64 protein-coding genes, 1 tRNA gene and 4 pseudogenes (1 of these 69 running past the window's edge) are annotated in these 56,406 nt (G+C 38.6%); 20 read left to right on the top strand and 49 right to left on the bottom strand.

From position 1 onward, the window contains the following. Window positions 1-109: 109 nt before the first annotated feature. The gene (locus CBE70_RS16625; protein ID WP_100160198.1) at window positions 110-1,525 is read right to left on the bottom strand and encodes an NAD(P)/FAD-dependent oxidoreductase; all 1,416 of its coding nucleotides are present in this window, start codon (window positions 1,523-1,525) and stop codon (window positions 110-112) included. A gap of 1,019 nt (window positions 1,526-2,544) precedes the next feature. Here CBE70_RS16625 and CBE70_RS16620 point away from each other — a divergent pair. After that, window positions 2,545-3,063: an Hcp family type VI secretion system effector gene (locus CBE70_RS16620; protein WP_036939804.1), complete on the top strand. Its 519-nt coding sequence runs from the start codon at window positions 2,545-2,547 to the stop codon at window positions 3,061-3,063. 139 nt (window positions 3,064-3,202) lie between these two features. Here the strand turns inward: CBE70_RS16620 and CBE70_RS16615 are convergent. Next, window positions 3,203-4,413 (bottom strand): IS3 family transposase gene (locus tag CBE70_RS16615; protein ID WP_100160197.1). Its coding sequence is split into 2 segments (ribosomal slippage): window positions 3,203-4,071 and window positions 4,071-4,413, totalling 1,212 coding nucleotides; the frame shifts between segments, so codons are not numbered across the junction. Here CBE70_RS16615 and CBE70_RS16610 point away from each other — a divergent pair. After that, a complete protein-coding gene (locus tag CBE70_RS16610) occupies window positions 4,404-4,898 on the top strand; it encodes a type VI secretion system baseplate subunit TssF (protein WP_100160196.1) in 495 nt (164 codons plus the stop codon). The genes CBE70_RS16615 and CBE70_RS16610 overlap by 10 nt on opposite strands. 27 nt (window positions 4,899-4,925) lie before the next feature. On the opposite strand, the gene CBE70_RS16605 is transcribed toward CBE70_RS16610, so the two are convergent. Both CBE70_RS16605 and CBE70_RS16600 read right to left on the bottom strand, forming a co-directional pair. Further along, window positions 4,926-6,251 (bottom strand): Fic family protein, encoded by a 1,326-nt coding sequence (locus CBE70_RS16605; protein WP_100160195.1) that lies wholly within the window; start codon window positions 6,249-6,251, stop codon window positions 4,926-4,928. 158 nt (window positions 6,252-6,409) lie between these two features. Then, window positions 6,410-6,829 carry a hypothetical protein gene (locus tag CBE70_RS16600; protein ID WP_100160194.1) on the bottom strand — a complete coding sequence of 140 codons (420 nt, stop codon included), beginning with the start codon at window positions 6,827-6,829 and terminating at the stop codon, window positions 6,410-6,412. Window positions 6,830-7,028: 199 nt separating this feature from the next. Here CBE70_RS16600 and CBE70_RS16595 point away from each other — a divergent pair. Together CBE70_RS16595 and CBE70_RS16590 are read left to right on the top strand one after the other, a co-directional pair. Continuing rightward, window positions 7,029-7,537, top strand: a pseudogene (locus tag CBE70_RS16595) (DUF523 domain-containing protein). A 344-nt stretch (window positions 7,538-7,881) separates the two neighbouring features. Continuing rightward, window positions 7,882-8,190, top strand: coding sequence for a helix-turn-helix domain-containing protein (locus CBE70_RS16590; RefSeq protein WP_100160193.1), 309 nt, complete (start codon window positions 7,882-7,884; stop codon window positions 8,188-8,190). A gap of 161 nt (window positions 8,191-8,351) precedes the next feature. Here CBE70_RS16590 and CBE70_RS16585 read toward each other — a convergent pair whose 3' ends face one another. Continuing rightward, window positions 8,352-8,891, bottom strand: a complete 540-nt coding sequence (locus CBE70_RS16585; RefSeq protein ID WP_100160192.1) for a hypothetical protein — start codon at window positions 8,889-8,891, stop codon at window positions 8,352-8,354. Window positions 8,892-9,660: 769 nt separating this feature from the next. Between CBE70_RS16585 and CBE70_RS16575 the strand changes: the two genes are divergently transcribed. Beyond that, window positions 9,661-10,887: a tyrosine-type recombinase/integrase gene (locus CBE70_RS16575; protein ID WP_100160191.1), complete on the top strand. Its 1,227-nt coding sequence runs from the start codon at window positions 9,661-9,663 to the stop codon at window positions 10,885-10,887. Window positions 10,888-11,094: 207 nt separating this feature from the next. Next, complete coding sequence (locus CBE70_RS18720) at window positions 11,095-11,256, top strand: YnfU family zinc-binding protein (protein WP_215534280.1); 162 nt, start codon at window positions 11,095-11,097, stop codon at window positions 11,254-11,256. Window positions 11,257-11,422: 166 nt separating this feature from the next. Here CBE70_RS18720 and CBE70_RS16570 read toward each other — a convergent pair whose 3' ends face one another. From CBE70_RS16570 to CBE70_RS16370, 42 genes and pseudogenes are all read right to left on the bottom strand, one after another. Continuing rightward, window positions 11,423-11,776, bottom strand: coding sequence for a hypothetical protein (locus tag CBE70_RS16570; protein ID WP_100160190.1), 354 nt, complete (start codon window positions 11,774-11,776; stop codon window positions 11,423-11,425). Between the two features lie 82 nt (window positions 11,777-11,858). Next, a complete protein-coding gene (locus CBE70_RS16565; RefSeq protein ID WP_100160189.1) occupies window positions 11,859-13,226 on the bottom strand; it encodes a phage tail fiber protein in 1,368 nt (455 codons plus the stop codon). Between the two features lie 36 nt (window positions 13,227-13,262). Next, on the bottom strand, window positions 13,263-14,309 hold the full coding sequence (locus CBE70_RS16560; protein WP_100160188.1) for a hypothetical protein: 1,047 nt from the start codon (window positions 14,307-14,309) through the stop codon (window positions 13,263-13,265). 2 nt (window positions 14,310-14,311) lie between these two features. Beyond that, window positions 14,312-17,704 (bottom strand): TipJ family phage tail tip protein, encoded by a 3,393-nt coding sequence (gene gpJ, locus CBE70_RS16555; protein WP_100160187.1) that lies wholly within the window; start codon window positions 17,702-17,704, stop codon window positions 14,312-14,314. Between the two features lie 14 nt (window positions 17,705-17,718). Next, window positions 17,719-18,369, bottom strand: coding sequence for a tail assembly protein (locus tag CBE70_RS16550; RefSeq protein WP_198585736.1), 651 nt, complete (start codon window positions 18,367-18,369; stop codon window positions 17,719-17,721). Further along, window positions 18,273-19,001, bottom strand: coding sequence for a C40 family peptidase (locus tag CBE70_RS16545; protein WP_100160185.1), 729 nt, complete (start codon window positions 18,999-19,001; stop codon window positions 18,273-18,275). The genes CBE70_RS16550 and CBE70_RS16545 overlap by 97 nt, the downstream gene beginning before the upstream one ends. A gap of 21 nt (window positions 19,002-19,022) precedes the next feature. Then, complete coding sequence (locus CBE70_RS16540) at window positions 19,023-19,727, bottom strand: phage minor tail protein L (protein WP_100160184.1); 705 nt, start codon at window positions 19,725-19,727, stop codon at window positions 19,023-19,025. A 53-nt stretch (window positions 19,728-19,780) separates the two neighbouring features. After that, window positions 19,781-20,413 carry a hypothetical protein gene (locus CBE70_RS16535; protein WP_157926020.1) on the bottom strand — a complete coding sequence of 211 codons (633 nt, stop codon included), beginning with the start codon at window positions 20,411-20,413 and terminating at the stop codon, window positions 19,781-19,783. A 13-nt stretch (window positions 20,414-20,426) separates the two neighbouring features. Then, window positions 20,427-20,756, bottom strand: coding sequence for a phage tail protein (locus tag CBE70_RS16530; protein ID WP_100160182.1), 330 nt, complete (start codon window positions 20,754-20,756; stop codon window positions 20,427-20,429). Beyond that, complete coding sequence (locus CBE70_RS16525) at window positions 20,757-23,750, bottom strand: phage tail tape measure protein (protein WP_100160181.1); 2,994 nt, start codon at window positions 23,748-23,750, stop codon at window positions 20,757-20,759. Then, a complete protein-coding gene (locus tag CBE70_RS16520) occupies window positions 23,719-23,994 on the bottom strand; it encodes a phage tail assembly protein T (RefSeq protein ID WP_232797420.1) in 276 nt (91 codons plus the stop codon). Before CBE70_RS16520 ends, CBE70_RS16525 begins: the two co-directional genes overlap by 32 nt. A gap of 65 nt (window positions 23,995-24,059) precedes the next feature. Next, window positions 24,060-24,449, bottom strand: coding sequence for a phage tail assembly chaperone G (gene gpG, locus CBE70_RS16515; RefSeq protein WP_049206428.1), 390 nt, complete (start codon window positions 24,447-24,449; stop codon window positions 24,060-24,062). Window positions 24,450-24,520: 71 nt separating this feature from the next. Then, window positions 24,521-24,982: pseudogene (locus CBE70_RS16510) on the bottom strand (phage tail tube protein); the annotation flags it as partial. Between the two features lie 11 nt (window positions 24,983-24,993). After that, the gene (gpU, locus tag CBE70_RS16505; RefSeq protein ID WP_198585739.1) at window positions 24,994-25,389 is read right to left on the bottom strand and encodes a phage tail terminator protein; all 396 of its coding nucleotides are present in this window, start codon (window positions 25,387-25,389) and stop codon (window positions 24,994-24,996) included. Continuing rightward, entirely contained in the window at window positions 25,389-25,952 is a 564-nt protein-coding gene (locus tag CBE70_RS16500; protein WP_100160201.1) for a phage tail protein, read from the bottom strand. The genes gpU and CBE70_RS16500 overlap by 1 nt, the downstream gene beginning before the upstream one ends. A 9-nt stretch (window positions 25,953-25,961) precedes the next feature. Beyond that, the gene (locus tag CBE70_RS16495) at window positions 25,962-26,234 is read right to left on the bottom strand and encodes an ATP-binding protein (protein WP_100160177.1); all 273 of its coding nucleotides are present in this window, start codon (window positions 26,232-26,234) and stop codon (window positions 25,962-25,964) included. A gap of 11 nt (window positions 26,235-26,245) precedes the next feature. Beyond that, entirely contained in the window at window positions 26,246-26,596 is a 351-nt protein-coding gene (locus tag CBE70_RS16490) for a DUF2190 family protein (protein WP_100160176.1), read from the bottom strand. Window positions 26,597-26,684: 88 nt separating this feature from the next. After that, on the bottom strand, window positions 26,685-28,673 hold the full coding sequence (locus CBE70_RS16485) for a ClpP-like prohead protease/major capsid protein fusion protein (RefSeq protein ID WP_100160175.1): 1,989 nt from the start codon (window positions 28,671-28,673) through the stop codon (window positions 26,685-26,687). Next, the gene (locus tag CBE70_RS16480; RefSeq protein WP_100160174.1) at window positions 28,639-30,129 is read right to left on the bottom strand and encodes a phage portal protein; all 1,491 of its coding nucleotides are present in this window, start codon (window positions 30,127-30,129) and stop codon (window positions 28,639-28,641) included. The genes CBE70_RS16485 and CBE70_RS16480 overlap by 35 nt, the downstream gene beginning before the upstream one ends. Continuing rightward, window positions 30,126-30,341, bottom strand: coding sequence for a hypothetical protein (locus CBE70_RS16475; protein WP_100160173.1), 216 nt, complete (start codon window positions 30,339-30,341; stop codon window positions 30,126-30,128). Before CBE70_RS16475 ends, CBE70_RS16480 begins: the two co-directional genes overlap by 4 nt. Beyond that, window positions 30,338-32,443 (bottom strand): phage terminase large subunit family protein, encoded by a 2,106-nt coding sequence (locus CBE70_RS16470; protein WP_100160172.1) that lies wholly within the window; start codon window positions 32,441-32,443, stop codon window positions 30,338-30,340. Before CBE70_RS16470 ends, CBE70_RS16475 begins: the two co-directional genes overlap by 4 nt. Next, window positions 32,443-32,943 (bottom strand): DUF1441 family protein, encoded by a 501-nt coding sequence (locus tag CBE70_RS16465; protein WP_100160171.1) that lies wholly within the window; start codon window positions 32,941-32,943, stop codon window positions 32,443-32,445. Before CBE70_RS16465 ends, CBE70_RS16470 begins: the two co-directional genes overlap by 1 nt. A 260-nt stretch (window positions 32,944-33,203) precedes the next feature. After that, window positions 33,204-33,344, bottom strand: coding sequence for a hypothetical protein (locus tag CBE70_RS18310; protein WP_157926018.1), 141 nt, complete (start codon window positions 33,342-33,344; stop codon window positions 33,204-33,206). A gap of 19 nt (window positions 33,345-33,363) precedes the next feature. Beyond that, window positions 33,364-33,630 (bottom strand): hypothetical protein, encoded by a 267-nt coding sequence (locus CBE70_RS16460; RefSeq protein ID WP_154066698.1) that lies wholly within the window; start codon window positions 33,628-33,630, stop codon window positions 33,364-33,366. Further along, the gene (locus CBE70_RS16455) at window positions 33,596-34,102 is read right to left on the bottom strand and encodes a hypothetical protein (RefSeq protein WP_100160169.1); all 507 of its coding nucleotides are present in this window, start codon (window positions 34,100-34,102) and stop codon (window positions 33,596-33,598) included. The genes CBE70_RS16460 and CBE70_RS16455 overlap by 35 nt, the downstream gene beginning before the upstream one ends. 564 nt (window positions 34,103-34,666) lie before the next feature. After that, window positions 34,667-35,128 carry a lysis system i-spanin subunit Rz gene (locus tag CBE70_RS16450; protein WP_100160168.1) on the bottom strand — a complete coding sequence of 154 codons (462 nt, stop codon included), beginning with the start codon at window positions 35,126-35,128 and terminating at the stop codon, window positions 34,667-34,669. A gap of 2 nt (window positions 35,129-35,130) precedes the next feature. After that, on the bottom strand, window positions 35,131-35,289 hold the full coding sequence (locus CBE70_RS18420; RefSeq protein ID WP_198585735.1) for a hypothetical protein: 159 nt from the start codon (window positions 35,287-35,289) through the stop codon (window positions 35,131-35,133). After that, a complete protein-coding gene (locus CBE70_RS16445) occupies window positions 35,271-35,741 on the bottom strand; it encodes a lysozyme (protein WP_100160167.1) in 471 nt (156 codons plus the stop codon). The genes CBE70_RS18420 and CBE70_RS16445 overlap by 19 nt, the downstream gene beginning before the upstream one ends. Further along, the gene (locus tag CBE70_RS16440; RefSeq protein WP_036904926.1) at window positions 35,741-36,010 is read right to left on the bottom strand and encodes a bacteriophage protein; all 270 of its coding nucleotides are present in this window, start codon (window positions 36,008-36,010) and stop codon (window positions 35,741-35,743) included. The genes CBE70_RS16445 and CBE70_RS16440 overlap by 1 nt, the downstream gene beginning before the upstream one ends. Before the next feature lie 777 nt (window positions 36,011-36,787). Beyond that, window positions 36,788-37,024 carry a hypothetical protein gene (locus tag CBE70_RS16430; RefSeq protein WP_100160165.1) on the bottom strand — a complete coding sequence of 79 codons (237 nt, stop codon included), beginning with the start codon at window positions 37,022-37,024 and terminating at the stop codon, window positions 36,788-36,790. Between the two features lie 505 nt (window positions 37,025-37,529). After that, window positions 37,530-37,874: a hypothetical protein gene (locus CBE70_RS16425; RefSeq protein WP_036904915.1), complete on the bottom strand. Its 345-nt coding sequence runs from the start codon at window positions 37,872-37,874 to the stop codon at window positions 37,530-37,532. A gap of 48 nt (window positions 37,875-37,922) precedes the next feature. After that, the gene (locus CBE70_RS16420; RefSeq protein WP_036904913.1) at window positions 37,923-38,708 is read right to left on the bottom strand and encodes an antitermination protein; all 786 of its coding nucleotides are present in this window, start codon (window positions 38,706-38,708) and stop codon (window positions 37,923-37,925) included. Between the two features lie 27 nt (window positions 38,709-38,735). Further along, window positions 38,736-39,761, bottom strand: a complete 1,026-nt coding sequence (locus tag CBE70_RS16415; RefSeq protein WP_100160164.1) for a DUF968 domain-containing protein — start codon at window positions 39,759-39,761, stop codon at window positions 38,736-38,738. Then, window positions 39,758-40,561, bottom strand: a complete 804-nt coding sequence (locus CBE70_RS16410; protein ID WP_049219106.1) for a KilA-N domain-containing protein — start codon at window positions 40,559-40,561, stop codon at window positions 39,758-39,760. The genes CBE70_RS16415 and CBE70_RS16410 overlap by 4 nt, the downstream gene beginning before the upstream one ends. An 18-nt stretch (window positions 40,562-40,579) precedes the next feature. Next, window positions 40,580-40,967: pseudogene (locus tag CBE70_RS16405) on the bottom strand (RusA family crossover junction endodeoxyribonuclease). A 72-nt stretch (window positions 40,968-41,039) separates the two neighbouring features. Next, a complete protein-coding gene (locus CBE70_RS16400; protein WP_100160163.1) occupies window positions 41,040-41,432 on the bottom strand; it encodes a hypothetical protein in 393 nt (130 codons plus the stop codon). Next, window positions 41,429-43,438 (bottom strand): phage N-6-adenine-methyltransferase, encoded by a 2,010-nt coding sequence (locus CBE70_RS18585; RefSeq protein WP_232797418.1) that lies wholly within the window; start codon window positions 43,436-43,438, stop codon window positions 41,429-41,431. The genes CBE70_RS16400 and CBE70_RS18585 overlap by 4 nt, the downstream gene beginning before the upstream one ends. Further along, window positions 43,384-44,232: a helix-turn-helix domain-containing protein gene (locus CBE70_RS16390; RefSeq protein ID WP_100160161.1), complete on the bottom strand. Its 849-nt coding sequence runs from the start codon at window positions 44,230-44,232 to the stop codon at window positions 43,384-43,386. The genes CBE70_RS18585 and CBE70_RS16390 overlap by 55 nt, the downstream gene beginning before the upstream one ends. 9 nt (window positions 44,233-44,241) lie before the next feature. Next, window positions 44,242-44,421, bottom strand: a complete 180-nt coding sequence (locus tag CBE70_RS16385; protein ID WP_017827295.1) for a DUF4222 domain-containing protein — start codon at window positions 44,419-44,421, stop codon at window positions 44,242-44,244. Next, a complete protein-coding gene (locus tag CBE70_RS16380) occupies window positions 44,411-44,590 on the bottom strand; it encodes a hypothetical protein (protein WP_100160160.1) in 180 nt (59 codons plus the stop codon). Before CBE70_RS16380 ends, CBE70_RS16385 begins: the two co-directional genes overlap by 11 nt. Window positions 44,591-44,678: 88 nt before the next feature. Next, window positions 44,679-45,137: a YmfL family putative regulatory protein gene (locus tag CBE70_RS16375; RefSeq protein ID WP_099659595.1), complete on the bottom strand. Its 459-nt coding sequence runs from the start codon at window positions 45,135-45,137 to the stop codon at window positions 44,679-44,681. 51 nt (window positions 45,138-45,188) lie between these two features. Further along, complete coding sequence (locus tag CBE70_RS16370; RefSeq protein WP_006533952.1) at window positions 45,189-45,422, bottom strand: transcriptional regulator; 234 nt, start codon at window positions 45,420-45,422, stop codon at window positions 45,189-45,191. Window positions 45,423-45,496: 74 nt separating this feature from the next. Between CBE70_RS16370 and CBE70_RS16365 the strand changes: the two genes are divergently transcribed. From CBE70_RS16365 to CBE70_RS16330, 8 genes and pseudogenes are all read left to right on the top strand, one after another. Further along, window positions 45,497-46,216 carry a LexA family transcriptional regulator gene (locus CBE70_RS16365; protein WP_100160159.1) on the top strand — a complete coding sequence of 240 codons (720 nt, stop codon included), beginning with the start codon at window positions 45,497-45,499 and terminating at the stop codon, window positions 46,214-46,216. 124 nt (window positions 46,217-46,340) lie between these two features. Further along, window positions 46,341-46,544 carry a hypothetical protein gene (locus CBE70_RS16360; RefSeq protein ID WP_100160158.1) on the top strand — a complete coding sequence of 68 codons (204 nt, stop codon included), beginning with the start codon at window positions 46,341-46,343 and terminating at the stop codon, window positions 46,542-46,544. A 401-nt stretch (window positions 46,545-46,945) separates the two neighbouring features. Next, on the top strand, window positions 46,946-47,320 hold the full coding sequence (locus tag CBE70_RS16355; protein WP_006533955.1) for a hypothetical protein: 375 nt from the start codon (window positions 46,946-46,948) through the stop codon (window positions 47,318-47,320). A 65-nt stretch (window positions 47,321-47,385) separates the two neighbouring features. Next, window positions 47,386-48,213 carry a YfdQ family protein gene (locus CBE70_RS16350; protein WP_100160157.1) on the top strand — a complete coding sequence of 276 codons (828 nt, stop codon included), beginning with the start codon at window positions 47,386-47,388 and terminating at the stop codon, window positions 48,211-48,213. A 58-nt stretch (window positions 48,214-48,271) separates the two neighbouring features. Further along, on the top strand, window positions 48,272-48,769 hold the full coding sequence (ssb, locus tag CBE70_RS16345) for a single-stranded DNA-binding protein (RefSeq protein WP_100160156.1): 498 nt from the start codon (window positions 48,272-48,274) through the stop codon (window positions 48,767-48,769). 73 nt (window positions 48,770-48,842) lie between these two features. Continuing rightward, window positions 48,843-49,553 carry a hypothetical protein gene (locus tag CBE70_RS16340; protein ID WP_100160155.1) on the top strand — a complete coding sequence of 237 codons (711 nt, stop codon included), beginning with the start codon at window positions 48,843-48,845 and terminating at the stop codon, window positions 49,551-49,553. A 46-nt stretch (window positions 49,554-49,599) separates the two neighbouring features. Further along, a pseudogene (locus CBE70_RS16335) lies at window positions 49,600-50,072 on the top strand (SAM-dependent methyltransferase). A 53-nt stretch (window positions 50,073-50,125) separates the two neighbouring features. Further along, the gene (locus CBE70_RS16330; protein WP_099660096.1) at window positions 50,126-50,314 is read left to right on the top strand and encodes a helix-turn-helix transcriptional regulator; all 189 of its coding nucleotides are present in this window, start codon (window positions 50,126-50,128) and stop codon (window positions 50,312-50,314) included. A gap of 76 nt (window positions 50,315-50,390) precedes the next feature. On the opposite strand, the gene CBE70_RS16325 is transcribed toward CBE70_RS16330, so the two are convergent. Beyond that, window positions 50,391-50,467 (bottom strand) — tRNA-Arg (locus tag CBE70_RS16325). Window positions 50,468-50,656: 189 nt separating this feature from the next. Here CBE70_RS16325 and folD point away from each other — a divergent pair. From folD to CBE70_RS16305, 4 genes are all read left to right on the top strand, one after another. Then, window positions 50,657-51,529, top strand: a complete 873-nt coding sequence (gene folD, locus CBE70_RS16320; protein WP_100160154.1) for a bifunctional methylenetetrahydrofolate dehydrogenase/methenyltetrahydrofolate cyclohydrolase FolD — start codon at window positions 50,657-50,659, stop codon at window positions 51,527-51,529. Between the two features lie 3 nt (window positions 51,530-51,532). Next, window positions 51,533-51,745, top strand: coding sequence for a ribosome-associated protein YbcJ (gene ybcJ / locus CBE70_RS16315; RefSeq protein ID WP_023582608.1), 213 nt, complete (start codon window positions 51,533-51,535; stop codon window positions 51,743-51,745). A gap of 651 nt (window positions 51,746-52,396) precedes the next feature. Next, on the top strand, window positions 52,397-53,338 hold the full coding sequence (fruK, locus tag CBE70_RS16310; RefSeq protein WP_099074707.1) for a 1-phosphofructokinase: 942 nt from the start codon (window positions 52,397-52,399) through the stop codon (window positions 53,336-53,338). Window positions 53,339-53,575: 237 nt separating this feature from the next. Beyond that, complete coding sequence (locus tag CBE70_RS16305; RefSeq protein WP_100160153.1) at window positions 53,576-54,019, top strand: hypothetical protein; 444 nt, start codon at window positions 53,576-53,578, stop codon at window positions 54,017-54,019. An 89-nt stretch (window positions 54,020-54,108) separates the two neighbouring features. On the opposite strand, the gene cysS is transcribed toward CBE70_RS16305, so the two are convergent. Continuing rightward, window positions 54,109-55,500 (bottom strand): cysteine--tRNA ligase, encoded by a 1,392-nt coding sequence (cysS, locus tag CBE70_RS16300; protein ID WP_100160152.1) that lies wholly within the window; start codon window positions 55,498-55,500, stop codon window positions 54,109-54,111. 375 nt (window positions 55,501-55,875) lie between these two features. Between cysS and ppiB the strand changes: the two genes are divergently transcribed. Beyond that, window positions 55,876-56,370: a peptidylprolyl isomerase B gene (ppiB, locus tag CBE70_RS16295; RefSeq protein WP_006533972.1), complete on the top strand. Its 495-nt coding sequence runs from the start codon at window positions 55,876-55,878 to the stop codon at window positions 56,368-56,370. 12 nt (window positions 56,371-56,382) lie between these two features. After that, window positions 56,383-56,406 carry the start of a UDP-2,3-diacylglucosamine diphosphatase gene (locus tag CBE70_RS16290; RefSeq protein ID WP_100160151.1) on the top strand. Its footprint extends 699 nt past the window's final position, so 24 of the gene's 723 nt are visible here — the first part of the coding sequence; its start codon is at window positions 56,383-56,385; its stop codon lies off the right edge, out of view.

Below are 56,406 nucleotides of genomic sequence, written 5' to 3'. Positions count from 1 at the left end.
CATTGAGTTTAAAATCAAGAGAATATTTAGCCATAGAAAAACACCCCAAAGTTGGTGTCCAACTTTTGGGGTGCAGTTCAATTAAGAGGGTTTTTGCATTTTAGCCTAATTAGAATCGGTAAAGACTAAATGGTTTTGGATCTAAAACAGGCTTTTTACCCAGTAATAAATCAGCGGTTAATTCTGCTGATACAGGGCTCTCTGTCATACCCCAACCTGTTGCAGTATTAATGACTAAACCTGGATACTCTTTAACTTCTGAGATGATTGGGTTTTCATCTGGTGCGATAGCCATTGCACCACTCCATTGATCAATTAATTTCGATTCTTTAAAGGCAGGGAATTCTGCTTTTAATTTTTCTAATGAAGCATTTAACTCAGGTAAATCTGGCAATGCAGTCATATTTCTAAATTGCTCAAACGGAGAAACTTCATCTAAGTTCCAATGCGTTGATTGCATAAATGAATTGATTAATTGTTCATTTAAAGAAATATGCACTGGGAAATCAGGTAATGCTAATAATGGCAGATATTTATAGCCATAAGTGAAGGATTCTTTCACGACAGGCGCCACAATAACACGAGGAGAAGTTGCATAAGTACCATCAGCTTGTTCGCGGAAGAAAATACCACCCGGTAAAGCGACGTTGCCACCCGGTGCCGTTGGTGAACCACTGATTAACTGTTGAGACTGATATGCAGGTAATGTTGGAACATCAACATTAAGATTTTGCATAAATAAGCGCGACCAAACACCACCAGCAACAACAACTTGAGAAGTTTTGATTGCACCTTTCTCAGTTACAACATCAGAAATTACGCCAGCTTGTGTTTCTAAGCCACGAGCCGCACATTGAGTGTAAATTCTAACACCCATTTTTTTAGCGTATTCAGCCATAACAAAGGTTGCAACTTCTGGATCGAAGCTACCAGAATCTTCTTCAAAGCCAGCAATTTTCCAATCTGTTGTCGCACCACGAAGACGTTGATTTAATTCAGCACCTTCAATAATTCTGGTTTTAAATGGAATATCGGAGCCAACATTCTTACTTCTTTCATCAATCCATTTTCTTACGTTAACTAAATCTTCTTCATCAAGAGGAACTTCAACACGCCCTTGTGTACGATAAGTAGTATCAATGCCTACTTTCGCATTCATTTCACGCCAGCGATGTTTGCCCAAATGGTGTAACAAGAACGTTTCATCTGGCATTTTATAGCTAATTGCCTGACCATAAAATCTTGAAGATTGCTCACCCGCAATATTACCTTTCTCAACAATTACAACAGATAAACCACGTTCTACAAGGTTAATTGCTGTCATAATACCAAGAATACCAGCACCAATAACAACAACATCAGCTTGTTTTGGTAAAGCACCTTCAGTGCCTTCAACAAAGCCATGTCTTGGCGTACCCGGAACAAAGCGCCCTTCGCGAGTTAACATTGGTGTCAAAATACCCGCACCAGCAGCGACAGCCACCACTGTTCCACCAATGATAAATTTTCTTCTAGATATCGCCATTTTACACGTTCCTTTTACTCAATGAATTATTAGCATTAAAATAATAACGATATCTTATTTCATTTGTAAAGTATTAGTAAAGTATTTGTAAATTTTTTCGTCTGTTTTTTTCTTAAAAATCCGTACTATTTAATTTACTTATGCAAAGAAGGGGATTAATCATCATTTTGTTTTTTATCGATTATTTAAGCACATTAAGTAAAATGAAAGCATATTCAGCTAGTTGTTTTCTTGGTTTTTCTGTCAAAAGATAAAATTTTTCACTATTAAAGATCTACTGCCTATTTGTTAAATATGGGTTTATGACTCATTCAAACTGCAAATAAATAAGTTGAACCAAATAAATTGGTTAACAAATAATCCACAAAATCACTAATGTTACTCAGACAATAAACTGAGCACATAGCAAGCAGATAATGATAAGAAATATAACAATGGGCTGGCTATTTGATGGTTATTTGATGGTTATTTGATGGTTATTTGATGGTTATTTGATGGTTATTCAGAGGAAAATAAGGAGGTAGTTAAAATGACCATACTTAAGATTATATTTATCTCTACACATAACTAAATATTAAGTGTTCATTTTTAAACCAATAACAGAATAAATCTTTTTTTGATTGTTTTTATAAAAGCGGACTGATTTTCTCCTTATAAATCAACGCCATTACAATTTGAAACAAAATACACATTTTGTTACATATTAAAAATCCATGTACATTAGAACAGACTGGCTTTAGCGATATTTCGGACATTTACGAAAGTGAATAATGTAAGTAAATACACTTATTACAAGATGCGAAAGCAGTAAATATCGTGTGAACAATTATTTTACGCGAAGTCACTTATCCTACGAGGATACAACGCCTTTTCTCCCTGCCCCTTCCTTTACTTCTTTTTAAAATTACTTAAGCTACTCTTATCAAATCGCAGTGCGCACTGGCTGATTTTTATCGAAAGGACTTCAACAAAATGATTTTGTTGAGAAACGATTATTCATTGTAAATTAAGGACTTGCCATGCCAACTCCATGCTATATCTCTATCGAAGGGAAAACTCAAGGTAATATCACTGCGGGTGCATTTACCGCCGAATCCGTCGGTAATATTTATGTTCAAGGCCACGAAGATGAAATGCTGGTGCAAGCATTTTCTCACGTTGTCACTGTACCGACTGATCCACAATCCGGTCAGCCTTCAGGCCAACGCGCCCATAAACCTTTCCGTTTTACTGTGGCGTTAAATAAAGCCGTTCCTCTGCTGTATAACGCATTAGCCTCAGGCGAAATGCTGCCGAAAACCACGTTAAAATGGTACCGCACTTCGGTGGAAGGGAAACAAGAGCATTTCTTCACCACCACATTAACCGATGCGACTATCGTCAACATCGATTGCCAAATGCCTCACTGCCAAGATCCAGCAAAATCAGACTTCACACAGTTAATCGAAGTCTCCCTGTCTTATCGCAAAATTGATTGGGAACACACGGTTGCAGGCACTTCTGGCTCTGACGACTGGCGTGCACCACTCGAAGGTTAATCCTTCTTTTCACCTGCACACTAAGGTGTGTGGGTGTTTCTTTGCCTTTTCTTAATGGACAAAACAAGCGGTAGCTTGCTCAGTGGATATTGGAGCGAATGATGTTTGCTGACTAGTCCTGATATAGGTTGACAACTTTTCAGGCATAAAACGCTCGATGTACTTCATCGGGCGTTTTATAGTTTAATGATAAGTGTGGTCGTTTTTCATTATAGAGTTGAATTGATTCTTCTACTAATTTTCTTGCTTGTCCCAAATTACTCGGTTTTATTAGTAGATACTCCATTTTTAATATTCCATTAATTCGTTCTGCTAAGGCATTTTGATAACAATCATACCCATCAGTCATAGAGCATTGAATATTATGCTCTTTGTGTATCTCCTGATATTCCGAAGAACAATACTGTATTCCTCGATCTGAATGATGGGTTAACGAAGTTGTCGAAGTCCGTTTTTTTAACGCCTGAACCAATGATTTCTTCACTGAACTTGTTTTCATATTGTTATCTAAATGATATCCCACGATTTTTCGTGAATACGCATCCGTAATTAAACTTAAATAAGTATCACCTTCATGCGTCGATAAATAGGTAATATCTGCCACCCAAAGCTGTTCTGGTTGTGTGGGGATAACCCCTGACTTAATTAAATTTGGATGCCGATGAAAACGATGATGGCTTAAGGTTGTTCGATGATAAGCCCGTTTATTAGGCACCAGTAACTGATGTTCTTTCAATAAAGAAAATAGCCGATCACGACCAATAACCATCTGTTTTTGCTTTAAAATAAAATGTAATTTACGCCCACCCAGTCGAGGTTGTAAGACTCGTTCAGATTTAACAACATCAATAATAGTTGAATCGGCTTTCTTCCGTTCCTCAGTTCTATCCAGTCTCTTGTAATAAGCCTGTCGACTGATCTGCATAAAACGGCAAGCAATTGTTACGGTGAGGTTTTTAACCGTTTTTTCTTTAATAACTCGGCTTTGCGCTTTTTTGACAAACGAACTCCAAAGTCTCTATCCATGACTTTAACCACCGCTTCGAAGAAATCGGATTTAAGCCGAGCTTCTTCAAGTTCCTTTTCAAGGAGCTTAATGCGTTGTTCCGGCGTTTGTTGTTCAGAAGATTGGGTCATAGCTGAACCTCTATAAAAAGTATCAGGGGTACCGTTTGACCAATCTAACCTACCATGCTTACGAAGCCAAACTAAAACAGTAGAGCATCCTTGTATACCATAGTGATCTTGGGCTTGTTTATAGGTTATTTCGCCTTTTTCAACTTGGTCAACAAGCTGTAATTTAAAAGCGAGAGAATAATCGCGTTGAGTTCGTTTAGTGATTGGTTTCATTACACTCTCCAATTTCAGATTGGAAAAGTGTCAACCTTATTCAGGACGGGTCACCACCTATTGTTGATGATAAGTGTTATTGGCATTTGTTGTCACATTATAGTGCTAATGCTTTTATGTTAATGTCTATTACAACAATAAAAAATATGTTAAGTGATTATTTAATTTATGCAGAATTAGATAAACAAGTCACAAGAAAAATAAAAAAATCCTTGGATGGCTGCATTGATTTAAATAGTCAGACTTATGATTATATTTTAAAAGGTAAGCCCCATCGTTGTTTATCTTTAACATTAATACTAGATACTGATTATTTTGATAATGAAGGTGATGCGTTTATCTTTGTTTCTCATCTTTATCATTTCTTTCCATTTTGCTTATCTGAGAATATGTTATTGGAAATGAAAATTAAATTTAAAGATGATGAAAAAATAAAATGGTTTTTATCACCTTCTCCACTAAAAGGTTATAATTCATTATTATAATTACAAAAAAGCCCTTAAAGGGCTTTTTTATAGTTTATTTTTCAAGTCAGCAGGAGCTATATAATGAGTAGTACGTCCTTCTTTTATTGAGAGAAATAATTTCATTTTCTCTAGATCTCTAAGTAATTTTCTTGCCGTATTCTCACTAACACCATATATATTCATAATAGATTTAACTGTAAATATATGCCCGGGTTCCTTAATGCCTTTTTTAATAAGATCTTTTTGAATAAAATTAAATTTGTATTTTGACTCATCTAAGATATTAGAAACATCATAGAATTCTTGTGTTTTTACTCTTAAATATTCTTGTAATTCATCAACTGCATTTAGAATAACACTAATATTGAAATCAATAAAATAAGTCAAGTCGCCATAATCTTTTTGAACACTAAGATATGACATTCCATAATCTTTATGATTTTCTTTGATTATCTTACTTATTGATATGTATTCAAATATATCATACCCATTTTTCAACATGAACCAGTAAAATATCGCTCTCGCCGTCCTACCATTACCATCTCTAAAGGCATGTTCATAACCCAGCATGAAATGGAGAATAATCGCTTTAATAACAGGAGGTATAAATTTATTACTATTCTCACCATTATGTTCTTTATTAGCAAAATCACATAATAACTCTAGTCTCGTTTCTAATTCTTTATAGTTTAGTGGATAATATAAAGGATTATCATCATTTCCTATATAAATATCATTACTACATCTAAACTCACCCGGAATATTGTCATTTTCTGATACGCCATGAGTTGCAATACTATGAAATTCTAATAACAAATCCCTTGTTAAGGGTTCTTTTTTTCGCTTATCAGCGAGTCTTAATAACATATAGTTATTAAGGATCATTCTTTCATCAGGGGTACTAGGGGTTAATTCTTCCTCTAGCATTTTTTTTGCATCAGCTCTCGTCGTAGCAGCACCTTCTAATTGGGCACTTGTAATGGCTTCTTCCATAAGTAACGAAGATACCAAATAATTTTCTTGAATGTTGATTGATGCTTCAGGATCTGCAATCGCAGTCATTTTGCTAGTACCAAATTGCACAATTTTATGAAGCTTTGGTTCTAGTAAATCAGGAATACAAAAGGAAAACTCATTGCCATTCTTATCAAATAAGCCTATTCCTTTTTTTATTTGATCTCTGAGAAATTTTACTGCATACCAAATATTTTGAGCTTCTTTACTTGGCACTCTCCATCTCAATTTATACCAAGGCAAGTACCTTCCTTTTTCATCAACAATTCCATATTTATTGAGGTATGGACTGATTTTAGAAAAATCTAAAGTCTCATAGTCAACCCTAGGTGATTGTTCTACAGGATGTTTTGCCATAATACCTCAATTTTTAAAATTTGATGTGAAATAAGTATGGCAGTAAATATCCTTCAAGGTCAATACGCAAAAACAGTATTTTCCACTCTAGACCTATAAAACTTAATAATGTGACAAACAAGTACTTAGTTATGACATTAATATCTTAATGCTAACAATTAATATCCAGCATAATTTTCAGAATAATTAACATGTAAGCAATTATCATATTTATAAATCTGAAGATATTGTTCATCGTCCCTTAATTTAGGATCTCCATAATAAACTGGAAAGTCTAATTTATCGGTATATTCTCTTAATTGTTGATACGCCTTATTCCAATCGTTAATAAAACAAAATGTCACACTACCATCTCTAAAGTCTTTATCTATAATTCCATCACCAGTAAAGAAATAATCATTTGATATTCTAGGTACTGATTTAATCACAGATGAAGTATTCAAATAATAAGAAAAAATATTATATTTAGTATAGGTATAACCTCTTTCTTTTGTATTTTTGATATCTTTTAATATCCAAAAAATAAGAATAAAAAATAAGGTCAGTAGAAATAATGCAATCCAATATCCTTTTTTCATATCTTCTTCCTACTTCTTTAGCATTATTAATATTCTATTTGAAACCTTATCACAATAATCCTATAAGTACTGAAATACCGTGACTTTTTGTGCTTAAACAGAATAGTATCCTCTAAATGCATTGAACGATGACGTTCGAGAATATAAATTCTATCAAAACACATATCTCATTAAGTGGATGTAAAATCACTAAATTTATATGAAAAATAAAATACTCGTTAGTGCTTGCCTGATGGGATTTAAAGTTCGTTTAACGGCACAGAAAAAGCACGATTAAATACAGTACTTGAACAGTGGCAACAAGAGCAACGATTAGTGATCCATTGCCCAGAACTTGCAGCAGGATTACCAACACCTAGAGCCTCGGCTGAAATATCAGGATCTAATGGTGATCAAGTTATGCAAAATAGTGCAAAAGTGATTGAAAGTTCAGGTAACGATGTAACTGCACATTACCAACTTGCAGCATGGCTTGCTCTACGTGCAGCCTTAGATTCCAACTGTATTGTTGCCCTATTAACCGATAAAAGCCCAACCTGTGGTAGCCAATATATCTATGATGGCAACTTTTCAGGTGTGATAAAACAAGGTGAAGGTGTTGCAACAGCCTTATTACGTCAACATGATATAAAGGTGTTTTCTGAAAATCAGTTGGAGGAATTAATTGATTGGGTGGAAAACTGGGATAAAGAAAATACTATTTTATGATAAAAATCCGAATACCTAATAGATTAACCAAATAACTATTTGAATAACACTAACTTATTTTCATCTAATACTTCAAACAGGCTCTTCAAAATGGAGCCTTCCATTCTTACCAATCTTCAATTAACTCATATTATTCTTAATTAACACTCCTATTTCGTCATTAACAAACAAAAATACTGCTAAAAACTAATGTAATCTACCTAATTATTTGATTTAGGTAAAACGGTTTAAATCTTTTAATAAATAAAAACCGATAGATAATAACTATCAATAATCTATTTTTGATCGCTAATATCGATCTTTAAGTATTTTTACGGTAATCTCTTTTAAAAAGAGGGGTTGATATGAGTTCAATTAATATTGTTGTAGGTCAGCGAATTAAACAGAAAAGAAAGCAATTGAAAATAACAGGTATCGAGATGGGGAGAAGGCTTGGTATCAGTCAACAACACTATTCACGTTTAGAAAATGGACATATAAAAATAACCGTCGATCAGCTTATTGCTATTGCTTTAATATTAGGAATATCGCCACAAAGCTTGTTAGTTACACCTGAAATAATGTCACCAATGCTAAATGCTTGGACTGAAACAGCTTTATCATCAAATGAGATTTTTGTATTAAGAAATAAGAAGCGCCGCAATCTTAGATAAAAATACAGTGATGTTGTTTAGTGATATTGTTTAGCGCTATCTGATTTAGTATTTTAACTATATCTAGTTAAAATATACCGCAATTTTTCATCTTGCTTTATTTAAATAAAACATCATCTATTTATAAAATCAATCGCTTGATTTATTGTTAAAATAAAGAATCAATTGTTAATCCCCTTAACGATTGAATATTTTAATTTAATTTCTGGAGCATTAGATAATTTTCGATTAGATCCCTCCATCAAATAAGCCACTATTTCTTCTGATGATAAATCATCAACTTCTTCAAGATTAAAATACTCATCAGGCCAATAAATAAGATCAGAAGAAAAGGCTTTAAAGTTTATCTTGAGTAAATTCATTGCATAAGATTGTTCAGATTCACTGCCTTCAGCCAAACAGATGAAATCAACAATATTAATTAACTCTTCATAAGTCAGGTCATCTAAATACTTCACCTTGTTAAAAGCTATTTTTGTAAACTCTTTTGCACTTGTCCATGAGTTGTAGTCACGAAAATCTGAAAACTCACAAGGTGTTACTACTTGTGCGTTCCAATTTATCATCATGATTTGAAGTTCAGGATCATTTTCAGCTGCACCATTGTCGATTTTAATAGTTATCTTAAGTAGTAAATCGATCAATTCATTGAGTTTAGCTTTACTGACTTTTCTTGGTTTTAATCGGTTAGGTAAAGGCATATTTTATTCCATTTATATTATTTGCATTAAATCTGTATATTTAATATATATTATAAAAACTATTCACCTATAAATCTAGAAAACATTTAACTATTATTTTTTAAATCACCTTTAGCAAAATTAAAATCGGCAAAATAAAAAAATAAACTATTGCTAGATATTTGGCTTTTTTAAGCTATTTTTTAGATTAGTTACTTAATTATATTATCCCGAACATTAATGATATTATTTTCAAGTTCATCCTTTAGCTTTCTTTACTCGTATACCGATATTCCATACACCAATATAGAAGCATTAGAAGTAATTTTTAAATGCATGGAGGAGTTCAATTTGAAGTAATAACACAAAAACAAGTAGAGAGAGTTAAAGAAGTAAAGCTGGCGAAAAAGTTTCGTGGAAAGATTACTGAGAAAATCTGCAAGTATTTATAAGATGATTTATTCATTCCTAACTGAATATGCACGCAAAATTGACTCTGTTTTTGGCACTTGCGTCCCAAATTAGTCTCACGATAGAAAAATAGTAAATTTGAAATGAATGTAACTACTTAATTTGAAATGGTACGCCCTACAGGATTCGAACCTGTGACCTACGGCTTAGAAGGGCGTTACATACTGATTTCATTGAGTTTTATATAATTTCACAAGATTTCATCTTTTTGATTTATAAGGATTTATATACCTTGCATGATTTCAGCTAGTTTCATATCATTTCTACGTTACTTGACCCGTTACTTGACCCGCAAACAACCCGTAAATGGAAATTAGTTATGGCTAGCGTATTACTGACTGATAGTAAAATACGAGGACTGAAACCAAAGAAATCTGCGTATTATACTTGGCAAGCATCAGCGACTAGAGGCACTGGACGCCTTGGTGTAAAAACATATCCATCTGGAAGAAAAGTTTTCATCTATCGCTATTTCAAAGATGGAAAGGAGAAATTTATATCGCTTGGTGATTACCCTAATTTATCACTGGCAGATGCTGCAGTAAAATCCGTAGCAGCTGCTACCGAATCATCATCCCCTGAAAAAATTAAATATGAACACGCCACAGTAAAACAGCTTTTTGATGATTACATTGAAGATCAGAAGCGACAAGGCAAGCGTTCATATGATAAAACCCAAAATAGACTAAATCAGGTTCTAGGTAGTAAGCATATTGATGCCTCTATGCCTGCAAAAGATGTTACTCCAGATCATATAAAAAGAATACTTTCTGAGTTTATCTCCCGAGGTGCTTTAGCTGGTTCGAACAAAGTAAGAGCAAACCTACATGCGGTATTCAACTTCGGTCTGTTTGCCGATAATGATCCAGCAAAAATAAATGAGCGTGTTATTTATGGATTGGAACGAAATCCTGTCACTGTGGTTCCTAGACAAAAAGGTGCAGATAAAGCGTTAGATAGATTTTTATCATGGGATGAGTTGAAGCTATTATTAGAGCTATTCAATAAACCCACCATCGAATGCCCTATTAACTCAGATTATGCGCGTCTATTTCTATTTTGCGTTTATTCTGCAGGACAAAGACCATGGGAAATTCTGGCTAATACTCGCGACAATTGGGATAAAAAGAACAATACATTAACGGTTCCACCTCACATTTCAAAAACAGGCGATTATCATGTGATCCCTTTGGTTCAGCCTGCTATTGATATTCTTAATATCCAAGAGCTATTGTATCCAACATCTAATTATCTTTTCCCTGCTGAAACGAAAGAAGGACATCTATTAACATCTGAATACGCTAAACAATTAAATAAATTTTGTAAGAGAAATGAGTTTGAGAAATTTACACCTAGAGATGTGAGAAGAACATTTAAAACATTGGCTGGAGAGATGGGGATTAGTTCTGAGTTAAGGGATATGGTACAAAACCATAAAAGACCCGGCGTTTCTCAGAAACATTATGACAGGTATGATTATTTAAGAGAAAAACGTGAAACGCTTGATGCATGGTGTGAAAAACTATCGTCGCTAAAAAAAGCATAATATTTATATATCATTTAAATTCCTTATTGTCGGATAGATGTAACCCACAATAAGGGATGCTAAAAATGAGAATGGCTCTATATGCCTGTCATTGTCATAGAAATCAGTTATCAACATTGAACTCTACAAATAAAAGAACAAAAATTGAGCATTTTAGTACAAAGTAACGTACACTGAATCACGATATCCCTATAATGGGTGAAAGATATGAAAGCTTTTAATGTGATAAGAATGTTTCAAGACGCACTAGTAGAAGTTACCTGCCCAAGTTGTTCTTATGTTGCCAAACAAAACAAACATAAACTTAAGAAAAACCTAATCTTATTGTGTCCGAATTGCGGCTACATGTTTTATTTCAATAAAATATAAAACTAAACTCAATATGCTGGTTATTCCCGTAGAAGTTGAACGTCAACAACCAGCATGTTTGTAAATGTGCCTTATAAAGGATTACCATTTTATATGAAGTAGATTATCTCCCATCTTAATTATTGGAGCACACAGAAGCCACATACATAATACTCATTCTTGTTTATTACTTTGTATTTGCAGTTTTGCCACGCCATTGCTTATTAGAATCAGAGATTTTGTTAGTATCTATTGAATCAACCTTACCTTCATCAAACCTAAGAGAATTAGAAACTGTAATGGATAATTTTGCTTTTTCTGCCATGTTTTTTAGTGAGTTATCATCAAAAAAACCTTTTTTCTGTAACCTTAATTTTAAAGCCAACTGTCGCTTAGCTTCGGTTCTATTTCTTGGCTTTGAATTTATAATCTCAAGCTCTTCCTTGGTTACAGAAGGAACTTCAGAAACGGCCTTAGATAGCTGAACTGATCTAGCTATCATTTTTGACATGAAATTTCTACCTCTTCTGTTTTTTGCCATATAAAGCGCCTATAAAATATTCCATTTAATATAATTATTATAAATGGTTAAAATTTCTTTTCAGTTAAAATATAACATAGCATTACTCTTCTACCTCTTCTTTAACTATGCGCTCCGCTTCCTGCGCTTCTTCCATCTCACGCATTCTTACGTTATAGATTGATTGCTCTGGCATCTGTACACGAACTGAAATAAAACGGCCATAAGGGATATCGATCGGATCTCCGTCGCTGTAACCATCAATATCATTACAGGCAAATTCTGGCACATTAGGATGTGTACGGTGATAAGTTTTCACAAGAATAGAGCCGTCTTTGTTAACTTTAGAATTAACCCATATCAACGGTTGTTTATTAACATCGAGTGGAATTTCAATACCACCATCGACACCGCCCCATCCTGCATCAGCGTTAAAACCTAGCACACCTTCGATAAGATATTCGCCTTTTGCTACTCGAGTAACAGTTGCGCCCTCAGATTCGTCGTTAGTTGTGAAAGTGCCGTTAGAATTAATATTGATAATGGGGGAGGCTCTTTTGATGAAACCTTGTGGATCTGTTGTGGTGTTACCAGTTCCCCATAAAACATTCCAAACTAATGATTCGCCATGTTTCGATGCAATAGTTGGAATACCTTTATCCCCACTATAGAAAATTTTAGTTGAATTTGTATCATTATATTTTAAATTTATTAATGTCCCATATGTACTAAACCAATTGTCATTTTGCCCTCCCCCTTGATGATATGTACCAGTTGGCGTTAGTGGATTATTCAAACCTGAATTATCTATATGTATGGTATTCCCCCCTACTCCATAGTCGCCGATTTGCATAAAGGTGCCACTAGAAGTTGGGAGTCTATGGATTCCCCAGCTAGAGTTTGGATATAATGATGTTATTCGTGGTCCATCCGCATCGCATTCTAAATTAATGCTAGAACCATCCTTTACCCCACCCAATCTACCTTGAAGTGATTGAATTAATCCATCGACAGCTGTGTAACCTAATATCTCCCCACCTTTTTTATCAAATTTATTACTAATATCCACCTGCATCTTCTTAATGCTATCGAGTGTGATGACTTCACCATTTGGCATCTCAATTTTTGTCTGCCCTGTTTCAGTCATCCACGTATTCATCGAGTCGAGAAAATACTCGACATAACTATTAATAGCGACCATGGTTCTAGCTGCATCACTATTATTGTCGGGCTCAGTAATATGAATTGAGAATGTGGTGTTAGTTGCTGTGGCTAATGCCGGTTGTGCTAATACTAATTCAGTGTCGGAATTAACGGATTTAATCATATACGGAATATTTGTTGTTCCCGATTTAATTAAAATAGTCATTCCGATATTAATAGCTGGATTATTATTTTTAAATTTAGTGCCAGTGCCTTTGACAATAGCAGACCCTGACACTGTATTAACAGTACCTGTTGTGTATATCATGAATATGTTTTCCTAGATGTATAAACGAAGAGTTAATTAAATATTGAAGTAGTCGCTGAGTTCGATGCCGTATATGTCAAATTCTATTTTAAACGCATTACCGCCATCAGCCCCCCATGGCCCGCCATATTCTGATCTGATACTGTATATGTCATCCCAATAGACATTATTCCCGTCATTTCTAAAACCAAATCCTGTTCGCATATAAATAACATCATCTCTATTGCTTCCCTGTATTCTCCAGTTAACGAATTGTGCATCTGGAATAATCATTGGTTTTTTGAGTTTAGAAAACGAAGCTCCATTTCGATTACTAAATCGCGTTGTCTCTCCGAGCTTCATGGGTTTGTAGTTAGATGAAAATGTAATTTCTTTTTTATCGTTATAAATTACAATGCCATATTTTGGAGGAGTTAAAGTAAAGTTAGTACAAAATATAACGACATACATTTCACATGAACTACTAACAACTAACCCCCTAGCTTTATTATATGAGAAGACAGCACCTGAATTTTTCGGCCTCACGAAAATAATGGGGTTCATTTCATCAGTAATATTTGATGGCATTCTCCAGCCATTATCTTTACCTGCATTTATTTGTACGATGTCGGCAAATACACAATACCCTCGCATTGAGGGCGTTAATTCACTAATACCATTCATTCCATGTAGACGTATTCCGTATGATTCACTATTTGATTTTGGGTAACCATAAAAATCAAACATGAATTCTGGGTCTCTTTCGTCATCTTCTGAATCTACTCGCGATCCGGCTGGCCTTTCATCAACATAAAAATTAAAATTATCATCGGATATATTATACGCTGTTACATTTGATGAGAACCAATAATAGGAACCGGGTATTTTGTATGTCCGAGATACTACTCTTGGGATAATAATAATATTGTACTTTTCATATTCAGGAATATTGTGCTTCATTGTATTCCACCCTTCATTTATTGGGTAGAAATGGTTATTGTACCACCCTATTTTTGCTGAACCTAAATACCCCATAACCTGATTATCATCAGCATCTAAATAATATTCGTTGCCTATATCTGGTTTAACATAAACACCATACATGGTTATCTCCCTTCTATTTTTCCTATTTCAATCCTAATTTCTCCTTGAGCACCGTAAACCGCAATCCGTTCATTGGTGATAACGGTATGCGCACCCGTTTTATTTGTTCCTATATCTAATTCACCCCGGAACGTTCCTTTATTCATTTCAATATTGCTAGTTTTAGCATCAATCAAAAAACCACTCTTTCCCGGAACATAATCGCCTGATTTAATATATTCGGTAACAACAACGGAATTAAGCCATGCCTCGTTAATAAAGGCCTCACGCATAAACATCTGGCCGTTTTTAACGTACATGAATAATTCCATTTTTCCGTTACTTGGGTTGTACCACGCAAAATTATTGGCGTTGTAGCCTATAAAACTTTCAAGTTTGCCATTCTTAACTTGAGCACTAATGACTTGCCCTGCTGCGTTATATTTAACCTTGTCATGAACAATCGTGATATTGATTGAATGAGTAACAACACCGTCACCAGATTGACTAAATTCAGCCTGCATTTTCTGGTTAATCATGCCCTGCTGCCCGTCAAACTGTGCCTGAACTTGTGTTTTGTTTTCAGCAAAAGCTTTGTTTGTGTTAGAGATGGCGGTAGAGTTTGCAATAATATCAGCTTGAGCCTTATCAACTTCTGTGCGGATTTCAGTAAATCGCTGACCAAAAGCCTCGTCAAGTTTGGTAATTGAAGTTTGAGTCTCTTTAATTGCAGATTTGTTGTCACCAACAGCGGAGTAAATTTCTTTAACTTCCTGTGCCCATGCTTCGTTATCCGTTGCACGGACTTGCCATAGCTCTTTGATTCCAGCTTGTGATTGACCGTGTTTCACTAACAAACTGCGTGATAATTGAGAATCAGCGTTACTAAGAATGAGCGCTGTCTCAGCATTCCAATCTAATTTTTCACTGAGTTGCTTTCCTGCCTCAGTTGTCATAAATTGGCCGTCTAGTTCATCAAGTATTTCTTTGGTGTTACTATCTGGCTCGCCTTTCGCTTCAACAAATACTGATTTTCCAACGGCATTCACACTACGAACATAAATATAATAGGTATGCCCTGCTTTTAGGTTTCTACCTTGAATAACCCACATAGAACTAACACCTAAATATTCAGCACGACTTTCCACTTCGCGAATATCCGTGATCTGCTTTTCTGAAAACCAAAACTCATACTGTGCCCGTAGGCTATTTTGACCACCGGAACGCGGAATAATACCCAAGCTAAAATAACCTGATTCCACTTCAATATAACTCGGTGGTAGGGGGGGATTAATCGCAAATGAGGTTGTGGCCACCTCGCCTTTTTGTTTCCGATCATTTTGAGGCACAACGGATAAAACGTAATTTCCTTGAGGCAAACCACCAAAACGATACATCGTATCCGTGGTTGAAGCGGTACCGACAATGCGATCGCCCGTAGTAAGTTTTAATAAAAAATCGACTCCTCGACTGGAATAAGGCGTGTTCCAACTCGCCTCCACTTGCCACGCACTCGCATCCGATTCGATATCCACAGAAAGGTTTTCAACCGGTGGAATAAATCCACCTAATGGCATATCGGGCTTTGGTTCAAACTTAGCCCCCTTATCAACAATCGCCTCTTTTTCGGGTGTGTGCTGCACTGCAATAACCGTAAAACGACCATCACCATTATCTGCCAAACTGATAGCACGAAATAATCGACGACGTAAAGACGGGAGCGTTAACGTCCAAATTCCGCCCTCGCGTAACCCTAACGGTAAGTTGTCTAACTTTATTTGGTTAGATGCGGGGTAACTCAGCACTTCATACGATTGCGGTTCACCTTGAGCATTAATAAGTGTGACGCTTGATTTACCGCTTTTGGGTGTGTCGATATTACGATCTAAGGTTAATGTTTGAGAGGTATAATCAATGTGTGTCAGACGCCCGCCGATTTGATTGTCCGCGTAATAGTTATCGGCAATTTCGATAATATCCCCCGGCATATGACGCAAGCCTTCACTGCCGACAGTAAACTCAACCGTCTGTGTCTCTAATTTTTCCGTGGTTAATAACCAAAGACCATGCCGATGGGCTTGTCCTCGGCTAGTACAACCAAAAGCATCGACGCGCATCACATTACGTCCAAAACGGGCAATGCTGGCATCATCTTCAACCAGTTCAACACTGGTTTTCCAGCCATTATCGGGATCAATAAAACGAACCTCGACAGCGGTATGACGCGATTTTAATGCGCTAAAACTATATTGAAAGTTACCATCTATCACATTGGCGTTGGTATAGGGCCACACCACATCAGACGGTCTATCTTGAATAAAGGTTAATGTTCGTCCGTTCCAAACCGGCATAATGCGCATCATGGCACACATATCACCCATCACATCATAGGCTTTGCGCATATCCGTAATGTAAGCATTACACGTCATACGGGGTTCTTTTCCACCGAACCCATCATCAACCTGTTCATCACAATAACGACCGATTGCATATAGGGCGAATTTATCGACTTCACTAATATTAAGACGTTTCCCCATGCCATAACGCGGATGGGTTAATAAATCCCATAATATCCATGCCGGGTTATTGGTAAATGCCGGTTTAAAGGTGCCATCCCAAATTCCCGAATAAATCCGTTTATCTGGATCATAATTACTCGGCACCTGAATAATACGCCCTTTAATTAAATAATTACGGCGCGGAAATTTATTACCAAACTGCTCACTATCAAACATTAATCCCGCCACGGCAGAACCCGGATAGGTTTGTGAGATATCGACCAGCCCAGAATAGCTCGACCAAACGGTATTATTTTGAATTTTGTCCGAAGTGCTGTCTTGAGTGATGCGGATCATGCGTACACTGAACGGAACGGGCGGTAAATCATCCAACACAACCGCCATTAAATAAGGTGAGTTAGAGCGCTTGCCATTAATCGTGACGTTTTTCTCGGTTATCCACGCCCCATTGCGCTGAATTTGGATTTGCAATTGAACAGAAGTCGGTACGCGATCACCATTATCTTTGGTTTCAACCAGAGCTTGTGTACCAAAGGTTAGACGTAAACGGTCAATATTGGGCGAGGTGATAGTACGAGTGACAGGGGAATTATATTTAACCTCAATCCCCACCGGCACTTCATTCGCAGACGCGGTAAAGCCACTCATTGCCGGTTGCTCTAATGTCCCTGCCCGCCATTGTGCATACATCCCATTAATCGTGCTATTGCCAGAGCCGTCTATCACAGGCGTATCATCCAAGTAAATACACCCTAAATCATCCATAGAGCTTTGAATATGAATAGGACCTTCAATCGGTCCCTCACTGATTAAATCGATTAATGAAGCTTTTTGACGTGATATTAAATCGTTTGGTGCCTCATACGGTGTTCTTTGACCGCCACCACCTTTACCCATGATACGAACTCCTCTTATCCACCGTGTTTGCCGGCATCGATATCTTCGCCGTCACTGTCATCCATAATTTCAACGGATTGTGAAATGACGCGTGAACCACACATAATTTCGCCATACGCAATGGGCACCGGCATCCCTTGTGCAACCGCGTTATCCAAATTACTAAAATAGGTATTACCTTTTTCTTCATCACCACGAGATAAGTTAGGGGGTTTAGGCGCGGGGATCAGCATTTGAGCGACACCACCAATCATCATAGCTGCACCACCTGCCATCAAAGACGTAGCAACGGTTGCAGAGATCCACGCAGGTCCCCACCATCCCAATGAAAATAAGGCTGCACCCGCAACAAACTGAAAAACGCCGACGTTTTTAGCGCCTGATAATTTCGGCACAATATGGACGACCGCGTTATCCGGTAAGGTTTCATTGAATTTTTGGTGAACTTCTTGCGGAGAAATATCGGTACCGGCAATGCGTACTTGATACCAACCATCCCAAATCGCTAAACGTAAGGCTGGGATTTGAATAAATAGCGCGTGAAGCCCTTCAGAGGCAGTATTCACATTTAAATCAAAGCGACGTCCAAATCGTTGCAAATTCCCGTAAAGTCGGAAGGTTGCCAATCGCGGTAACGCCAAATTGAGTGCGTCATTCGTTGCCATCGTTCGTTATACTCCTCGCGTTTACTGAGTTGATTAGGTATGTGATGCAAAATAGTTTGATTGCCTAAATAGATCCCCGCGTGATTAGCACGAGAGCTGGCATAGCAACACAAAATAATATCGCCCGGCTGGGCTTCTTTTTTTACCTGCCGAAAGCCACTGCTCACCATATTATCGAGATACAATTCTTTGCCTTGACGCCACCAATTATCATGTCGCTCAAAATCAGGCAGGTCATGTCCTGCTAAATGGTAAGCATCTCGAAACAACCCATAACAGTCTGTTGAGCCATGAATAAATTGGCGACCTAACAGATGAGGTACTGGTTGATAGCAGTGAATTTTTTCATCACAGACCACCCACCACGGCAACGCGCTGTTCACCTGCAGTTGTCTATCTAATGTGCTGAGGTACTGTTGGCCTTCAGGATGACTGTGCACAACCGCAATTACCTCGCCCTGCTGTTCGGCGCGAATAAAATCATCAAAAGAAATCGTGAAGTGGTTTTTCGGATCGGCATGCTGATTAACACAAGGTAAATACTGTTCACCCTGTGCGGTACTTATCAATAAGCCACACGCCTCCAAGGGCGCTTGCTCTTTTGCCTGCGCCAAAATTGCTTGTTCAATCATAAGAAACACCTTAGGAGGGAATTAACTATTACCAATGCGGGACGTGGAGACAAACGCGCCTATGCGGGATTCGTTTTTTCGTAACTTACAGTCACTCAGACGCTTACCGCATTTATCTTTTAACGGATCGGTAGTTGGATTTCCCCATTCATCTGCAACAGCAGCACCTTTATATCCGCACTCTTCAGAGCGATATCCCCAAGGGCAGATGTCCGACAAAATAACGCGACCAGGAAGCATCAATCCGTCAGTTTCACTGGGTGTCGCCAACATAAAGGTAGCAGTCACTGAATTTAAACTGGTCATCTGTTCGATGATCCAGCGTGTCACAATTTCTTGAGACGGGTCGGCATTAGGATTGCCATGAGGAAAATTTATTGCATCTAAAAATTGGGTACTGACAATACGACGCACCACCAGCCCACCAATTGCACTATCTAGCTGACTGGCAATCCCTGTAATCAGCCCAAATAAATTCGACAATGTAATAGTGGGTCGCCCTGAGGGCCCTTTGCCATTAAAGGTAAATCCTTCGCCTTTCACGGGATAAGGTTCATAGGTGTTTCCTTGCCAGATTAACGGCTCTTTACGCTGATTGAGTCCATCAAAAAAGCGGTACCGAATACCGCCTATTTTTGTTAAATCAAATTCGTAAAGCTCAAGCAAAGCATCAGTGGAGGAGAGTTCGGTAACACTAATTCGCATTTCAGGAGGAATATGTTGCATATTAGCTCCAATAAAAAACCACCCGAAGGTGGTTGATATTCTAAACAAAAATATTATAAAGAATCAGATAAACCTTTTGCTTTTTCTTTTATAACTTTTTCTTGCTGTTCTTTTTCTTCTTGTTTTATTTTTGCAATAAAACCAGATTTATAAAATAACGATATAATTACATCTTCTTTACTAGAAGACGCCCCCATCATTAATATAACTCTACTTGAATCATCACCTTGAAATATGGAAATATATTTACCACAAAATTCATTACTTAAGCATTCAGGTAAGGTTAATTTTCCTTTTGTTCTATTTTTCCATAAATACTCTTCAGAATACTGCTCACCATACTTAGAAGACAATGCTTGTTTTAATATATTATATTTTTCCACAACATTATCAGTATTCTCGTAATCACTTATAGAAATTAATGTTCCAACATTAACTAATCCATATTTATCATCAATTCCAACATCATATCGTTCAAGACCATCTATTAATTTAGAATCACTATTAATTAAATATTCTTTTATTCTATTTTTTTTGCTTCCAATTAATTTTATATTACCAGTTTTATTTAACACTTCTTCATACGTCATCCCCCAACTTAATCCAAACGGGGCTGATATATTTTTCTCAATTGCTTGTACATTAACACTAAAAAATATAAAAATTATTGAGATTATTCTTTTCACACTAATACCCTCATCACAATAAAACCAGCTCAAATTCAGCCGTTATTTCAGTTCTAATCATCCCTACTGAAGACGACCATTTTCGACATAGTACCTTAATTAATTCTGATTGATGAGGTGGCTTCCATAAAAATGCAGTAACACCAGCATGTTTTTCTAAAAATGATTCAATCTGCAAGCTTTCACTATTTATATAGATCAGCGTTACATTATATTTTTTTAGATTATTATTAATACCATCAGGGCGACGCTGTTCATAGCCGTCACCAAACTTCACTGATTTTACTCGAGGCTCAAACTCCTTTTTCATATCAGGTTTAACCTTCCACTTAAATATTTCCATCTACATAGCTCCACCATCACGACGCTGGCTCATAATATAGTCCTGAGCACCTCGCTTACTGATTTCATAAACCTTTTTCAATGCTTCAGGCCCTATCTGACCATTGCTACCATCATTTTGTATAGTAATGTAATAATTCTGGGTGACGCCTCCTCCCTGATTGGGCATTTTCGCAATAACACCCAACTTCCCATCAGCACCACGGCGCAAAGGGAAAATACCTTCAGGCCCAGCCTCTCCCATCAAGCCTGCGCCTTTCGCAAATGCAAACATGGTAGGCTTATGCACGATCTGCCCACTGTAAGCGCTTAAACTGGCTGAGTTGTAAACCCCGCCGTCCGCATTCGCAACTGGAGCACCAAACCCAAAGCCCATCGCCTCTATTCCTTTAACTAATGACATTTTAATTAAAATATCCGTTAACATTTTAAGAATAGATTTTGTAAAGTCTTTGAAATTTGCTTCACCTTCAAATAATACGTTAGTTAGCTGGCTACTAAACCCATTGAGTGCCATAGAAGTGGCATTTTGCACCTGAGAGTTAACATCAAGTGCGGTGTCTTTATAATTACCCCATGCTGTTTGGGCGCCAGCTAACCAATCTGCCCGTTTCTGATCTTCAACTTCATAGATTTTTTGTTGCTCGGCTAACATATTATTCAGATGCGGACTGTCTTTTTGTCCAGCAAGTAATTGAGCGCGTTCTAAGTACCGTTGTTGCTCTCTTGCTGATTTACCCATACTTTCTTCAATCGCTTTACGTTTTTCCGATTGTTGAGCAATGTATTTATCAGCCTGATCTTGCATCTTATTTAAACGATCTTGCAAAGCAACTTCATCACCCACTAATGCAAGTTTTTCCTTTTGAGCAAGAATGTTTTCTTTATTTGATAATAAAGATTTTTCCGCGTTAGTTAATCGACGCGTTAATTGTGCTTGTTCTAAAATTGCAAATTGCGCCTGCTCTTTTTGAAAATCTTTGCGTTGTTGGCTAATAACATCATTAGCACCCTGATGCTTCTTAAGAACTTCCAATTGAGCCTGTAATGCCAATAAATCACGAGAGGCTTTTTCCTCTTCACGATCGCCAGCAGGTACTACATATCCCTTACCTTTACCCGTGCCGGGCATTTGGCGATCTCTAAGTACAAAATTAATTCTTTCGATTATTTCTTTTTGCTCATCCTCGGTAAATGCATATTTTACTGCATCGAATTGTGCAATTTTATTCTTTCGTTTCGTTTCGTAACTTAAGAAACTACTCCACTCGTCTCTTGTCCTGAATTTATTAACCTCTAATTGATTGGCTACTTTTTCAGCTTGATCCTGAGCACTTTTAAGGTCTTGTTGAAATTTTTGCTCATTTAAAGATGAAATCTTTTCCTGTATCTCATTTATTCTATATTGAGGTGCAATCCCAACATTATTTAAATTCCTTAATAAGTTTTCCTGCTCCCTAATTTGCTCTGCTAGTGTTTTTTCTCTACCTATATCAAGCATGGCATCCCAGCCTTCTTTTGCTGCGTTCTTAATGCCTACCCATGCCGACTCTAAGTATCCAAGATTTTCAACAATATCATTAGCACCATCATTGATAGATTGCGCATAAGCATCGATTGCCAATCGTGCTGCTTCAGTTTTATTACCTTGTAATTCGAGCGTTCTGATTTGCTCTAATTGAGCCGCTGTGAGGTGGTGGTTCGCTTTTTCTAATTCAAGCGACATTTGAAGCGGTTCATCTTGCAAGCGTTTAAATTGATCAATCGTAGTATCAATCGCCTGCCCTGTGATGTAATTCATCTGTGCGGCCGCTTTTGAAACACGGGCAATCTCATTATTTGAAAATATGCCTGTACCGACAACACCCGCAAGAGTTATCGCCATTTCACCACGCGTAATACCGCCACCCGCAAGAGTTCTCGCCATTTCATTTAATTGGCTCGCGGATTTATTGGCGTAGTTACCGGTTAATATTAGTTGTTTATTAAACTGAGAAAATTCTCTTTCTGCATCATAAGCTAATTTTGCAACGCCCGTTAGACCTGCAGTAATTCCTCCCCAAATACCACCACGAACCAGTGAGCCCATATTAAAGGAGTTGGCAATACCTTGAAGACGACCAGATAATGACTTGCTGTTTTTATCAAACTCTTTGGTTTCTTTGTTCGATTCAGATAATCGACGAATATAGATCTCGGCTGAAGAACTGACGCCAAGTTGAGAAGCTTGATAACGCAACATCTGTTCACGACTTAAATTTTGAGTGGCGACCTGTTCTTTTAGTCGCTGAATAAATCGCGTTTTTTGTTGTGTTAGAGACTCTTCTTCTCGGCGTAACTTCATTGACTCTGAAGTAATGGCAGAAATAAGCACCTGATAATCGCGCTGATGGATGGTGCCTTTCTTCACTTCTTGGTTTAACTGAGCTTGAATGGCTTTTAATGCCGATTCACTGCCGGATAGGCCTTTGACGGCTTCAATTTGTTTATAATATCTCTCAGTATTCGCGTCTTGCTGATCTTGTATCGCCCTTATTCTTGATTTAGTGACATTTTGAATTTCGGCAAACTGCTCACCTGTAATTTTGAGCTTGTCATAAGCCTTTGTTGATTTATTTAAAACCTCAGTGAGTTGTTCGAGTGCATCTCTCGTTTGCCCAACACTTTGGGCTTGCTCTAAAAAAGCATCGGCTTGTTTGCGTGATTCAATAGCTGCACGCGCTTCTTCCTGTGCGATCCGCTGATAATAATCCGCTCGTTGTTGCTGAGAAATTTCTTGTTGATTGTTAAGCTCTTGAAGAGACTGCGCGGTACTCTCTGCAGAACTACGAGCAGATTGCGCTTGTTGTTCAACCAGTTGTGCCATGCGTCGTTGACTGGCTTCGGCTTTTTCTGCGGTTTCTTGCAGTTGACGTTCAACACGCCCCATTTGTTCTTTAAAATCGGCTGTCTCAGCACCTAAGTTAATCGTGAGATCCGCTATTTGTTGGCTCATATCGTACTCCGCCCGCTATCCCTTCACTAACCGCCATCATGGTCTCATCGTCCATATCAATAGCGGATTTTCGTAACAACACGCTAAAATCCTCTGGCGATAAATTATCACTGCCACCAAAAACACGGGCGACCGTAAAGTTGAGTCCAGAAAAGGCATGATCGATAAGTTGGAGGGTGAAGGGAGTTTCATTAAAGAAGTGTAACCAATCAGCGAGCTCGGTCGCTGTCATTTCGCTGAGCATCCTGCGCCAATCAGCGCGTTTAAATTCGTGTGACAAACGCAGGATAAATTGATGTTCACGGGCAACTACTTTTCCAGTGACTCTTCCTGTGCGTCGCTGTGAATATTTTCATTTTCCGTGTTTTCAGTTTGCGCCATCCCACTAATCACCAGCACTTCTTTAGCTGCAAGAGCGAGAGCTTCAGGATTCCATGTAGAAAGGACATCATTGTAAATTTTTTCAACATCATTCGATCCACCGTGGGCTAATGAACGAGATACTAACCAGGCGTTCGATTCTGTGTTTACACGAATAATCAGAGCGGTTTTTTTCACGCCTTCCACTTTTTCAATATCGTCGTTTTTTTCTGCTTGCTCGACTAAAAAATCAAAGTATTCAATGCGTTGTAGTGCTGATAATTCATATAGCGCAATAGACTCACCGCTGTAAGTAAACTCTTTTTTCTTTAAAAACATACTGTTACCTTTTATTCATTGTCTTTTTTAATAACGGGCGCACTTTTGCCTTGCTCTGAAGCTAATTTAATTTCTTCAGCCAGCGCTGGACGACCACTGTTTGTGATCTTAATCGTGCGGGTGATCACTTCTTTTGCGGGCACTGTTTTTCCAAGCGAACTGACCCAGCCACGATAAATATCGACTGCCCCATTCGGATAACGAATGCGATAGTGACGAACATCACCCAGCTGGAACCAATCAACCAGATCTTTTTGTCCTTGCTCACCCGGCTTCCATGCCAGCGTAATATTGGCTTCACCTGCTGATTTTTCCCCCTGAGCAGTGGCTTTCCAATCCGCATCTTCATCGTCAAGATAGGTATCGTCATAACTGTCTGCGGTAATTTCACCAGGCTGTAACTCTTTAATTTTCGCCAGTCGTGTCCAATCCGTATCAGTAAACGGATCTTTTAATGGGTCTTCGGTACCGCTATAAATCCAAAGCGTGGTACCGGCACCTTTTACGGGTGCCAATGGGTTTGGTGTAGGCATAATGATTCCTTTTACATTGAATAATTAATTTGATAATTGAGATCGACAGAACCCCATAACCCCATTTCTTCATCGCGATGGTAGTCGTAGCCGTTAGGGGTCATATTTTCGATAAGATCGGACAGTGCGGGAATGGAGGTCAGTGCGGGATAAATCACAGCTTCAACCCATTTATCTAATTCAGCATCAGGGCTATTCGCACTGAGAAAAACTTCTATGTGAACAATCGCTTGCCAGCTATCTTCATCAAGGTTTTCACCCGTTGAGACAGCATCCGTGATATACACGGCAACCGCTGGAAAGTCGCTTTCATCAACAAAAAAAGGGCGACCATCAAATACTGTCGCCCCATTGGCATGAGGCTCAATCGCCTCTTTAATTGCATGTCGGATCTGTGTGTGTTTGATCACCAAACCCTCCCTTTTATATAAAGCCGTAATTGTTGCTTTAATGCCGATGCCATTTCTTTAGGCATATCAGATTGAAGCAGTTTCTCTGACTCTTCGGTGTAAGCTATTGTTAACGGTGTGACGAGTGGTATTTTAACTACTTCGATGGGATAACGACTTTCCCCAACTCGCTGAAGAATGTGCCAGCGTCCATTATCGAGCTGTTGAATAAAAGCATGAGGAAAAGAAAATCTCCCCACCTTCAAAACACTTCCAGCGCCTTTCTGATTACCTCGTTTTCTTGATAGCTGAACGCGCGCATTACCCAGCGCAATGGCGGGTAAATTACCCCGGTTTATCACTAATCTAGCGCGAGGTGTTTTATAGCGACTGCTCGCACGATTAAGTCGAACACGTTGGCGAATAAGGCGTTGTGGCACTTTCGTTTCGGCTGAAACCCGTTTAACACTATGGCTAATGACACGGCGAGCAACACGATTAATCGCCATTGCTGTGGCTTTCGGTACCATTTCATCATTAATGCTATTCAAGTTTTTGATGGCTTGCTCTAACCCTTTCATATCACCCACCTATTTAATCCAAATATGTGGCTTACCATTAAACTTTTGATATCGCGTGATTTGGTAAGTTTTGCCATCAATTTCAACAAGATCCTTACGGTCAGGTTGATAGGTTGACGAAAAAATAACATAACTCACCCCATCACCGCTCATCGGTCCCAATTCAGGGATAAAGTGAGATTCGAGTGCTTGATAAAAAACACCATTGATACGGATGGGAACCCCCATCCGTTCTTCGGTCACGTTATCCATTCTTTTTACCAACCGTTCAAATGGATTCATCGGTATTGACCTTAACTTTGAGGGGAGCCAGCTGATGGCACAAAGGCATTGAGTTTAACGGTGACATTTTCACTCGATGCATCCGCATCATCCCAAACCACACCCGCAGGTGTACCGCCTGTATCCACGACAATATTGTCTTTAACGGATGCCGTCACACCGGCTTTTAAGGCAATACCCGATTTCTTGTTCAGCAAAAAAACACCTTCCACGAAACCATCACCTTTCTCACTAGGTTGAATATCCGTGATCGCAACACAAGCAATAGCGCCAACGTGCACCAGTTGACCGCTTTTAATGATCTCTTTTGTGCTATTAATCAGAGCAATGGTGCCACCTTGTTGTACATAATTCTTAGCCATAAAAACTCCTTCCGATGCCGAAGCACCGGATTTTAGATATAAAAAAAGCCCATCAGGGCATCAGAATAAAACGAAGAAAAAAGACGCCTTATTTACCGGAAACTTTCAGCAGACCACGATAATCAACTGGCGCTACACCCGCATCAATACGCACTTTTGTGGTGACACCGTCTGAGGTAAAACCTTCAAGTTGGTCAATATACGGCACATCGATTCCGTTTAAGTACGCCACCTCAATGGTGTCGCTACCTTGACGTGAGGCCATATACCAATCTTTCTCGCTCGCATCATCTAAACGAGGTTCAGCAATAATTTCCGCTAAATCACGCACTGGGTTAATAATATTGGCATTAACATCCGCACCTTTCACACTGCCTGATTTAACCACTTGGATAGCTTGTGTTTCCAGTGTGGTCGGTACCAACATAAAGGCAGGGCGAATATTTAGCGTACGATCACCTTCTTTTTGTTGACGCATAGCTGTTCGACCCGCACTGATGGTTTCTACATCCATCCCACCAGTGATCATGTTTTTATGATCGGCACTAAATAGCGCTTTTTTATCGCTCATTTTTTCATTGTCGATAAGCACCGCATACACCAAATCGCCGACAGTGGCTTTAGCTGCACGACCGAACTTCATTGGCACATCCGTCAGCATGTTCATATCATCATTGATGATAGCTTGACGGGTAATACTGAATAATTCACCGTAGGTCGCCAGCGCAATGGTTTCACCTTTATCGTTCAACGTAACGTATTTATACTCAGCACCTTCACGCACTTGACGTAAGGAAGGGAATGCCCCTAATCCCACACGATGTGCAGTTTTAAAGTCACTGAGTTGTCCTTTTTTCGTCCATTTCTCAAAGGTTTCTTCATTTTCTTCCCAACCAAGCAAAATCGCTTTATTCGCGACATCCAGCAGGATATTACCGAAATCAGAGGTGCTGTGCGTAAAGGCCATACCAATCATTTGCATCGGATTATACGTAGCCACGCCAACACCACGCTCTGTCAGTGATGCCCGTGCTAACTCACGCAGTGTCATGCTGTTATAGGCGTTATCTTTTTCATAATCCTGATAACCCGCACGCGCCATCACAGAGGCACGCACACTGTCACCGACGATATTGCCGTTTCCTGCGTAAATGTGTGCATTATCTTTATTGGATGGCTCAGGATTTTGTTGCTGTGCAATCGTATTGAGCAATTGCTCACGCGCTTTTTCAACAGAACAGTTCGCATCTGCTAAACACGTGATCATTAGCTCATTATGACGACCACCGAACATGGCAAATAAATCTTTAATGCCATTTAAGCGTGTTTGCTCATCAGCAAAGGAGGCGCTAGGCTGTGGCTCTGGTGAAGAATTTGGTTGAGGCTGTTGCGTAGGTTTAGTAGTGTTTTTGGGTGTAATTTGATTTTTAATTGCACTTGGCATAGATGAAAATTCCTCAATTCGTTTAGATGTAAGACTTGCCATTGCTTTCACTGGCTCAATCACTTTATCGGCGAAACCGTGTTCAACACACTCGTCACCATCAAGCCATGTTTCCTGCTCTAACATGGCAGTAATTTCTTCGGTTGTTTTTCCTGTTTTAGCCACATAAGCAGGAATAAGTACGTTTTCTAACTTGTCGAGCAAGTCAGCATATTCGCGCATATCATTCGCATCCCCCCATGAGACGCCCCACGGTTTGTGGATCATCATCATGGCATTTTTCGGCATAATAACCGTATCACCCACCATCGCAATGACTGATGCCATTGAAGCCGCTAATCCATCGATATAAACCGTGATTGTTGCGGAATGGTTTTTAAGTTGGTTAAAAATGGCAATACCATCAAATACTTCACCACCCGGTGAGTGAATATGAAGGTTGATATGACTAAGATTCCCTAGTGAAATTAAATCTTCCGTAAAACGTCGTGCGCTAATTCCCCAACCACCGATTTCATCATAAATATAGATATCCGCGGTTTGGTCTTCTTTAGCCTGCATGCGAAACCAGTTTTTTTGAGTTACTGGCCCCGACATTTTAGGCATCGTTATCAGGTTCTTGTTGCTTAGCATCTTGTGCCCCTTTGTCATTAGCAGGATCAGTATCAAATACCAGTCCTAATCGTTTATTTTCGTCAATTTCGGTTTTACGACGACGTTTCACATCCGCAGGGTTGCCCCCTTTGGCGCGTATCCAGTCACTTTCTGTTGACGCACCACCACGTAATAAGGTTTTCCATGCCTCAGACTCTTTTTTCGGATCAATCCACGGCATCACAGGTCCACTGTAAACCGCATTAAACAGTGATTTAGGGTCAACATCAGGTGGCACGGCGACCACACCACTGGCTATCGCCATTTTTAACCAATTGCGATACATCGGACGGCTAATGCCCGCCACAAAGGTGTCTTGAAAAATGTTATAGCCTTCAAATGACTCCACCAGCTCTTGTCGTTGAGCGCTATATGTACCGTTATAGTCACGGGCGATACTGGAATAACTCCCGCGACTGCCCGCAGAAACCGCACGTAATTGTCCATTGCGAAACGATTGTAGGTTAGGATTGGGGCGGTCTGATTTGATCATGCCCACTTCTTCACCCGGCTTTAAGCCGTCGTAAATCATGCCCGGCTGAATATCGATGTTACGTTGTTCATCTTCGTCGTATTCACCCTCAGGGAAAGAACCGGCATCCCCTTTTTTGATGTACATCCCCAATGAAGCTGCAATACGTGCGGAGGTTAATTCCGCATCTTCATAATCTTTTAACGCACTTAAGCGCATTAAAATCCCCGAAAACAAACTGACACCCCGCGCTTGATGAAGCCGACGAGTGAATTTCAGGTGCAACATATTTTCAGCATCGATGGTTTTGATATCCCCCAAATTGGCACTGAATTGGGGGAGGTTTTTATATACCTGATACCCTGTGGGTCGCCCCCACTCATTGAATTTAATGCCTTGAATAATCTTGCTTTCAGGCATATTCATGTGGATCGGCACGAAGTCAGGCTCTAAGGCTTCGAGCCAAAAATAGATATTGGCTTGAGGTTCTAGCCCTTTGGCTTTGCCTTTGACCAGTTGAGCAAATACTTCACCATCACGTAACCACGTTCTGACCAATAAACGCTCTAACACGGGACGACTAAATTGCCCTGTCACTTCGGGTAGTACTGACCACTCCGCCCAGGCCTGACGAATTTGAGAGGCTAAATCTTCATGAATTTGTCCGGCACCATCGAGAGGTTGTGGCTCAACAATAATGCCTTTTGCCCCGACAATGCGTTCTTCCATCTTGTCGAGAATACCGATAGAGATATCATGATTGTTATCTAGCCATCGCGCTTGCTCGCGTAAGGAAGTACCACCAAATTGCGTCAATTGGTTTGCATTACGATTTTCACGTTTAGCGGGATGAGTGCGAGTGGGTAAAACGGCTTCATAGGCTTTAATTTGTAATCGAGAGCGGAGACGCGAGGCTTGCCAATTTGGGGCGAAATAACCAATGGCGTTGTCTAATAATGTCATCTAAACCTCGCTAATTTATACATTGGATTACCTCGTTTTCGTGATATCAACGCCGATAAACGAGATTCCCAACGCTCACGACCTTTTATGACCTCGTTGAGATTTTCCATTGTCATGGCTTGCCCATTAAAGGTGATGGATTTGCCTTTTAATACCGCCTCTTCCGCTAAACGGTATTGCTCAATCATGTGTTCAATTTCTTCTTTCGTCATATCCAGCCTCCACTGTTTGATACTGGTGCCCATGCAGATACCGCAGGCGTTTCCTGTTTTGGGGTTTCGGGGGAGGGTTTTATTTCAGGCTCTGTGGCGATATCGGCAATTGGCGGGGATGAGGAAAGCATTACATCAGGCAATCTCGCCCATTTAGGCGGTTTTTCCCAATTAATATTCTCGTACCCCTTTAATATCACCAAGGCATGGGCGTAAACCATCAGGTCAAATGCCTCATTAGCGCCTCGCCCCGGCTTTTCCCAATGCCCTTTTTCATCACGCTCTTCATACGTCAACTCGTCATAGAACGATTCATCCAGCCAATCAGGGAAATGGATATAGTTAGGCCCTACGGTATCGCGCGATAACGCAGAACTGATCCTGTCTTTAAGTTGGTCAGTTTGCAGTAAATAAAGAGGCACATCCCCTTTCGCTTGGGCTCGGCGCTCAGAACGACGGGTGTTATCAGGGAATGATTTAGTAATTAACTTACTGCGTTTATGCCCATCGCCCTTAAAGAGATAGACTTTACGGTGTAATCCCTCTTTTCGACAGCGACGCCAAAATTTATAGGCATTATCGGTAACACCATCTTCACCACCAGAGTCCACGCCTAACATCATGATTTCCATTTCATGGTGAGGATAATGTTGCAATGGATAGGTTTTCTCTAATACATCGGTGATTAATATTTGCCAATCTTCAGGATAAGAGCCTGGATCAATTCGACGGCATTCACCGTTGTTGTCATAACGTAGGGATTGGGTTATTTCAAATCGGTCAATCACCCAGCGTTCGCCTTTTTCACCGTAACCGACCACCTGAACCACAAAGCGTCGTTTTTTACCGCCTTGCACGTCAACCGTGGCAACCAAGAACCGCACGCCTTCTGGTACGACTGACTCTTCCCAGTTTTCTACGCGATTAATCAGTTCATCACTCTGACGCTGTTCTTGTGCAACTTTCGGCAGATAAGGCAACCCCCAGTCTGTATTAGTTACTGACTTTAATGTTTCTTCACTGCCCGTTAATTCGTATTCTTGCTCTGCACCTACAAACTTATTCACTAATTGAGCCCATGTTTGATAAGCGGCAGCTGGCCCTTCCATCCAAAATGAGGCAAATCTTGAGTAGCGAGGGTTACCCGTTATTTTCCCTGTTTTATCAATTAATTGCCCCTCTATCAGCCATACGCCTTTATTGTTTAATGTTCTTTTTTGGTCATGTTCTATCTTTGATAAACAGTGAGGGCATTGAAGATAGGCGTTTTTACCTGCTTCAAAGGGATCGTCCGTTAATGAAAATCCAACCATGTTATCTTTTATAGGTTGAAAATATTCACCACAATGTGGGCAAGGCCAATACCAACGACGGCGATCACCTCGGTTATAGAGTGATAAAATTCCTGTTGTGGGTGGTGCCTCATGAGGCAATGTCCGGCTCCACTTTGTATTTGTTATTTCACGACCAGGAGAGCTCTCCACCAGCGTCATGCCAGCCGACATAAAAGTGGTTGTCCGTTTTGATGCTAGCGAAAATGCATCACCTTCACCGTCAATGTTCTCAGGAAAGCGGTCATAATCCGTTAAAGCAACAAAGCGATAATCTGATGACGACATAATATTGACAGTTGGCCATCCTATTTTTAGATAATTCCCCGCTCTGAATGTTTTATCGTGAACGTTATTATCATTGGTGCGAGGACTTAACCGCTTTGATACCTCTTTACTAACTCTAAATGTTCTATCCAATCGTTTTTTAGAGTGCTCTCTGGCTTTATCCTCTGTCATTTGAATTAATAAAAAATCAGCAGGATCACAGACAATGGTGTAAACAATCCATCCATCAATTAACGCTAAGGATTTACCTGTTCGAGCTGGCCCCACAAAAATAACAGCATCATATCGCCTTGATGTTAAACAATTCATAGGCTCAATAATGTATGGTGTTAATGTGTCATCCCAAGGTAATGAACTACCGCCATCAAGAGGAACACGCATATATTTCTTAACAGCTTCGGCAACAGGTAATCTATTGGGTGGCTTTAATAGTGTGGATACATCACGCCGAATGGATGAAGCGGAAGCAAATCTTACTGTCATTATTCCTCCATCGCTTCTGCATTATTCACTTCACTTGATAGCAGCTCTCTCATTTCATCAATAACAATTTGAACCTGCACTAATTGTTCTGCATTCCATCCGTGATCTCGCTCTAACCTGTCTGGCCACGTTTCCAGAACCTGAGCAATCGCCTTGACAATAACCGCCATTTCTCGATGAACTTCTGATGCTGGAATAAGTTGTTTTAATGTAGTTTCAAATTTAATTCTTTCATTTTCAGACTGATACCAATCTTTTCTATCTTTAGGAAACATAAGGTCAGGATCTTGAATCCCTTCCCTACCTTTACTGTCATCTGCAAAAATTATTGGCCCAACATCTCGCAATGCATAAACAGGGTTTCCTCTGACTGTATTAGCAATGGGAACATTAGCTTCTAATAATCTCTTTTTAACTGTGCCTCGGTTTAGCCCGAATGCCTCAGCAATCTTTGCAACACTCCAGTTATAGGCGTCTCCCAGATTGCTGACATTAGACATCGACACCTCACTTGGTCAGGTGATTTCCTTGTTTTTTAATAAAAATCAATATGATAAATAGCATTGAGGTGACAACAATTAAATAATATTGTCACCTCAATACTGTTTATATCTATATATATCAATCAATTATGAGACCTGTTGCTGACACCATGAAAATCAGAAAACTAGCCGTTTCCCGCGTGCGCGCCGCCCCGTGGAGAGGGTACCCCACCGGGAGTACCTTTTGAATTATGTATAACAAAATCAATTTATTATGATTAAGGTTTCTTTGGTGGCGGAGTGGGATTCTTAATCTCATGCTTGGGCTGATACCCATTAGGGTTTAGACTTTTATCCTGCAATTGTTCATCTAATTGTTTTCTGAATTGATTGGGGTTCTTAAAGCCTTGACTAGCCATAGTTATTTCCTTTTGATTGTTAACCACCGTAATCTATCTGTATTCGTATAGCCTCTTCATAAGTTGCATCCCGCCAATCAGTCATGGTTTTGATATCATCATTTGAACTATCTAGAGGATATCGTGAACGCTTCACACTAACCTCAACTTGCAATATCGATAACCCAGAAAAAGCCTGTCGTCTAACTCTAAAGCGCCCAGTCAAACCAGTCTCTGTGTTTCTATATTTAGGCATTGGCATGTTATCCCCTTTACTTCTGACTGCACCACGTTCTGTTGACAGCATCAGCCCATGCTTGATGGTTGGTTTGCATAACTCTGCCAAGTTCAGCAATAGCGATGGTGTTCTGCTTTATTTGGCTTATAGCATCATCGTCCAGCTGAGCCTTGGTATCCTGCTCTGACTTATTATTGACAAGCACACCTTTGAACTCAGCCGAATTAATAAAGGCATCTTTAATAAAAAATTCACCAGAAGACTGAAAGAAGAACGATGGGATTGATTTAGGCTTCACCCCTACATCTTGCATCAGTTGCTTAATGCGAGTGAGTTGCTCTTCTAACTTATCTAAATCTGTTGTATCGACTGAGACTTTATAGATCAATTCACCTATCTCTTTTCTAGGATGATTAATGGTTATCTTTTTAGGGGCCTTACCACCTATTGAAAGTTTTAAATAACCATTCGCACAATAAGAAGCACTGTATGAAGCTGTTACCACGCTGACAGAACCATTATCGTTAATCGTTATATTCATTTATTATCTCCAATAAAAAAGCCACCAGCGATTAACTGATGGCTATCTCTATAAACTCTATCAACATCACTCAATGAATGACGTTTGTAGAATTAATATATTATGTCTCTCCATAGTCACGCCGTTTCTTCTACCTACAGCTGACGTTGCTGATAATGACCGTAAAATAAAAAAGTGGTGGTATTCATTGTTTTTGACTCTCACTATGCGCTATCTGCCGAGAATAAAACAGGTCATGGCTAACATAGGAAACGGCGACAATGCGACGCATTAAAAACTCCCGCCATTACGAGGCGATTGTTTTCTAAAAACTTACGTTGATTATTAACAGATTGGCTTACTGGATATTGGTAATCTATTGTTTTCACAAATGCTAGTGAAAGCCCTGTGGGAGCCCAAACTCACAGAGTTATTTTTATCTTGCTTTTTTTATTTAGGTAAGAGATAGGTTAATCAGAATTATCAATCTAGTATATATACCTACTTAAGCTATACTAAGTAAACATCGCTATACTTTAATTGATATCTTGTTAGTTTGCCCTCGTACCCTACGTAGGGCTTTTTTTAGTTCACACACTCCGTTCTAATGTAATCCTGTAATCCCAATATCACTTGCTCTGACTCTGCAATTCGCTCTCTGAGTAGCCAATAATTTCGGATAGCGGTGTCAGTAGGTCGGGCGGTGGTTGCATCATCCATGCTGGTGGTGGGATTACTGTTGCTCTTTGAGCACTCGGCTTTGATGTACACCCGCTCAGGATTATGCTCGCTAATATCACGCAAGCGACTAATTTCATTCTTTGCATTAACAAGCTCCTGTGTGTGTCTTGTATCAAGTTGATTTAGTCGCTCTATACGTACTTGATAATCAATATTGATAGCCTTTTGCTCTTCGAGTGTGGCAGTAAGTTCTTTGTTGTTTTCTGTCAGTGCGTTAATCCTTTTCGCTTGTGCATTAATCAGCACGCAACCACCAGCAACAATACCCACTATCACAATGACAATGTAAAGTTTCCAATGCTTCATAATTAGTACCGATGATGTGAGAGAGCTATCTGACAGCGCTTTTCTAAGCTTGCTTTGTCGTTAACACATGAATTATCAATTGAGATATAAATGTCACCAGCGACTGTGATAAGTAATACGAGGATAAAGCTGATAACGATAATTAAAGGTTTCCATGACATAGTGCTGACTCCGCATCTCTACGACTAACTAGCCCTCGCCATACTTTTCCACCAGCATAAACCCAACGTTTCATTTCTTCACAAGCACCATACTGATCACCTGCATTTAATTTCTTTAGCAACGTAGAACGAGCAAAAGCTGTGGTACCGACATTGAAAGCAAAGGAATATAGGGAGGCTTTTGTTTTATCATCCAATGGAACTTTAACCAGGACATCAACTTGTTGTTGCGTTCTAATAAAGTCTTTCTGAAGTAACTCGTCACATTCTTGCTGTGTGTATGTCTTACCTTGAATAATGTCTTTGCCTGTATGCCCATAACAAACCGTCAGAATTCCAGCAACATCACGATAAGGTTCATAACGAACACCTTCAAAGTAACCAATCACTGTTATCGCAATACTTACCGCACCAGCACTCGCAACTGCAGCTACCTTTTGTTTTAGATTCATTAAATGTCCTTTTTAGCTTTAGTCAGCATTTCACCAACTATCTTTTCTATGTCTTGCGGATCACTAGAACAATTTCGATGAACTAATTCAGCAAATAACGCTGTTCGTTTTCGTTGTTCTCGCTGTGTCATAAAGTAAGTTGCTAATCCAAGGAGCATGCTGAATCCCATCCCTATTACAAATCCCCATTCATAAAGTGAGAGACTTGCAAAAAAGGCAGTTAAGCCAGCCGTTCCGTAGGTAGCATTGGTTAATTTTTCCATGCGCATATACACCCCCTACGGAGTGTCCGAGTTTAGTTAAAGGAATACAGGCACACAGTTATTGTGAGAAGTGATTAGTGAGTGATTGATACTGTGGTCTGCACATACGAAAAAACCCCACCAAATGGCAGGGTTTCTTGAAATGCTCATAAGTTGATCATTTGATTGATCTTTTTTTACTCAGTCAGTTATAATGACCGAATATCTTGTGTTCTTGTGGAAGAGAACGCACTAGATATAGAAGCGCCTCTATGTAGTATCGAGCTACAAAAAGGCATGACAAAACTGCAGGGTGCTACATTTGATCACCTTCACAGTCTAGTTTACCCGGTGATCAGTGTAAAGCCCTGAAATTCATACAGGGTTTTAAACTATGAACAAAAATATCTGTAAACACGCTCACCGATACGACTATTCATTTACTTATCTGTCTGAAAATCAAGGACAGACTGGAAGACATAAATGTGCTGGATGCGCATATGAATTAGGTCGGCATCACGCTCTCATTGGAGCACCAAAAGCAAAAAATGACTCTGTTCTAGCATACACTTCGGACAGTCAAGCAGGCACAGTGCGTCATAAAGATGCTTTTGAGGCATACAATCTTGGTTACGATTCTGTGGCAGAGAACAATATGAGATTGAGTGCGTAAACAGAAAACTTCCTACTAAAGGCTACCTTGGTAGCCTTTTTCATCACTATCTTTAATTTCTTGGATATTTTCATTATCCATAACAACTTTTCTTATACGAAAAAAACATACTAATCGATTTATTGATAAACTTATTTACCTCTAGAGATAACTCTAACCGTATCACCTGTTACTGTTGTAATGTAGGCGTGATCTATACGTTTAATATCAAATGATGGAATAGAGTCTTTTTTCGTGTATTCGATTCTAGCTACGATATCTTTATTTTCAGATTCAGGATAAAACTCCAAGCGGTACATATCCCCTAAGCAGTGGACTTCTTCCACTTTACGACTTTCACGTTCGGTAATTAATTTAAGTGCGTACATAAATTTATTCCTTATTTTAGATAATAAAAAAGACCGCCTAGGCGATCTTCAAAATGAGTTGTTCGAAATAACCGAACATGTGAAATAGCGTTATCGGAATTCCGACATCGGAACAATATCAATAACTTAAACTATGCTACCCTCATCAATGAAGGTAACACCCTCGAATTCAGGGGAATTAAAACGAAACGGGATTAATTGTTAATTTCTTCGGCATTTGTTTGGCGACAGACCGATGAAAAAACAATTAACCCCGCCCTAAAAGCACAGATGACGAACGTGCTTTGTTATTCTTTCTTGATAGATAGCAATAGCTAGGGACACCAGATATCCGTCGACCAAAACATCATCTGGTGTCCCTAATCACACAACTCTCCAAAATGAAGAGTGTGATAGATAACAAAAAACCCCGCCGAAGCGAGGTCTTGATAAAATTCAGTGTGGTAAGTAATAAATCGCCCACTATTTAAAGATGGTAAGGCAATTGTGGACAAAATACAATCACTCAAACACCTTCATTAACACTTTCTTCCTTTTGTTTTTTAGTTGATTTTATGTCACTCACATATTCTTCAAATTCTCTCTTTATACGATGATATTCTCCCATGCTGTTTTTATTAAATAATAAAATGTGAGGTGCATCATTCATAAAAAATACAATTGTTTCCTTGAATCCCATCCCCATAATATCGCCATTGAGATAGCAACTATCATCATTCAATATGAATTCCACTACATTTGTATGATTTAAGTTAATGTAAAAATCATGAGTTAACAATGTATAGCGCTGTCTTTCATCAACATCATATGCATGGGCTATTTCTTCATTTTTTTCTATTTTTATAAACATTAAATACTTCCTTGATTTGAAAAATTAAAAGTGTACCTTATATAAGTATTAACACCTAGTCACCTGTTTAAAAATCTGTTCAGCATCACTTTCCTCACTAAAACATTTACTAATTAACATCTCATAGAATGGCTTCCAATTTCTACGCCATGTCCGCTCATTAAGCTCTGGTAACAATTTACTAATGGCTTGATATGCGACTGAAGAAGGCATTCTCTTGTACCCTCTACCAGCACAACGAGGGCAATCTTTAAATACAGGTACACCGCCTTGTAATTCCGTTTGTTTTTCATCTAATACTTTACCTCGACCTTTACAACGACAGCGGTAAGTTAATTTCCCCTTTCCATTGCAGGTTTTGCATAACTCACCAACTTTTTCTTTTTCACTCCAAGATTCAATGACAACAGTTCCATCAATACTCGTTTTCCCTTGGTACTTAACAACATCTTTGTGACTGTAAATTAGCCCTTTGCCTGCACACGCAGAACATTCGCAAACCGAACCCGCTGAACGGGCGTAATCTTCAAACGCCATTTTTGCGAGGATCACTAAACAGTAGCCCAACTTATTACCTGCCGATTTCGCCACCAGCTTTGGGGTTACTTTAAGTGCATATTGTGTTAACTGCTCTACGGTGCTGAACTTATCTTTTTCACTCACGTCATTCTTAGCAAAAAACGCAGACATGCCAAATTTAGCACGATGTTCCGTCATGCCAAGTGCTCCTGCGGTATCCATCCCCTTCATTCTGTTGGGATCTGTACAGTTTGACGTATCGGTGATCATCGGTGACTTTGGATAAAATTGTTTTAATGCTGACTCTAGTTTCATGCTAATACTCCTCGTGCCGTACACACGTTAAATAAATGCACCGATGCCTAATGAACGGTTTAAAAAATGAAATAACAATTCGAGTTGATTGCCGTGAGTGGCTTCCCATTGTTTTGGGTCGCGGTGTAACTCGTCATGGTGAATGCGACACAATGGAATAGTGAATAAGTCGTGAGCCTTAGTACCCATACCACCCATACCATGACCTATGATGTGGTGCGGATCATCAGCCTGTTGCCCACACACGCAACACGGTTGAGTTTTCACCCATTGGAGCCAGTTGATATTTTCCCAACGTTGCATTTTTGGTTTAAGAAGAAATGATGCTGGTGGCTCCGGATCGACAGATACTTTAATAACCGGCTTTATCGCATCTAAACGTTCATTCATTGCGGATAATGCGGTTACGTTGCTTGGGATAATGTCAGATTCAGGAAAACCACCGTGAACTCTGCGTTCTTCTTGTTTATCTGACCAATTTAAAATCTGGCGCAATATCGCTTCTGGTAATTCATCGATAACGTTATGCATAACCGCAAAGGTGAAAAAATCAGGTATCGTTAGCTGGTGGCTACTATCTAATCTCAACCGAAAACGAATAGTGTCTAACATCCAATTAATACGGTTTTTATGAGCTAATTCAGCAACCCACCCAGCAGATGAATTTCTAATATGGTTATCATGATGCCAACAGGTGCGGATCACCCCAGCCTCGTGAAAAGTCGTCACTAACTCATGGTGATGGTAATTATCTTCATCGTTATCAATCTGACAGCATTGAATATGACGAATAACCCACGAGTCCATCGGCGCCACTTTATCGATAGTGTGGATCACTTTTTTACTATTGAGAAATTGGACGATGTGCTTATTGTTTAAAATCGGCTGTTCATCACCCGTCAATGCGCCTGAGGGCAACACATCTAAACTTTTTGGAACATCGCTAATAATCACGCGGTGATGCTTTTTAAATTGCTCGAGTAATTCAGCACCCGGTTTAAGTAATACAACGCCCAGTTCAGGTTGAATGTAGGGAGTTAATAATAATTTCATGCGCTCACCTGCTTATTCAACATCACCATGCGGATCAATTCATCCGTTTTACTCTCAAAGAAATGCGGTTGGGTTTCGCGCGGATTATTAGGACTCGTCATATTCTTCCCAAACTGACAACCTCTAGCCGTAACAGACCAAAACTCTTTCGTTTTGCTAGCAGTTTTCGTGCTTGGGCGTGATAGACGTTCAACAATGCCTAGTTCGGCTAATCGCTTATAGGCTTGCTGTGCTGAAATAGGTAGGTTGTGTTTGTTGATCAGTGTTGATAATGCAACTGTTGGACGACTGGAGCCATCCATAGATCCACTTGGTGCATCAATCGCATACACAGGTGCTAATTCAGGTAATCCCGCCATGGCCTGTAATTTTTGATAAGCGCCTAACTTTGATGAATTCGAAAAGTTTAGACTTTTAGACATCGATTCCAGTAGTATCACGCCCGCTTGAACCTTATCACTGAGTTTCTCTTGGTGCTGTTGTGACACTAAAGCATCAAAGGTGCGGATCACTTTCAGATGAAAAGAAGCGCTGATCCACATTGCGTAGGCATACACTAATTCTTTGCAAACATACGTCCCTTGGTTATATCCACCAGCGACAGTGGCAATAGGCGCTCCTGTGATCTCAGGAGCGGTCGAAATTTCATCAATCAACTCTTTCGTTTGAGCCAATGAACTCCAGTTCGATGGTTGGTGTCGTTTTTCGCCACCTGACACTCGATGTAAATCATTTAAACAATAGCGACCAGCTACATCTCTACGAACCTGAAAACCGTCAATAACAATTAATCCATTCATGCTATTTCTCTCCACGTTTTATTCGTGACCGTACATCACGCTTTTACTATGCTGACGAATGGTTATTTCAAGCTTCCCGCCTTTAATAACGTCCATCCATTCAACATCCATTTTTTTTAATCTGTTTATCATCGACCCATACCCCCGCATAAGTAAGCGCATCAAAAGGTGCTTTTAAGAAATTATCAATATCTCTAGCCTGCTTAGTTGGTGGGTATAATTTCACTGAAACAAACACGTCACTCTCAATAGCCTTAGGTCTACGCTTTAATTGTTCATAGACTGCTGCAATCGCATTTGCTCTAAAGACTCGTCCTTTTGCACTGACTAAGGTTCCTCTTTGGGTATTTCTCCAATAAGTATTTACGCTAGGTGGAAATGGCAACGTAAGCACGAGTTCAGGCATAAGTCCCCCATAAGCCAATTAGCAATGTCACCACAAACCAAAACCCAACGAACAAAATGTATTTAGTTAGCATTAGTGATTACCTCTTACTGATCTTACTAATGAATCGTAGGGCTCGGTTGGTAATTTCCCCATGAGTGCAAAATTAGAAGTGGCGTGTTTTACCCATTTGATAGTTGGCAAAGCACATTTTTTAGCTTTCTGAGTATTCAATTTTTCAATGTAGACTGACTCACCTGATTTACGTGATTCTGTTATTGCTGAATGAATTCTTTCTGCCTCTTTAGTTACTCTGTAACGTAATGGACGCTCTTCACTAATTCTGACCAATGCGCCTAAAGTCCAAAGGTGTGCCAACGCTCTTGATGCACCGGCTAAATTAGTGTCTAAATCACGAATAACAGTGTCGCGATCCACCACTTCACCTGTTTTGTACAATGCCAGTATTTGCTCTGTGATTTTCATGCAACACCTCTCGATACAAGCCATTTCGCTTGTTCAATAAATGTTTTGCCGATTTGCTCTAACTCACTGCGTTGAATGTAATCAATGGCTTTACCATTCCACGTTTTATCAAACACCACGATAGCGCCAGCAAAAAATGCCCCTGTTGGTTTCTGTTTTTCATCTGCGGGAACAAACCACTCAGGAACGTCAAAACCAATGCGTCCACGAATAAAACAAACGTGATCAGCTTCTTCTGGCCACCATGTTTCTGATGTGGCTGCTTTTAATAAAAAAACATATCGACCGTGTTTTTCACGCATAGCAAATGCATGACTCATGATGTGACCAACACCTGTTAAAGGTTGACCTTCATGATATGAACTACGTGAGTAAGGAGGGTTGCCAAATGCTGAACCACCGATTTCTTTCAGCTTTTCTGACCAGTCTTGAGTGAGCGCATTATCTTCCGCTGTGTAGAAGTGTGGGCATTTACTGTTTTGACCATCAGTGAATAAATCTAAAGTAAACGGTCCATATTTAGAGTTGATGCCATAGTAAAGGTTATCTGGTGATCGCCATTGGTCACCAATTTCTTTTAATTTATGCGTGGACTTTGATTTCAATAGAGTAAGCTTTCGCGAATACTCATTTATCTTTTTTACTTCAGCAACAACATTACAAATACGATCACCAATCCAATGCATAACTGGTACAGCCATTGAATTACCAAGCGCTCGATAACGGTGCCCATCAGGACAATCGTCAATAGCTTTATTTTTAAAAGGAACTTTAGTGTGATTATCGGGAAATCCTTGTAATCGCTCACATTCAATAGGTGTCAATCGGCGAACAATATTATTAATATTTACACCATGAACATCTGTTTGCGTTAACGTATATGAAATATCAAGCTCATTAAAACCATTGCCATTACCACCATTTTCAGGCTTTCTACCAATGGTGTTACCAGCAAGAGCAATTGCAGGATGTTGAGATGCCTGTAAACAACCCGTTAATTCAGAGTTAGCCCCCAATGTTGCTGATGTATTCCCACCAGCTTGATGATTAAAAACAATCAAGTCAGTGGCACTTTTATCATCACGGCTTCTTAATGTAGATGCTGAATCATCTTGGGTATACTGACCAAAAGATTGTAATCGGAATGTATCAACAACATGAAAATCACCAGTAAATGCCTCTTGATTTCCAAGCCAGTGTTTAGCACCACAATTTGCTAAGATTGTTCCTGTTGTTTTATTGCCACTTGCAAGGCATTCTCCAGCATTATTGGTAATTTCTTCTGCCTGCGCTCTGCCCGTCTCAATATCCCCTCGCATGCCTGCTTGCTCAAATAATACTTGTGAGACACTAATGTCTTTTCTAGCAGTTGCGATAACGAAGATACGACGACGTCGTTGGGGCACTCCGAAATATTGAGCATCAAGGATCCGCCAACTGATAGTTCTTTGGGGTCCAGACACATAACCCGCGTTTGACCATTTTTTCCCTGCTGGCTTAAGTTCTTCACTTTCTCCAGCGAGTCCAGCAAGGAAGCATCCGAATGCGTTATCTTTACTACTGAGGACTCCTGGCACATTTTCCCAGACGATAATGGCTGGCTCTTTCCCTTCTTTTGTTCTAATTTCATCAATACAATCCGCTAATTCAACAAATGATAAAGTTAATTGCCCTCGTTCATCACTTAAACCACCACGCAATCCTGCAACGCTGAACGCTTGGCATGGTGTACCGCCCACCAATACATCAGGCGCAACCACTTCGTTAGCTTTTAATTTGTCAGTAATAGTGGTCATATCACCTAGGTTTTTAATTTCTGGCCAGTGATGACTTAGTACAGCACAAGGAAATGGTTCTATTTCACTAAACCATTCAGGTTTCATGTTCAGAGGTTCCCATGCAACACTAGCTGCCTCAATTCCAGAGCAGACAGATCCATAAGTTAAACGCATTACATTTCCTCCTTGGCAAGTTGCTCTGCTACCTGTTTCCAAATGCCACGCCATGCAGATAATCCAGCAACATCACTCATTCGCCCTAATCCATTTTTTCGAGCTTGAATTGCTGACAACTCCTGAATTTTATTTTTAGGTTTCCAACCAGTACTGAAAATTAAACGGAATGTCTCATCACGCTCAACAGCATCAATATTTGCTGATAAATTAGTATTTTTTTGTGGTTTAAATTGTTTAGCTTGACCTAACCAATAATTAAATGCCCGATTCCAGTCAATAAACATTGACCCTTTACTGGCGTGATAGTCACAAAACTTTTCGAATTCATCATTCAGAACTAGCCCTGCACTTAATGCTTTTTCGCCATGAATTGCTGTTGGTTTGAAATCGTCTGGTAGCGAAGTTTTCGCTTTGGATTTTTCAGAACGAGACTTAATATTTTTATTATTAGGATCTATGACTGGATCTTTACTGATTCTGGGTGCATCTCCTGCACCAGTTTTGGAATCTCCTGCACCACTACCCCCTGCATTATTTGCACCAGATGGTGCATTTCCTGCACCACTATTCACAGGCTCTCTTAATAGCAAATGATAAATATTTGACTGATTTAAACCGTTAGCTGATTTTCTAAATTCTGTTCTAAGTAACCCCATTTTTTCTAATTCAGTAATGTGGTTTTGAACAGAACGAACAGAAATCTCACACTGCTCAGCAATATACGCAACGGAAGGCCACGCCTCACCTTGGTCATTAGCATTATCAGCCAGCTTTACAAGTACAAGCTTACGTAGTGGATTACCCGTTTTTATTTGAAGCGCACGGGCAGTTAAAATCATACTCATGCTAGGCTCCTATTTAACTCTGGTGTATTTCTCTTTAAAACGCTGTACAGGTTCACACTGTGGGTCGTCACAACCATCAAGCATAAAAATAACGCGCTGTTTTTCTCTGTCATAACGAACAACATGAACAACAATACCCCTGTGATTTTTGTAGTAGCGATCAAGTTGGTTTGGGTTCTCATTGTTCATTGCCCACCTTTAATCCACGATTCAAATTGAAATCATCTACCAGCCAACGCATAAATTGGTAGTTTGTTTCTTCATAGCCTTCTGGTACTTTAATTTCATAGACAAAACGACCATCACGCATTGAAGCCCGTACTTGCGTACGGCATGCTAAGTTTGATAATCTACTCATGCTAATTTCTCTTCACACAATTGAAATTTGCGAACCGAAGCCAGAGGCCGTACACCTTTGGCTTCACCCTTTCTGGATATAGCCATCTTTAATTTCTCTTTTGATGCAACGAAACAAACGCATTCATAAATGTGCGGATCTGTGAAATTAATCCATCCAGCATCATTTTTATTTTCTGTTCTTCTTCGTTATCAATAACGCCATCAGCCAAGCTATCTTTCATGAATAACGCTAAACGCCCCTGCATTTCGTCAACACCACTACGCAGTACAAACAATTCCGTTTCGTCAAGTTCCGCAGGACTGATCCTGTCCACAAGTAAGCGATTTGATTCACGCGCGACAAATTCAGCAAATAAAACGGTCTTTGAAATATCTTGCATCGCTAACAACTCATTTAAATCAAATGAGCGACAACCATTTTTCTCATAAAGCTTGTTGTTGAATGATGTTAAAGACAGACCAAGTGCTCCAGCCATTGCCTCACGCCCACCAGCTGTCGCCTCACACATTTCTTTCACTACCTGTTTTATTGATTGGTTACTCATTTCCTACCACCATTGATAAATTCTTGTAGTTAACTGCTTTAAACGGTTTTGTTATTGTTTTGGTAGACCATCGGTTTTATTTGGATAGAGATCTGGGCGCAATTGATGAGGTGATACAACCCAACCACCCAACTCACATAATTGGATCACTCGCTCTGCTGGTACTTTGTTATTTTTAATCCAGTTAAAAACTGACTGAGGGGAATTAAAGCCAAACATTCGAGATACCGCAGACGGCACTCCAATTGTTCTAATTGCTTTTTCTGTATAATTTTCTTGGTGCATAAATGCCTCTCCTTAAGTAATACACCAATACTACTTAAAGTAGACAAATAAAACAACTTAAAATAGAAATGACAATGACAGGATTGGTAGATAGAATTCTACTTATGGTAGAAAATAACAAATATGATAGTTTCGCTAAACGACTAACCCAGCGAATGAAAGAGGTTAATGTAGATATTCGGCAATTGTCCGAACAGGTTGGCGTGTCTTATGAAATGGCGCGTCGATATACATTAGGCACAGCCAAACCTAGAGATGATAAGATGGAATTAGTTGCTAAAACCGTTTTTTCAACCCCAGCATATCTTGATTATGGAGTCGGTCTACAAACTGATCCTAAAAATGAATTTAATAAAGACACGGCCATAGTTAGACAAATTGAAGCTTTTGCATCAGCTGGCAATGGTTATGTTAATAACCCATTTCCAGAGGTTGTTAGGTCAATAGAAATACCTCAAGAACGTGTTTATGAGTTGTTTGGTCGCAGTAATTTAGATGGAGTAATGATCATCAATGTTGATGGCGATAGTATGACTCCAACACTGAATCCTAAAGACTTACTTTTTATAGATACCAAAATAAATCAATTCAATGGTGATGGTATTTATATCTTTAACTTTGAAGATTCTACCTTTATTAAACGATTACAACGCGTTAAAGGTAGAAAGTTAGCTGTAATATCAGACAATGACTTTTATCCACCCTTTTTTATCGATGACAATGAAATACATGAAGTTTATTTTCATGGAAAACTTATAAGAAGCCTACCGATGTCGTTTAAACAATTCGCATAAACATTAAAACCAACTAAAAGTTGGTTTTTTTACGCCCCTATTTTCTACTTTTAGTTGTTGACAATATCTACTTTTAGTTGCATTCTATTTCTAAAGCGAAATAAACTGTGTGAAGAGAATAACTATGACAACTGAACCAACAATCATACCTCCAGCAAATTTCACTGATGCAGATGTTGTTGATTGGATGAAAGAGAAACTATCGTCGATTAAAGTTCTTGGTGAGCTAAACACAAGACGTGAAGAGCTGGTGGATAAACTAGCAAAACTGGATGCTGAAATAGCAGAGTACGCAAATAAAAGTGCTATTCAGACCCAAAGAAAATGATTTTTATGTGTGAAGAGAACGTGTGAAGAGAACGTGTGAAGAGAAACAATGGCTGGCTGAGTCTTAAACTATTAACGGGGGTGTGGTGATAATGTTCTGCTCAGTCAGCCATTTTTATAAAGTTAGTTTTAGGATTGGTGGTTAGCGTTCTCATGCGAGATGCAACGCTGGTAATGTGATAAGACCTGATAAATCGACTGAGCTACAAATAGGGTAGCCAATACAAAAAACAGAGCGTTCAGGAAATAAGCGAGTATAGCGGCTCGGTGTTAACCACAAATCACTAAAACTAACTCAATAAGCAAGGGTACTGGCATTACTTGTGAAATGTCTTATCAGGATTATGTCAACTCGCTAGTGCCCTTTCTTATTGTGTGAAGTGATAACGTGAGGTTATAGAAATGAGCCAAGAAGATCGTAAGACAAATGTTCCCGACTTTCTTTCCGAATTGGACGCTGGCGTTTTTGAAAATAAAGTCTCTGCTGTTTTAAATGATGTGGCTTTAGGCGTTTTAAATAATGGTGGAAAAGGCAAAGTCACTATTGAATTAGATATTGCTCGCCTTAGTAATTCAATGGAAGAAAAACGAGTTGAAATAACTCATAAACTTAAATTCTCTGCACCAACACCACGCGGGAAACGGGCCGAAGAAGACACCACCAAAACACCAATGTACGTGGGTAAAGGTGGTAAGTTGACCATTATGCAAGAAGACCAAGGTCAATTATTTTCTTTGCAGGGTCAGCCCGACGGGAAATTAAAATCCGTTAATTAGTTTCCTTATTTTTAATTAAACCTATCCATTTAATTTAATGCTTTTAAATAAGTAGGAGTTTATTCATGTCTCAATTAGACGGTAATGCTATTTCGCAAATTCAAAATATGGCGGTGGCTTCATTAAGTCTCGATGCAATAAAGAAGTCTCTTTGCCCTGCCATTGTTCTTCCTAATGACTTTAAAGTAAGTAGTTTAGAAAACTTACAAGAAGGTCGCTTCCGTTTCCGTGGTGAAATGAAAACAACAAGCATCAGTGATTTTGTTAAATACTCAATCAAGAATGCAATTGATGAAGGTGTTAGCTGCTTTATTGATGCCAATGAAATGAGTGCCAAAACTATTTTCAATATCGGCACAATTGGTGAGCCTGGTCATGCTGATAATACGGCTCTTGTGAAATTAAAACAAACAGCCCCATTCGCAGCACTATTAAAAATTGATGGTGTCAAACATCGTCAAAAAGAATTAGCGGAATGGTTAGAAGACTGGCGTGATTATTTAATGGCGTTCGATGCTGACGGTAATGTTCTAGATATCAAACAAGCTATTTCTGCTGTTCGCCGTATTACGATTGAATCAACACGCTCTGCTGAACATGAAGATCACGATTTTAGTGCCAAACGTTCAGTATTAGAAAATGTTGAAGCAAGAAGCAAAGATGTTATGCCAACAGCATTCCAGTTCACCTGCACTCCGTATGACGAGTTAAAAGAACGTAACATTAAATTGCGTTATAGCGTACTTACTGGCGGTGATGTTCCTACCTTAGTGCTCCGTATTGTTCAACTTGAAAACCTTGAAGAACAAATTGCTCAAGAGTTTCGCAATCTGCTTTGTGATGAATTCGATGAAAGTGAAATCGAAACATTCATTGGCAAATTTTCAGCTTAATTATTAATTAATCGCCATCTTATTGGTGGCGATATTACTCAAATAGGAATAACTGAAAATGGCTAACGGATCAGTAAACAAAGTAATTCTTATCGGCAATTTAGGGCGCGATCCTGAAATTCGCTACCTGCCTTCTGGTGGTGCTGTTGCCAATTTAGCTGTGGCCACAAGTGAAAAATGGCGTGATAAAAAAACGGGTGAAAATCGCGAAAAAACAGAATGGCATCGTGTTGTTTTGTTTGGAAAGCTGGCAGATATCGCAAGTGGCTATTTGTGCAAAGGCTCTCAAATTTATATTGAGGGCCAACTACAAACGCGCGAGTGGGATGATAACGGCGTTAAACGCTATGCAACTGAAATTGCTGTAAAGGTTGGCGGTTCAATGCAGATGTTAGGCGGTGCTAGTAAATCAGCAGGATCACAACCGGCACAGCAAAACCAACTACCAGCTCAACCTCAAGCCCAAAGTAATCAGCCACCAATGGATTTTGAAGATGATATTCCTTTTGCTCCAATTGGACTTATGTATCCACGATATTTTATTAATATGCTTTAGAAGGGGAACTTTCGACAGTAGATTAGTCACACGGATGTGAGTATGATTCTGATATTTACGCTTGGAACACGCTATGATTACATTATCAGAAAGAATTAAAAGCTTAATTTTTTGGATATCAATATCATTAATATTTTTAATTATATTTGGCATCTTCATTATTGATATATTTGCCACTGATGCACAAGATAAAGAAAAGTTAAGCATTGTTTTTTCTTATTTATCTACAGTATTTGCTTTCTTATCCGCATTGGGTTTATTTACAACAATTATTATTTACTTTAGACAAAGGAAAGACTTGGAAATTTTAGAAAAAATCAAGGATAGAAAATTAACAGAAGCATATTTTAACATATTCAAAAATTACACTGAAAAATTAATAATAATAACAAAGCAATTAATTGAATTTAAAAAATTAATTAATGATGAAAATTGTAGATATGTTGATGTTATTATTGGTGAAAATATATATGCATTTGTAGCATTAGATTCAAAAAATGAACAAATAAGCAATGCAACAATATACGAATTTGATATAGACTCACTATCTCTAATATATGCAAACTCAACATCATCAAACCCAATAATATCTTTAAATTATTATTATTTATATGATTTTAGTTCAAAATCAAAAATAATTATTGACAATTTAATTATTAAAATAAAACAAAGAAATAGCAAGCAAGACGCAACGGAGTTCTTAAACACAATAAATTTAGAAGACTCTCTATTATTCTTATCAGATATAGAGAATGACTTTAAATTATATTTCGACGAATTATAAAACCTTACACTATCAGAGGATTTTATATTTAAGTCCAGAGGATATTATGAAACCGATACTTGATATGTGTTGTGGCTCTCGTATGTTTTATTTTGATAAACAAGATAACCGTGTTTTATTTAATGATATTAGAGCCGAAGAACATATTTTATGTGACGGGAGAATTTTAAATATAACACCAGATATTATTTCTGATTTTAAAAATCTTCCATTTCCTAATAATACATTTTATCAGGTGCTGTTTGACCTCCTCATTTAATTAGAGTAGGTAAAAATAGCTGGATGTTTAAAAAATACGGTTCGTTAAATAAAAATTCATGGAAAGAAGATTTAAAAAAAGGATTTACTGAAGCATTTCGTGTGTTAAAGCCAAATGGAACCTTATTGTTTAAGTGGAATGAAACTCAAATACCCGTTAAACAAATATTAGCTTTAACTAATGAAAAACCAACTGCCGTTCAGCGTGTAGGGAAAAACGATAAAACACATTGGATGGCGTTCTATAAAGGAAATCAGTAAATAATTACCACCAGCATTATTTAAACTGTGTACGGACAGTGTGGAGAGAAAATATGTCAGCACTAATAAAATATATAAAAATGAAAGAAATGGTTCAATTGACAGGGAAAAGCAAAACTACGTTATGGAGAATGTATGCAAAGAGAAAGGAATTCCCAAAACCACAAAAAACAAAAGGTGGTACGTTTTTAGGCTGGCCAGAACATGTCTATGAAGAGTGGGTTAGAAGTGAAAAGCTATAATGCTAACTTGACCCGTTACTTGACCCGCATCTCTTGCGGGTTTCTTTTTAAAATCTCGTAACTCATTGATTTTAAATGGTACGCCCTACAGGATTCGAACCTGTGACCTACGGCTTAGAAGGCCGTTGCTCTATCCAACTGAGCTAAGGGCGCCTAGAAGAACTTAGACGTCAGCAAGAGTGCTGATAACGGGTGTGAATTATACGTTCAACATTCTGAGAGTCAACGCTTTTTCAACGATATCAAACTATATGGTCAAAATATGGCAAGTATTCGACTGACAGATTGCTCTTGATCTGACAAAATAGACCAATACCGTAATTGAATAATTTGGATGTATAGATGTCAGCAAGAATTATAGATGGGAAATCGATTGCGCAGACCATCAGAAGCGAAGTTGCAGAAAAAGTAAAACAACGTATTAATGCAGGAAAACGAGCGCCTGGTTTAGCTGTTATTTTAGTGGGTGATAACCCTGCATCACAGATTTATGTTGGAAGTAAACGCCGCGCTTGTGAAGAAGTCGGTTTTATTTCTCACTCTTATGATTTACCAGATACTACCAGTGAAGCAGATTTATTAAATCTAATCGACCAGCTTAATGAAGACAACACTATTGATGGTATCCTCGTTCAGCTCCCTTTACCTGCCGGAATTGATAATGTTAAGGTTTTAGAACGCATTCATCCTGATAAAGATGTCGATGGCTTTCACCCTTACAATATCGGCCGCCTATGCCAACGTGCACCTAAATTACGCCCTTGCACACCTCGCGGTATTGTCACACTACTAGAGCGTTGTAATATTCCTATGAATGGCTTAAATGCCGTTATTATTGGTGCATCAAATATTGTTGGTCGCCCAATGAGCTTAGAGCTATTACTTGCGGGTTGTACAACAACAGTTACTCACCGTTTTACTAAAGATCTGCGTTTTCATGTTGAGCACGCGGATTTAGTCGTTGTGGCAGTAGGTAAACCTAACTTTATTCCTGGTGAGTGGATTAAACCGGGTGCAATCGTGATTGATGTCGGTATAAACCGTCTTGAAAGTGGTAAAGTTGTCGGGGATGTTGATTTTGAAGCAGCATCTCAACGTGCAGGCTGGATTTCTCCCGTCCCTGGTGGTGTAGGTCCAATGACAGTCGCCACTCTTATTCAAAATACTTTGCAAGCATGCGAAGAATATCACGACCCTGAAATAGGAAATAATTAATCGATGGAAACATTTCAATTAGATGGGCACGACTATGTCGAGCTTTGTGATTTATTAAAACTTCAAGGTTGGACTGAAAGCGGAGCTGCTGCTAAAAGTGTCATTGCTGAAGGTTTAGTAAGTGTTGACGGTGAAGTTGAAACCCGTAAACGCTGTAAAATTGTTGCTGGAAAAGTTGTCACCTTTGGTGAGTTTTCCGTTAGCGTCAGCAAATAATCAGCAAATTAATTAATATTGAAAAAGCGTCGCTATCTCAGCCTCGCTTTTTTTCTTTTTAATCCTTTTTTACCTTCAATACGCTTTTTCTTCCTCTTTTTTCTTATTTATTTATATTTAAAAAAATAAATCAACATAACCATTTGAATAAAAACAAAATTATTAAATTTAATTTAATGTGTTTAAATTTAGATCATCATTTTTAAGCTTATCTATGGTTATAATCTCCTTTCACAGTTCAGCAAATTGTACATTTTATAAAAAAACAGATAAAAAGAAGTGCTATAAGTTATTATTTTATATATGGATAACACTTTTTAACCATTACTGTAAAACTTCAGCAACAAACCTTTTTATTGATACTTTTGTTCGTTTATTCATGTTTAAATGCACTAAAATGTGATTTAGATCTAATTTATTTCTACTTTCATTAGGCAAAAGAACATTGTTTGTACTAAATTACAGGTTATAATTTGAAACGATTCAGCCTAATGATACTATTTTAGTTGTTATTTTGTGATATTTAAGTCTTTTTTGCCCTTTATCTAACAGGAGATTTTATGCTCGGCTTACCCACTCAAGGTATCTCTGTCTTTGCTAAATTACAGCAAAAATCGATGCCTGTTCTTTTATTTAAGGTAAGGAACTAGCATGAAACGCAGAGTAGCAACCATCACACTTAACCCTGCATATGATCTTGTTGGTTTAAGTAATCCTATTGAACTTGGTGAAGTTAATCGTGTTAAAACGGCTGGCTTTCATGCTGCGGGTAAAGGCATCAATGTGGCTAAAGTTTTAAAAAGCCTTGGTGTTGATGTCACTGTTGGGGGTTTTTTAGGTAAAGAAAACCAAGATGGATTCCAAAAAGAGTTTAGTGACTCTGGTATCGCCAATCGTTTTCAAATGGTTGAAGGCCGAACTCGTATTAATGTCAAACTCACGGAACCTAATGGTAAAGTGACTGACTTCAACTTTTCTGGTTTTGAAATCACAAAACAAGACTGGACTCGCTTTGTTAACGACACGCTAAGTTGGGCGGGTCAATTTGATATGATTTGTGTCAGTGGTAGTGTTCCTCCTAGCGTTGATCTCAATGATTTCACTGCATGGATGACTCGCTTACGTAGCGAATGTATGTGTTTGATCTTCGACAGTAGCCGAGATGCTTTTGTCGCTGGATTAAAAGCCTCCCCTTGGCTTGTTAAACCTAATCATCACGAATTAGAGATTTGGGCAGGTAGACCTTTACCTGAACTTTCTGATGTTGTGCAAGCGGCACAAGCATTACGTCAGCAAGGTATTGCTCACGTTGTAATTTCATTAGGTGAACAAGGCGCGATGTGGGTTAATGCATCAGGAGCATGGATGGCGAAACCACCTAAATGTGATGTCGTAAGTACAGTCGGAGCTGGAGATTCAATGGTTGGTGGCTTAATTTATGGTTTAATGATGCGACAAACCAGCGAACACACCTTACGTCTAGCGACTGCCGTTTCTGCACTTGCTGTGAGCCAAACCAATGTTGGTATTCATGATCGCGAACAATTAGCAAAAATGATGGCAGAAGTAGAATTAACCCCTCTAAAATTATAAGTAATAACACTCAGTGGTAAATTGAATAATATTAAGTAGAATTACCACTGCCTCAATTAAATATTTTAACGCTAGGTTATAAAAAATCCAAAATAGAATCTCTTTAATTGATTAATATTTATTTATTATTAAATCAAACTTTATTTTTTCTATTTATTCGATAAACTTCACTTTAATAAAAATTAATAAAGATATTCTAAAGCCAATAAAAACTTATTTCTGTTTTTAGGAGAAGTTATGGAAAGGCCCATAGTACTTTTATGGATCCAAGTTATTTCAGTATTATTTTTAGGTGTAAGTTTATTTATATTAGTTGCTGGGGCACCGATTTATTTATTAGCAATGGCAATGGGTGGCGGTCAAACAATGCTATTGGGATTGTCCATCATGCTATGTCTAATTATAACAATGATAATGCAAGTTACAGCATGGATAAAACTAGCTAGAAATAGTAGAAATGCTTACTCTTTTTTAAAAATCTCATGGGTATGTTTATCTATTTCGCTCTTTTTTATACTTAGTATCTCGATGTCATTAACAAATATGTCTGAAGTTGGCTTTGTTGTTTTTTCTATTGTCGTTATTTTAACACATCGACTCTTTTTCTCTGAAAATGTAATTGCTTATTTTGAAGATAAACAAAAAGATAGCGAAAGAGAAACCCGTATTATTAGTCAATAAGTTAATCATCAGACAAAAAAATATCGGATATTTAATATCCGATATTTTTATATTAAACACGCATTAAGTGTAATTACTCAATTGTTGTATTAATTATTACGACGCCAAACTGTTCCTTGAGGACCATCTTCTAAAACAATCCCCATCGCTGTTAACGCATCACGAGCAACATCAGCTGCTGCCCAGTCTTTATTTTTACGAGCATCGTTACGCTGTTGAATTAATGATTCAATTTTTTCAACTTCACCAGCATCATCCGCTTTAGCACCACTTTGTAAGAAGTACTCAGGCTCTTGCTCTAACAAACCTAATACTTTAGCAAGTTTACGTAATACTGCGGCTAAGCCATTCGCTGCATTCATATCAACCGATTTTAGACGATTAACTTCACGCGCTAAATCAAACAAGACTGAATAAGCTTCTGGTGTATTGAAATCATCGTTCATAGCATCAATAAATTGCGCTTCAAATGCTTCGCCACCCACTGGCTGTGCATTTGCATCAGTGCCACGTAATGAAGTATAGAGGCGCTCTAATGCAGTACGAGCCTGTTTTAAGTTTTCTTCAGTGTAATTAAGTTGACTACGATAATGGCCTGATAATAAGAAATAACGCACCGTTTCAGCATCGTAATAAGCCAATACATCACGAATAGTAAAAAAGTTATTAAGTGATTTAGACATTTTTTCTTTGTCTACCATCACCATACCAGAGTGCATCCAGTAATTAACATAAGGGCCATCATGGGCACAAGTTGATTGCGCTATTTCATTTTCATGATGAGGGAACATTAAATCTGAGCCACCACCATGAATATCAAAATGATGTCCTAACTCTTTACCATTCATCGCAGAACATTCTATATGCCAACCCGGACGCCCCTCTCCCCATGGAGATTCCCAGCTTGGTTCACCCGGTTTGGACATTTTCCATAAGACGAAATCCATTGGGTTGCGTTTTACATTAGCCACTTCAACTCGAGCACCAGCTTGTAGTTGCTCTAAATCTTGGCGAGAAAGTAAGCCATAATCAGGATCGGTATCAATCGCAAACATCACATCACCATTGTCGGCAACATAAGCATGTCCACGTTTAATTAGCGCTTCTGTTAATTCAATAATTTCTGCAATATGGTGTGTTGCACGAGGCTCTGAATCAGGGCGAGCAATATTTAATGCATCAAAATCTTTGTGCATTTCAGCTAACATACGAGTGGTTAATTGCTCACATGTTTCATTATTTTCAATCGCACGTTTGATGATTTTATCATCCACATCCGTTACGTTACGAACATAGTTAACATCGTATCCTAAGTAACGCAGATAACGGGTTATGGCATCAAAAGCCACAAATGTACGTCCATGACCAATATGGCATAAGTCATAAATAGTGATGCCACACACGTACATACCTATTTTTCCTGCATGAATAGGTTTAAATTCTTCTTTTTGGCGAGTGAGAGTATTAAAAATCTTTAGCATCAGTGGACGTTCCCGTTTTCAACTGTACGTGTTTATTACGTTTTTATATAAAAGAAAATAACTACTACTATAACATGATATTAATTAGGATATTGGATCTTGAAGGCAAAGCAAACTCAAGATTAAGGTTTTTATCTTACTCTGCTTAGCGCTTATTTTCACTGTTCAATCATTGATAGTGAACAATCAAACTTCTATTATTTGGCTAAATTTTGGCGAAAAGTGTTTTTTCCTTCTATTACTGATTTATTTAGCAAGAAAAAGTAGAGCGAGAAAAAGATGCATACTGACTAAATTAGGCAACTGTGATATAAAAACGGGACTGTTGTTTATGCCCAAATCTGGGTAAAGCTAAAATTATATTAGGATCTGAATATGGTTACTTTTCATACCAATTACGGCGATATCGTGATTAATACATTTGCAGACAAAGCACCTGCAACCGTAGAAAATTTTTTAGACTACTGTAAAGAAGGATTCTACGATAACACTATTTTCCACCGTGTCATCAATGGTTTTATGATCCAAGGTGGTGGTTTTGAACCGGGTATGAACCAAAAAGCGACCAAAGCACCTGTAAGAAACGAAGCAAACAATGGCCTAGCAAACAACCGCGGTACATTAGCAATGGCTCGTACAAATGATCCACATTCTGCTACTGCTCAATTCTTTATCAACGTTGCAGACAACGATTTCTTAAACTTCCGTGCTGAAAATGCAAATGGTTGGGGATATTGTGTCTTTGCTGAAGTTGTTGAAGGCATGGATGTTGTTGATAAAATTAAAGCTGTTTCCACAGGTCGTAGCGGTTTCCACCAAGATGTTCCTCGTGAAGATATCGTCATTAAAAGTGTAACAGTTAGCGAATAAGCCTCACTTTTTATGTGTACGCTTTTTATTGCAGAC

Source organism: Proteus columbae (assembly GCF_002777965.1).
In the GTDB taxonomy this organism is placed as follows: Bacteria; Pseudomonadota; Gammaproteobacteria; order Enterobacterales; family Enterobacteriaceae; genus Proteus; species Proteus columbae.
This window is presented reverse-complemented; position numbering and strand designations above follow the sequence as displayed.

Excerpts from the sequence above, each read along its gene's own strand:
- CBE70_RS16625 (WP_100160198.1), bottom strand. The coding sequence starts at position 1,525 with ATGGCGATATCTAGAAGAAAATTTATCATTGGTGGAACAGTGGTGGCT.
- CBE70_RS16620 (WP_036939804.1), top strand. The coding sequence starts at position 2,545 with ATGCCAACTCCATGCTATATCTCTATCGAAGGGAAAACTCAAGGTAAT.
- CBE70_RS16605 (WP_100160195.1), bottom strand. The coding sequence starts at position 6,251 with ATGGCAAAACATCCTGTAGAACAATCACCTAGGGTTGACTATGAGACT.
- CBE70_RS16600 (WP_100160194.1), bottom strand. The coding sequence starts at position 6,829 with ATGAAAAAAGGATATTGGATTGCATTATTTCTACTGACCTTATTTTTT.
- CBE70_RS16590 (WP_100160193.1), top strand. The coding sequence starts at position 7,882 with ATGAGTTCAATTAATATTGTTGTAGGTCAGCGAATTAAACAGAAAAGA.
- CBE70_RS16585 (WP_100160192.1), bottom strand. The coding sequence starts at position 8,891 with ATGCCTTTACCTAACCGATTAAAACCAAGAAAAGTCAGTAAAGCTAAA.
- CBE70_RS16575 (WP_100160191.1), top strand. The coding sequence starts at position 9,661 with ATGGCTAGCGTATTACTGACTGATAGTAAAATACGAGGACTGAAACCA.
- CBE70_RS18720 (WP_215534280.1), top strand. The coding sequence starts at position 11,095 with ATGAAAGCTTTTAATGTGATAAGAATGTTTCAAGACGCACTAGTAGAA.
- CBE70_RS16570 (WP_100160190.1), bottom strand. The coding sequence starts at position 11,776 with ATGGCAAAAAACAGAAGAGGTAGAAATTTCATGTCAAAAATGATAGCT.
- CBE70_RS16565 (WP_100160189.1), bottom strand. The coding sequence starts at position 13,226 with ATGATATACACAACAGGTACTGTTAATACAGTGTCAGGGTCTGCTATT.
- CBE70_RS16560 (WP_100160188.1), bottom strand. The coding sequence starts at position 14,309 with ATGTATGGTGTTTATGTTAAACCAGATATAGGCAACGAATATTATTTA.
- gpJ (WP_100160187.1), bottom strand. The coding sequence starts at position 17,704 with ATGGGTAAAGGTGGTGGCGGTCAAAGAACACCGTATGAGGCACCAAAC.
- CBE70_RS16550 (WP_198585736.1), bottom strand. The coding sequence starts at position 18,369 with ATGGCAACGAATGACGCACTCAATTTGGCGTTACCGCGATTGGCAACC.
- CBE70_RS16545 (WP_100160185.1), bottom strand. The coding sequence starts at position 19,001 with ATGATTGAACAAGCAATTTTGGCGCAGGCAAAAGAGCAAGCGCCCTTG.
- CBE70_RS16540 (WP_100160184.1), bottom strand. The coding sequence starts at position 19,727 with ATGCAACATATTCCTCCTGAAATGCGAATTAGTGTTACCGAACTCTCC.
- CBE70_RS16530 (WP_100160182.1), bottom strand. The coding sequence starts at position 20,756 with ATGGAAATATTTAAGTGGAAGGTTAAACCTGATATGAAAAAGGAGTTT.
- CBE70_RS16525 (WP_100160181.1), bottom strand. The coding sequence starts at position 23,750 with ATGAGCCAACAAATAGCGGATCTCACGATTAACTTAGGTGCTGAGACA.
- CBE70_RS16520 (WP_232797420.1), bottom strand. The coding sequence starts at position 23,994 with ATGCTCAGCGAAATGACAGCGACCGAGCTCGCTGATTGGTTACACTTC.
- gpG (WP_049206428.1), bottom strand. The coding sequence starts at position 24,449 with ATGTTTTTAAAGAAAAAAGAGTTTACTTACAGCGGTGAGTCTATTGCG.
- CBE70_RS16500 (WP_100160201.1), bottom strand. The coding sequence starts at position 25,952 with ATGAAAGGGTTAGAGCAAGCCATCAAAAACTTGAATAGCATTAATGAT.
- CBE70_RS16495 (WP_100160177.1), bottom strand. The coding sequence starts at position 26,234 with ATGAATCCATTTGAACGGTTGGTAAAAAGAATGGATAACGTGACCGAA.
- CBE70_RS16490 (WP_100160176.1), bottom strand. The coding sequence starts at position 26,596 with ATGGCTAAGAATTATGTACAACAAGGTGGCACCATTGCTCTGATTAAT.
- CBE70_RS16485 (WP_100160175.1), bottom strand. The coding sequence starts at position 28,673 with ATGCTAAGCAACAAGAACCTGATAACGATGCCTAAAATGTCGGGGCCA.
- CBE70_RS16480 (WP_100160174.1), bottom strand. The coding sequence starts at position 30,129 with ATGACATTATTAGACAACGCCATTGGTTATTTCGCCCCAAATTGGCAA.
- CBE70_RS16475 (WP_100160173.1), bottom strand. The coding sequence starts at position 30,341 with ATGACGAAAGAAGAAATTGAACACATGATTGAGCAATACCGTTTAGCG.
- CBE70_RS16470 (WP_100160172.1), bottom strand. The coding sequence starts at position 32,443 with ATGACAGTAAGATTTGCTTCCGCTTCATCCATTCGGCGTGATGTATCC.
- CBE70_RS16465 (WP_100160171.1), bottom strand. The coding sequence starts at position 32,943 with ATGTCTAATGTCAGCAATCTGGGAGACGCCTATAACTGGAGTGTTGCA.
- CBE70_RS18310 (WP_157926018.1), bottom strand. The coding sequence starts at position 33,344 with ATGGCTAGTCAAGGCTTTAAGAACCCCAATCAATTCAGAAAACAATTA.
- CBE70_RS16460 (WP_154066698.1), bottom strand. The coding sequence starts at position 33,630 with ATGCTGTCAACAGAACGTGGTGCAGTCAGAAGTAAAGGGGATAACATG.
- CBE70_RS16455 (WP_100160169.1), bottom strand. The coding sequence starts at position 34,102 with ATGAATATAACGATTAACGATAATGGTTCTGTCAGCGTGGTAACAGCT.
- CBE70_RS16450 (WP_100160168.1), bottom strand. The coding sequence starts at position 35,128 with ATGAAGCATTGGAAACTTTACATTGTCATTGTGATAGTGGGTATTGTT.
- CBE70_RS18420 (WP_198585735.1), bottom strand. The coding sequence starts at position 35,289 with ATGTCATGGAAACCTTTAATTATCGTTATCAGCTTTATCCTCGTATTA.
- CBE70_RS16445 (WP_100160167.1), bottom strand. The coding sequence starts at position 35,741 with ATGAATCTAAAACAAAAGGTAGCTGCAGTTGCGAGTGCTGGTGCGGTA.
- CBE70_RS16440 (WP_036904926.1), bottom strand. The coding sequence starts at position 36,010 with ATGCGCATGGAAAAATTAACCAATGCTACCTACGGAACGGCTGGCTTA.
- CBE70_RS16430 (WP_100160165.1), bottom strand. The coding sequence starts at position 37,024 with ATGTACGCACTTAAATTAATTACCGAACGTGAAAGTCGTAAAGTGGAA.
- CBE70_RS16425 (WP_036904915.1), bottom strand. The coding sequence starts at position 37,874 with ATGTTTATAAAAATAGAAAAAAATGAAGAAATAGCCCATGCATATGAT.
- CBE70_RS16420 (WP_036904913.1), bottom strand. The coding sequence starts at position 38,708 with ATGAAACTAGAGTCAGCATTAAAACAATTTTATCCAAAGTCACCGATG.
- CBE70_RS16415 (WP_100160164.1), bottom strand. The coding sequence starts at position 39,761 with ATGAAATTATTATTAACTCCCTACATTCAACCTGAACTGGGCGTTGTA.
- CBE70_RS16410 (WP_049219106.1), bottom strand. The coding sequence starts at position 40,561 with ATGAATGGATTAATTGTTATTGACGGTTTTCAGGTTCGTAGAGATGTA.
- CBE70_RS16400 (WP_100160163.1), bottom strand. The coding sequence starts at position 41,432 with ATGAAAATCACAGAGCAAATACTGGCATTGTACAAAACAGGTGAAGTG.
- CBE70_RS18585 (WP_232797418.1), bottom strand. The coding sequence starts at position 43,438 with ATGGCGTGGCATTTGGAAACAGGTAGCAGAGCAACTTGCCAAGGAGGA.
- CBE70_RS16390 (WP_100160161.1), bottom strand. The coding sequence starts at position 44,232 with ATGAGTATGATTTTAACTGCCCGTGCGCTTCAAATAAAAACGGGTAAT.
- CBE70_RS16385 (WP_017827295.1), bottom strand. The coding sequence starts at position 44,421 with ATGAACAATGAGAACCCAAACCAACTTGATCGCTACTACAAAAATCAC.
- CBE70_RS16380 (WP_100160160.1), bottom strand. The coding sequence starts at position 44,590 with ATGAGTAGATTATCAAACTTAGCATGCCGTACGCAAGTACGGGCTTCA.
- CBE70_RS16375 (WP_099659595.1), bottom strand. The coding sequence starts at position 45,137 with ATGAGTAACCAATCAATAAAACAGGTAGTGAAAGAAATGTGTGAGGCG.
- CBE70_RS16370 (WP_006533952.1), bottom strand. The coding sequence starts at position 45,422 with ATGCACCAAGAAAATTATACAGAAAAAGCAATTAGAACAATTGGAGTG.
- CBE70_RS16365 (WP_100160159.1), top strand. The coding sequence starts at position 45,497 with ATGACAGGATTGGTAGATAGAATTCTACTTATGGTAGAAAATAACAAA.
- CBE70_RS16360 (WP_100160158.1), top strand. The coding sequence starts at position 46,341 with ATGACAACTGAACCAACAATCATACCTCCAGCAAATTTCACTGATGCA.
- CBE70_RS16355 (WP_006533955.1), top strand. The coding sequence starts at position 46,946 with ATGAGCCAAGAAGATCGTAAGACAAATGTTCCCGACTTTCTTTCCGAA.
- CBE70_RS16350 (WP_100160157.1), top strand. The coding sequence starts at position 47,386 with ATGTCTCAATTAGACGGTAATGCTATTTCGCAAATTCAAAATATGGCG.
- ssb (WP_100160156.1), top strand. The coding sequence starts at position 48,272 with ATGGCTAACGGATCAGTAAACAAAGTAATTCTTATCGGCAATTTAGGG.
- CBE70_RS16340 (WP_100160155.1), top strand. The coding sequence starts at position 48,843 with ATGATTACATTATCAGAAAGAATTAAAAGCTTAATTTTTTGGATATCA.
- CBE70_RS16330 (WP_099660096.1), top strand. The coding sequence starts at position 50,126 with ATGTCAGCACTAATAAAATATATAAAAATGAAAGAAATGGTTCAATTG.
- folD (WP_100160154.1), top strand. The coding sequence starts at position 50,657 with ATGTCAGCAAGAATTATAGATGGGAAATCGATTGCGCAGACCATCAGA.
- ybcJ (WP_023582608.1), top strand. The coding sequence starts at position 51,533 with ATGGAAACATTTCAATTAGATGGGCACGACTATGTCGAGCTTTGTGAT.
- fruK (WP_099074707.1), top strand. The coding sequence starts at position 52,397 with ATGAAACGCAGAGTAGCAACCATCACACTTAACCCTGCATATGATCTT.
- CBE70_RS16305 (WP_100160153.1), top strand. The coding sequence starts at position 53,576 with ATGGAAAGGCCCATAGTACTTTTATGGATCCAAGTTATTTCAGTATTA.
- cysS (WP_100160152.1), bottom strand. The coding sequence starts at position 55,500 with ATGCTAAAGATTTTTAATACTCTCACTCGCCAAAAAGAAGAATTTAAA.
- ppiB (WP_006533972.1), top strand. The coding sequence starts at position 55,876 with ATGGTTACTTTTCATACCAATTACGGCGATATCGTGATTAATACATTT.